Consider the following 56,652-nt stretch of genomic DNA (forward strand, 5'->3'; position numbering starts at 1 on the left):
ACGGTCCTGTTCCGGGCCCTCGACGGCACGTCTCCCGCGGCGAGGGGCGGCTCGGTGACCGTCTCGCTCCCGCCCGGACTGAGCTTCTCCGCCGGCGGCACCTCCGCCGTGGTGGCCGTCGGCGTGGAGGGCGCCGTCTCCGTGCCGGCGTTCACAGCCTCGGGCTCCGCGGGCTCGTACACGATCACGGCCGCCTACGGGACGGCGATCGCCTCCGCGCAGGGGACGGTGCGGGCGAGCCCGGGCCAGGTGGTGGAGCTCACCCGCTCTCCCGGCGGAGCGAATCAGCGGCCGACGTTCTCCACCGCCGCCGTGCCGGGGCTCGTCGACGGCGTCCACGGGGCGATCTCCGGCGACGAGGTGGCCGCCAGCGCGGGCCGGAACGCCGCCGTGCTGACCGCCGACGGCCGGGTGCGCTACTGGGGAGCGAACCTCGGCGCTCCGGTCACGGCTCCGGGAACCCTGACGTCCGCCGGAGCCGCGGTCACGGGCATGGTCTTCATCGACACCTGGACCTGCGTGCAGGCCGGCATCACCTCCGCCGGCGGCGTGGCAGCCGGCGTCAGCGCGGACTCCGTCCACCAGTGGTTCCGCACCGGGACCGGCACAGGGCCCCTCACGGTCCTGGCCGTCACCGGCGTCACCGGCACGGTCCTCGCCGCGGAGTCGAACGACGGCTACAGCTACGCCGTCACGAGCGCCGGCCTGCACTGGTGGGCCAACGCGACCTCGGGCGACCGGGTCGCCGCCACCGTCGTCGCGGACACCGCCGGGGCGTCGGCGATCAGCACCTGGAGCTACCGCCGGGCCGACGGCGCCCTCGTCTTCGGCGGCGGGATCCTCCTCGCCGACGGCAGCGTGAGCGTCTGGAACGGCAGCCACGCGCTCACCGCCCTGGTCGGCGCCCCGGCGGACATCGTCGAGTTCCAGGCCGGCCAGCTGTCCGTGTACGCCCTCACCGGCTCCGGCGAGCTGTGGACGCAGGGGGCCGCGTTCACCTCGTCGCCCGGCGGTGCGGGCTGGATCCTGCGCGCGGAGAACGTGGCGACGACCCACGCCTGGTCCGTCGACGGCTACACCGGCGGCGTGTACGTCACCACGGCGGGAGCGGTCGCGCAGTTCTTCGCCGCGCAGCCCGCCGGCAACGCCTATCGCACGGAGGCGAGGACGATCCCCGCGGGCGTCGCCCTGACCAAGGTGTTCAGCACGGACGGCACCTACCTGGCCCTGGCCTCGAACGCGACCGTCTACGCCTGGGGCGGCAACCTCGACAACTCCGGCCGCTCGCAGCCCGCCCTCGTCGCCGGAGTCGCGAACGCCACCGACCTCAACGCCTGGGGCTTCCACGGTCCGTCCTACGTCGGCGGCGGGTACGTCATCTCCTCGATCGGCTGCTGACGCCGGCCGATCCGCCCACGCAACGACCCCCGAGCGCCCCCGCCCGGGCGGATCCGCCGGGAGCGAACCGTTAGGGGATGCGTCCTCCGCGTGCCAGGATGGACCGTCAATCCCCCCTGCTATCCCCTTGGGAGCCCCTCCGGCATGTGCGGAATCGTTGGGATCGTGTCCTCCGGGCCGGTCAACCAGTCCATCTACGACAGCCTCTCCCTCCTGCAGCACCGCGGCCAGGACTCGACCGGCATCGCGACCGCCGACGGCAGCACGCTGCACATCAAGAAGGCGGCGGGGCAGGTCCGCGAGGCGTTCCGCACCCGCGACATGCGCTCGCTGCTCGGCACGATGGGCCTCGGGCACGTCCGCTACGCCACCAAGGGCAACGCTGAGCGCGAGGAGGAGGCGCAGCCGTTCTACGTGAACGCGCCGTACGGCATCATCCTCATCCACAACGGCAACCTGACGAACACGCGCGAGCTCACCGAGGAGCTCTTCACCGTCGACCGCCGCCACCTCAACACCACCTCCGACACCGAGCTGCTGGTCAACGTGCTCGCGAACGAGCTGCAGGCCTCCATCTCGGGCCGCGACCTCGACGCGGACGAGGTGTTCGACGCGGTCTCCCGCGTGCACGAGCGCGTCGAGGGCTCCTACGCCACGATCGCGCTCATCGCCGGCCACGGGCTGCTCGCGTTCCGCGACCCGTTCGGCATCCGGCCGCTGATCGTCGGCCGCCGCTTCAATGTGAACGGGCCGGACGACTGGGTGGTCGCCTCCGAGTCGCTCGTCCTCGAGGCGCAGGGCTTCGAGATCGTCCGCGACGTCGCTCCCGGTGAGGCGATCTTCATCACGCCCGACGGCCGGATGACCAGCCGCCAGTGCGCGAAGAACCCGCGCCTCATCCCCTGCTCGTTCGAGTACGTCTACCTCGCGCGCCCCGACTCGATCCTCTCCGGCATCTCGGTCTACGAGGCCCGGCTGCGCCTCGGCGACCGCCTGGCCGACACCATCGCGGAGTACACGCCGGGCGGAGCGATCGACGTGGTCATGCCGATCCCGGACTCCTCGCGCCCCGCCGCCATGCAGGTCGCGCAGAAGCTCGGCATCCCGTACCGCGAGGGCTTCTACAAGAACCGCTACGTCGGCCGGACCTTCATCATGCCCGGGCAGGCGGTGCGCAAGAAGTCGGTGCGGCAGAAGCTCAACGCGATGTCGAGCGAGTTCAAGGGCAAGAACGTGCTGATCGTCGACGACTCGATCGTGCGCGGCACGACGTCGAAGGAGATCGTCGACATGGCCCGCACGGCCGGCGCGAACAGCGTCACCTTCGCCTCGGCGGCGCCGCCGGTGCGCTACCCGCACGTCTACGGCATCAACATGCCGTCGCGGCAGGAGCTCGTCGCGCACAACCGCCGGATCCCCGAGATCTCGGAGGCGATCGGCGCCGACTACCTGATCTACCAGGAGGTCGCCGACATGAAGGCGGCGATCCTGGAGGGGTCGGACGTCACCGACCTCGAGACGAGCTGCTTCACGGGCGAGTACGTCACCGGCACCGTCACGCCCGAGTACCTCGACTGGGTCGAGCGCACGCAGCTGAGCTGACGCTGGGAGAGCGCGCATCCGGCAGGCACAGCGCCCGGATGCGCGCAACGGGGTGCCCTGCGGCGGAGGATCGTCCATGATCGTGGGGCGCCGCTCCGTGCGCCCGAGACGAGGAGTCCCCGTGATCTACCGCCTGCTGCCCCTGCTCCTGACGTTCATCGCGGGTCGCCTGAAGAAGTCGCAGAAGGCCAAGCGCGCCACGCAGAACGCCGCGCGCTCGACGAGCCGCAGCAGCCGCAAGCGCCGCTGACCGCTGCGCTTGTAGAGCGTCGTCTCTAGCGCGTCGAGGCGTCCGGCTCCGTGCCGGGCGCCTCGTTCTCGTCCGGGGCGTCGTCCGGCTCGTCGTCCGGCTCGTCGGCGTCCATCTCACGGGCGACCGTGCGCTCGGCCGTGGCGCGGACGACGCGGCGGCCGACGACCCGGTCGAGGATCACGACGAGGAGGGCGGCGAGGCCGCCGAAGATCGTGACGAACAGCAGCAGGCTGAAGCCGAACACCTGCGCCTGGCTGAAGCCCTCGGTCTCGGGCAGCGCGAAGGTGAGCACGAACGCGACGATCGCGCCGATGCCGGCGCCGAGCGCGAGGATGCGCCAGACCCGCGGCGAGCGGCGGACGTCGACCTCCTCGCGGGTGATCTCGACGTCGTCGGGGCGCGGCGAGGAGTCGAGCGGATCGGTCATGCCTCCATTCTCCCCCGTGCCCGGCCGCGCGCGGGCCGAGTGGCGAGGCGGCGGCGGATCGGGTAGCGCGCGGTGCGAGCGGGGCACCCTCTGCTGATCGAGGAGCGGCAGCATGCTGATCGAGTAGCCGGCGGAGCCGGCGTATCGAGATCCACCGTCGTCAGGACGGTGGTCTGCCGCATGTTGATCTAGTGGCCGACGAAGTCGGCGTATCGAGATCCGCTGTCGTTCGGTGGGCGGGTCTCGATACGCCGCTGCGCGGCTACTCGACCAGCAATAAGGGGGCGCCGCGCCGCGGCTCCGCGGCCGGCCACGAGGGGCGCCGCCTCGCGGCTCCGCGGCCCGTCATGAGGGGGCGCCGCATCGCGGCTCCGCACGCGCGGCTCCGCGGCGGCGGTCAGACGGAGTGGAGGAGGCGGCCGGCCTGCGCGCGGAGCTCGCGGACGACGGTCCGCACGGAGAGCCGCTCGGCGCGGTCCGGGCGCATCAGGGCGACGATGTGCCGCACGGAGTTCACGCCGCGCAGGGGCTTCACGACGATGCCGGCCGTGCCCGCGGTGTAGCGCGGGACCACGGCGATGCCGAGGCCGGCCGCGACGAACGCCTCCGTCACGCGCGTCGAGGCGAACCGCTGCTCGACCCGCACCGGCTCGCCCGAGGTGGTCTCGATCTCCTGCATGATCCGCTCGAACGGGAAGCCGTCGGGCACGCCGATCCAGGTCTCGCCGACGAGGTCGCCGGCCGTCACGGTCGCGCGGTCGGCGAGCCGGTGGCCGAGCGGCAACGCGATGTCGAGCGGCTCGACCATCAGCTCGGCCATCGCGAGTCCGTGCCCGGCCCAGGCGCTGCGGCCGGTGGGCGAGTGCGCGAGCACGATGTCGAAGTCGGCGGTGAGGTCGAGGAACTCGTCGGTCCCCGGGTCCGCGTCCTCGCAGTGCACCACGAGCCCCTCGACGCTGCGCAGCGCGACGAGCGCCTCCGGCAGCAGCATCTGCCCCGCTGTCGGGAAGGTCGCGATCGTCACTTCGCCGATCGGGTTGTTCTTGAAGGTCTGCCAGACCGCGTCGGCGCGTTCGAGCGCGGTCGCGATCTCGGTGGCGCTGCGGGCCAGCTCGCGGCCTGCGGCGGTGAGGACGACGCCGCGGCCCGAGCGCTCGATCAGCGGCACTCCGGCCTCCCGCTCGAGCACCTTGAGCTGCTGCGACACCGCGGACGGAGTGCGGTGCGTCGCCGCCGCCACCGCGGTGATCGAGCGCCGCATCGAGAGCTCCCGGAGCAGTTCCAGCCGTCGCACGTCCATGAAGGAAAGCTACACGTCAGGGCAAGAACAGTGCGATTGTCCTAAGGAACAGAAGGACCGAGAGTGGACGTTGTACAGAGCATCCCGGCGGATGGATCGCCAAACCTGGCAGACACGTCGGAGCAACGAAAGGCAGAACACTCATGAGCATCGCAATCCTCGTCGTCCTCGGTGCCGTCGCCGCATGGGGCACGGTGTCGACGGTGCTCGTCGCCAGCCGCGACGGATACCGTCAGGTCCCCGTCCGCCACTGAGCCTCGCGCTCCGCGACAGCACCTCATCGCGTTCCGACGCCGTCTCCCCCTGCGGGAGGCGGCGTTCTCGCGTCTCCAGGGGTCCTGCCTGTGATCACCGCGTCCCCTGAACGCGGAAGAGGCCCCGCGGCGCGAACCGCGGGGCCTCTCCTGTGCGAGTGCTACTTCGCGGCGGTGCGGCGGCGCAGGCGCGCCACGGTCATGCCGAGTCCGAGCAGCAGCGCCGCGGCACCGGCCGCGAAGGCCGGAGTCGCGTCGACGCCGGTCGCGGCGAGGTGCTTCGTCGGCCCGCCCGAGGCGCCGGGCACGGCAGGAGCCGTCGTCGCCGGCGTCGTCGGGATGACGGTCTCGGTGGGCTCCGGAGTCGGGGTCGGGGTCGGCGTGGTGCCGGCGTCCTCGGTCACCGTGAAGGTGTAGCTCAGCGTGACGCCGTTCGACGGCAGCGCGAACGCGAACTCGTGCTCACCCTCGGCGAGGTCGGCGGAGACCGGGACGGTCACCGTCGCCTTGCCCTGCTCGCCGTTGTCGGACGCGAAGGTGTGGTCGATCGGAGCGCGCGACGTCTCGACGCCGTCGACGCTCACGACGACCTCGGTGTCGAGGCTCGCAGGATCGACGTTGTTCACGTCGAGCGAGGAGAGGTCGAACGTGAACTCGTCCGCGCCCTCCGCCGAGGTCTCGTGCACGCCGACACCGCGGGTCGCCGTGTCGGGCGAGACCGGCGAGTTCTCGGCGAAGTAGTCCTCGAGGACCTGCACGTCACCGCGACCGGAGTCGGCGACGGACGACGCCTCGGTGAAGCCGGTGAAGCCGTCTCCACCCGAGAAGAAGAAGCTCGGGCCGACGACCGTGAACGACTCGTCCGGGGTGATCGCCTCACCCTGATAGAACATCTCGTCGACGCGCTGGCCCCATGCCGCCGTGGGGTCGTAGGTGTAGGAGAAGCCGGCCGAGACGCCGAGGCGCAGGTCGGTGGCGCGGTCGGGGATGTCCGCCCCGCGGCCCGCGTACGCCCACTGCTCCTCCAGCACCGTCTCGATCTGAGCACCGGTCATGACGCCGCTGAAGATCGTGTTGCCGAAGGGCTGGAGCGTGTACAGCTCAGCCACGGAGACGTTGCCGTCGGGGTCGGTCGCTCCGCCCGAGGCGTAGAGCAGGTCGGTGCGCACGCCGCCCGGGTTCATGAAGGCGATCTCGGACCCGATGTCCGAGGTCTCGCTCAGCATCGCGTCGGCGAGGAGGTTGCCCGCGGCGGACTGCGCCGCGCGGTTCTCGTTGCCCTTGTCGACGGGTCCGTAGACGGTGTCGCTGCCGCGGAAGATGTCGCCGGTGATGCTGCCGGCCGAGACCTCGCCCAGCGGAGCCGCCTCGGCGACGGCCGTGGCGACGGTGGCCGCGACCTCGGGATCCTCCGGGTAGACGAGGGCGCCGTCGACGACCAGCGGGATCAGATCGCCGGTGACGGAGTACTCGGAGGTGTCCTTGTCGTAGGTGACGCTGACGTGGCCGAGGTTGGAGCCGTAGACGCCGGTCTCGAGGACCGGGATGAGCTTGCCGTCGATGTCGACCGTCCGGTCGTAGACGGCGTGGGTGTGGCCGGTGATGAACGCGTCCGCACGGGAGCCGACTCCGTTCACGATCTTCGCGAGCACCGACGTCGGGTCGGCGAAGGTGGAGGGGGCGTCCACGGTGGCGCCGCCGACGAAGTCTCCGTCCGAGCCGCCCTCGTGCATGACGACCATGAGGACGTCGGCCTCGCCGTTGGCCTCGTCGCCGTCGGTCAGCTCGTCGGCGACGGCGTTCACCGAGGCGACGATCGGGCGCACGTCGAGGGTGGCGATGCCGGCCGGGTCCACCAGCGTCGGGAGCGCCTCGGTGGTCGCTCCGATGAAGCCGACGGTCACACCGTCGAAGGTCTGCAGGTCGTACGGCGCGTAGGCGTGCTCCTCCGTGCCCTTCTCGAAGAGGTTCGACGAGATGTAATCCCAGTCGGCGGCCGGGACGATGCGGTCGTCGAGGTCGGCACGGCCCTTGTCGAACTCGTGGTTGCCGACGGCGCTCGCGCTGAGGCCGATCTGGTTGAGGACGTCGATCGTCGGCTGGTCATCCGCGACCGCCGAGACGAAGGGGGAGGCGCTGACGTTGTCACCGGCCGACACCAGCGTGGAACCGCCCGGGTTCTGCGCGGCGAGGGTGGCGTAGGCGGTCGCGATGGACGCGGCTCCGGCCTCGCCACTCGCGGGGTCGGACTCGATGTGACCGTGGAAGTCGTTCATCGTGTAGACGTCGATGACGGTCTCGTCGGCGGCCTGCGCAGGCGCGGCGGCGAGAAGAGCCGCCCCGGCGACCGCGCTGACGGCGGCGACGGAGACGAGTCGGGAGAGGCCGCGTCGGCCGTGTGTTTCACTTCGCATCGAGAGGAGAGCTCCAAGCATCGAGCGGCTTTTCGGAGAGAACTCCTGCCGCATGAGGGGGACTTTCCCAGACAAGCCGAGGAAACCGCTCCCGTCAATCTCGGTCCGGAGCGGCGAGGGTGCGTTTACGAGAAGTTAACTCCGCTGCACGCGCGGTCAGAGCTGCCGGAGCAGCGGGAGGAACGGCGAGAGGTCGGCGCGCACGCCCGAGGCGTGGATGCGACCGCTCGCGAGGCCGTCCGCCCAGGGCAGCGAGCCGGTGGCGAGCGGCAGCCAGGTGGCGGCGTCCATCTCGATCACGTTCGGGGGCGTGCCGCGGGTGTGGCCCGGGCCCTCGACGCACTGCGCGGCGCCGAACGGCGGCACGCGGACCTCGACGCTGCGGCCCGGCACGTTCGTCTCGATGATCTGCAGGAGGAAGCGCACGGCGGTCGCGGTCGTGTTGCGGTCGGCCCCGCCGGCGAGCGCCGCCCGCACGGCGTCCTGCCCGGTCGCCTCGTCGATCTTCCCCTTGGCCATGCGTCCAGTCTGCCGTGCCGCCCGGCGCCCCCCGTGTCTGCCGACTTCCGCCAGATGCCACTTGTGAGCGCGACACGCCGCAGAAGGCGCGCACAAGTGGCATCTCGCGGAGGTGGAGAGGGGCGCACGGCGACGGGGCGCGCGCCGGGCGGGGGCATTGCGGGGCGGGCCTATCCTGTCAGGGTGAAGATCCTCGTCCTCGGCTCGGGTGCCCGTGAGCACGCCATCATCACCGCTCTGCTCGCGGAGGAGGAGGCGCACGAGATCATCGCCGCCCCCGGCAACGCGGGGATCGCCCGGGACGTCGAGGTCATCCACTTCGACACCAACAGCCCGCGCCTGGTCAGCGACTTCGCGGTCGAGCAGGGCATCGAGCTCGTCGTCATCGGCCCGGAGGCGCCCCTCGTCGCGGGAGTCGCCGACGCCCTGCGCCGCCGCCGCATCCCCACCTTCGGCCCGGACCGCGCGGCCGCCGCCCTCGAGGGCTCGAAGACCTTCGCCAAGCGCGTGATGGACATGGCCCGCGTCCCCACCGGCCGGGCGACGCGCGTCTCGACCCTCGTCGACGCCACGCGCGTCATCGACGAGTTCGGCGCCCCCTACGTGGTGAAGGCCGACGGCCTCGCCGCCGGCAAGGGCGTGCTCGTGACCGAGTCGCGCACCGCCGCCGTCGCGCACGCCGAGTTCTGGCTGCAGTCCGGCGACGTGCTGATCGAGGAGTTCCTGGCCGGCCAGGAGGTCTCGCTCTTCCTCCTCTCCGACGGCCACGACGTCGTCCCGCTCTCGCCCGCCCAGGACTACAAGCGCCTCGCCGACGGCGACGAGGGTCCGAACACCGGCGGCATGGGCGCCTACTCCCCGCTCCCCTGGCTCGCCGACCGCTGGGAGAGCGAGCGCGCCTTCGTCGACGAGGTCATCGACACCGTCGCGATGCCGACCATCCGCCAGCTCGAGCGCGAGCGCACCCCGTTCGTCGGACTCCTCTACTGCGGCCTCATCGTCACCGAGGCCGGCATCCGCGTGATCGAGTTCAACGCCCGCTTCGGCGACCCCGAGACGCAGGTCGTGCTGCCGCGCCTGGTGTCGCCCCTCTCCGCGCTGCTCTTCGCTGCGGCGACCGGCGCGCTCGCCTCCGTGCCGTGGCCGGCCTTCTCGGAGGAGGTCGCCGTCACCGTCGTGCTCGCCAGCGAGGGCTACCCCGAGAACGCCGCGACCGGCCGCGCGCTCGGCGGCCTGGAGGCGGCGGCCGAGGTCCCCGGCGTCACGATCGCGCACGCCGCGACCCAGCTCGTCGACGGCCGCTTCGTCGCCACCGGCGGCCGGGTGCTCAACGTCGTCGCCCTCGGCGCCGACTTCGCCGAGGCGCGCGAGCGGGCGTACCGCGCCCTCGACCTGATCACGCTCGACGGCGGCCAGTACCGCCGCGACATCGCGCTCCGCGTCGCCGGGCACTGACCCTCCGGCGCCCGGCCGGGCCTCAGCTCAGCCCGGGAAGCGGTGGCTGTAGAGGACGCTCTCGTCCGCGAACACATCGGGGTCCGCGTTCGGGTGAAGGAACGGGTGCAGCTCGATCATTCCCCGGGCGAAACCGCGCAGCCAGGCTGAGATCTCTGGAGTGACGGAACGTACCGAGGCTCGGATCACGGACAGGCCGTTCTCGTCGGTCCCGTCCAGGAGTGCAGCGACCTGCCACGCGATCGTCCTCTCGACCAGCTCCTCTCGCGCTCGATCGAGGTCGGCGCGACTCCACGGCGAAGCGACCAGCGTCAGCGCTGAGCCGTGCACAGGCTCCAGTCGTGGTCGGACCGACTCGGGATCGGCAGCCGAGACGATCACCCGCCATCGCCCGTCCTCGGCCCGGAGATATCTGCGGCTGTCGATCTCTCCGCTCTCGAGCATCTCGGCTTCACGGGCAGCGGACCGCGCGTCAGGATCCGGTCTCTGCACGGAGGACCTCTTCGAGGAGCGGAGGGACGGCGAACGGTCGAAGACGTCCTCCACGCGGTGATGCCGTACGGCCGCGACCCGGAAGTCGGAGCCGGACAGCGAGCCGAGGGCCGCGATCACCCCGCTTCCCGCGGGAAGGCGATCGCCGACGAGTCTCAGCCCGTGCCGATGGACCGTCGAGATCCACTCACCCGTCCGTACTTGCGCCTCCCTGTGCGATCTCCGCTGTACGAGCCGGTACTCGCCGTCCAGCTCGACGAGCACGCCGATTGCGGAAAGGAGCTGCTCCTCCATCATGATCGACGCACCTCTCTCAGCTCGTCCGACCGGAGGGACACGACCACCCATTCGACGATGCGCGCGGCGGCGTCCGCCCACGCAGCAGAATCGAACGCCCGGCCGCTTGCGGCGAAGAAGTCTCCTTGCACTCCGTCGTAGACGACCATCTCGTGGGGAAGGCCTGCAATCGAGAGTGCATCGTGAACGCGCTGATGCGCAGAGACGGTCACTGAATCCTGTCGGGAATGCAGATCGAGGATGGGCAATCCATGGAGAAGCTGGACCTCGACGTTCTGCCCGGACGGAACACTCACGAAGACCGCCGACCTGAGCCGATCGCTCACCTCCGGGAGTGAATCCCAGACGGGAGTCGAGCGATGACCGAACGCCACGAGAGCCATCTGCTCACCCGAAAGCGAGGAGTCGATCTCCTGCGAGAGGAGTGAAGCGTCATCGAGGAAGGCAGCACTCACTCCGGACCGCGCGAGGGAATCGGAGAGCGACGCGAACTCCTCCGCCGAGAAGCCCGGAGCTACGACGACCACCGTGCCCAGATGGCCGTTCTCGTCAGCCGGCTCTCGTGAGCAGGACACCGGCGCGAGCGCGCAGAGGACGATGACCACCCCTGCCAGGACGCTAGACGGTCTGCCGAACGACACGGTCGACGCACGAGTAGTCGTATCGGACCCAGAGCCAGTGCCGATCATTCGACTCCCGCTCGGAGCAGTAGGACTCCCGGTGATAGGCGAAGCGGACGACGTACTGGGTCCGGTAGGACTCGCAGGTCTCTTTCGAGCGAAAGTCGTCTCGGAGAAGGGTGTAGCCGGGCTTGCCTGCCGCAAGCGTGATCACTCCCTCGGAACGGGATTCGATGTTCGTGACGTCCGAGACGATGACAGCACCTCCGCTCGATGAGCCGGGTGCGGACAGCGTGCTGGGCGCGCCGATGGCAACGACCAGTGCCGCCGCCGAGGCGAGTGCGAGCAATGCCGTCTTGCGATTCGAGGTCTTCATCCGGTCCTCCGAGAGATTTGTACGGCACAGCCCGTCCATACCGATGTGATGACCGAGATGCTCTCGCAGATGCGCGAAGAAGTGACGGGCCGACGCCCGACGAGGGTTCGGTGGCGCGAGAACGACGCCTGGCCCACCAGAAGTCGTCGTGCCCGCAGGCCCGGTGCGACGACTTCTGGAAAGTGGACCCGTGGGCGGGGGGGCGCTCCTCAGAAGTCGTCGCAGCGGGAGTGCGAGTACGACGACTCTTGGAGAGCGGAGCGGGGCAGCAGGGGGTCAGGCGGTGCGCAGGGGCGTGCGGCGGGTCGCGGACCACCAGAGCGCCGCGCAGCCGAGGACGACGGCGCTGCACAGGGCCATGACGGTGCGCGGCTCGAAGAGCAGGATCCCGAGCGAGACCAGGGCCTGGCTGAGGGCGATCGCGAGCATGGCGACCATGGTGTCGACGGCGAAGACGCGGCCGCGCAGGTCGTTCGCGGTGATCGACTGCAGGCCGTAGCCGCTGAGACTCGCGTTCATGCTGCCCCCGATGTGGGCGATCAGGACGAGGGCGATCGCGAGGACGACCGAGGTGCTGATCGACACCAGGGCGTAGCCGAGGCCGAAGAGGAGCACGGCGCCGACGATCCCGCCGCGCAGGTCGGGCGAGCGCTCCGCCGCGAACCGCGCGACGCGGGGCCCGATCACGGCACCGACGCCGCGCGCGGCGAAGAGGAGACTCACGGCGACGGCGGGGTCCGCCGCCATCGTCAGAGCCAGCGCCGGGAAGAGCGCGATGGCGCCGTTGCCGAGGTGGCTGCCGGGCTTCGCCAGCAGCAGGGCCGGGATCCGCCGGTCGGAGCGGCAGAAGGCGGCGACCTCGCGGACGTCGCGGGCGAAGCGGGCCGCTCCTCCGCGGCGCCCGGCCTCGCGCTCGGCCCCCTGCCCCGCCCCGCGCTCGGCGCCGCGCGCCGCGGGCAGACCGAGCAGCAGCAGCGCGGAGAACCCGTAGGCGCCGGCGGTGATCGCGAAGCAGAAGTACGGCGAGACGAGCGCGGAGGCGATGCCGCCGAGGGAGGCGCCGAGCGCGAGCATGACGCCCCAGACCGAGTTCAGCCCGGTGCTCGCGACGAGGAGGCTCTCCCGCGGCACGATCTGCGGGACGATCGCGTTCACGGCCGGGGTGAAGAACGCCTTCCCCGCCGCGAGCAGCGCGAAGGTGAGCACCGCGAGCCACGCCGTCCCCGCCGACTGCAGCAGGAACAGCGGCAGCACGGCGAGCGCCGACCCCGCCTGCGCGGCGACCAGCACCGTCCGGCGCGACGTGCGGTCGACGAGCCCGCCGGCCCAGAGCGAGAGCACGGCGATGACCGCGGTCTCGGCCGCGAGCAGCAGTGCGCCGAGGGCGCCGTCGCCGGTGAGGCGCTGGAGCAGGACGATCAGCGGGATCATCGTGAACCAGTCGCCGCCCTGGCTGACGATCTGGGCGAGGAAGACGCGGCGGTAGTCCGGGTTCGCCCGCAGGATCCGCCGGACGCTCTCGCGCGGAGGCGTCATCGCGGCGGGGTCCGGCCGGTCGGGTCGTGGCCGGGGGCGTCGCTGCGGATCGCCGCGAGGTCGCTCCGCCGGAACCGCGCGACCATCACCGCGTCCTCCTCCGAGAGCTCGTGGAGCGGCCCCGCGGGCAGGACATCGGGGAAGCCGCACGTCCGGGCGGTCATCGGGTGCCTCCGCCGGCGCCGGTGGGGCGCGGCCGGAGCTCGACGGCGAGCGTGAGCACGGTCCCGGTGCCGAGGTCCAGGCGGTGGACGCCGGACGGGAGGGAGCGCACCTTGGGGACGCAGACCTCGGCGAGGATCGAGCGCGCGCCGAGGACGGTCCGCTTCTGCTCCGAACGCAGGACCAGCTCGGTCGAGAGGGTCGCGTTCACGATCTGGCAGCAGTCGGCCGGCACGGTGACGACGCGGCCCGGCTCGGTGCAGATCAGGACGACGCCGACGTCCGTGCGGAGCAGGAGCACGCCGTCCCGGTCGCTCTCGCGGTGGGCACCGGCGCCGTGGTGCAGGAGCGCGCGGTACCAGCGGTGCACGCGGAGGAGGCAGACGCGCTGACCCGGATCGAGCGCGGTCAGATCGCGGCCCCAGGCGGGGACTCCCCCGGCGATCATCCGCAGGGCGATGACGCACACCTCGGCGGGCGACGCCGAGCGGGGGAAGGTCTGGTAGTCGTTCAGCCCCGGCATGCCCCGGGCCTGGAGGTAGTCCATCCGCGCGAGGTTGGTCCGCGACGCGTACGGGGAGTCGCTGCCGCGCACGACCGAGCCGAGTCCGGCGACGGCCGCGGTGGCGTGGTCCTGCCTCATCTCGACGACGACCGGCCGCGGCTGCGCCTCGGTGATCGCCGCGCACTCGGCGAGGACGCGGTGCAGTCCGACGATCGTCGAGCCGAGGTCGTGCGCGTGCTCGGGGGACTCGCACTCCTCGGACGGCAGCAGGTCGACGAGGTCGTACGCGATGCCGTCGAAGGGGTGGCGCCGGAAGAGGTCCCGCACGACCTCGACCATGACCCGCCGTGCCCGCTCGCTGCGGAAGCACAGCGAGGAGGACATCGTCGGGTTCAGGATCGGGACGCCGAGAGCGTCCTGGACGAGGAGGTCGCCGACCCTCCCGAACGCCGCGGAGGCCGGACCGACGGCGTGCGGGGCGCACCAGACGATCACCCGGCTGCCGAGCGCGTGGATCGACTCGATCAGCCCCGGCAGGTCCGGGTACCTGACCGGGTCGGCGGTCCAGTCGCCGATGTCCGTCGGCAGGTCGTCGCTCGAGTCCGGTCCGCGGCCGGACCAGCCGTCGTCGATGACGATGTTCGAGATCCCCAGCTCCGCGGCGACGCGGGCGTTGCGCAGGACGAGCTCCTGCGTGACGTGCTCGGAGCTCCAGTCGACCCGGGTGCACCAGTGCGGCTCGAGCGCCTCGGGGCGGGTGGAGTAGCGCACGTCCAGGGCCTGCCGCTCGCAGGCGGAGAACCGCCGCAGCACGGAGCGCCAGTCGGCGTGCTGCGACGCGGGGAGGACGGCGATCCAGAACCGGTGCACGGCCTCGCCGTCGTCACCGGTCTCCGCGGTGTCGGCGAGGTGGAGCAGCGTGAACTCCACCCGCAGCCGGCGGACGTGCGCGTTCAGCGCCCGGTTCGAGGCGGGCTCGTGCAGGGTGATGTCCATCTCCGTGGGCGCAGCGATCACGCCCACGCCGTGCGCGCCGCCGCCGAGTCGCTCGAAGACGTGGACCGGCGTCTTCAGCGAGTCCGCGCGGACCTGGAGGTCGCCGCTGAAGCGCCAGGCGGAGACGGGGTGGCTGCTGTTCATGTGCCAGCGGCCCGTGTCCGGGACGACGACGTGGTCGAGGTTGTCGAGGGTCGTCGTGTAGACGACGCTCACCTCCCGCAGCTCGGGCCGGGCGGGGAGGAGGACCTCGAGCAGCTCGTCGCCGGCGCCGGTGAACCGCCAGCCCGCCGGGACGGGAGTGCCGTCCGCGACGACGAGGCGGCCGTCGCCGGTCGCGACCAGCACGGCGCGGAAGCCGAGGGACGTCCCGTCGTCGCGGAGGGCGCTGACCTCGACGCTGCCGGCCGCGGTGCGCCTGGGCGCGCTGTCGCTGGATCTCACGGGTGCTGCTTCCTTCGTCGGCGGTGCCCGGCGGGGGATCCGGCGCTCGAGCGGTCCGTGACCGTTCACGGAGTGCAGGGCTTCCCTCGTCCCGCGACGCAGTGATCCGCGCCGTTGCAGGCATGGTGACGTTAGCATTCGATCGCGTGCGGTGCGCTCCCCGGGGAGTCGGGTAGGGGTGCGACGGGGTGTCGTCGAACGCCACGACGTCGAGATGGGAGCGTGCGTCGGAGGGTCGTGCGTCGGGGGCGGGGCCCCTGCGTCGGAAGTGGGGGCCGTGCGTCGGGGCTGTGCTCCGGTCTTCGGCGGGGCGGCTCGGGTCAGTGCGCGGTCGCGACGATGTCGCGGAGGGCCTCGCCGAGGTCGGGGTGGGCGAAGGTGAAGCCGGCCTCCTCGAGGCGACCGGGGACGACCCAGCGGCTCTTGAGCAGCAGCTCGGATTCAGTGCGAAGGGCGAAGGTGGCCGGCTCGAGGACGAAGCGCGGGGCGGGCAGGCCGATCTTCCGGCCGACCGCGGCGCGCAGCAGGCGGGAGAGCTCGGTGTTGTCGCTCGGGTTCGGCGCGGCGAGGTTCACGGGGCCGTCGAGGGGCTGCTCCTCCAGGAAGCGGATCGAGCGGTACACGTCCTCGACGTGGATCCAGCTGAAGTGCTGGCGGCCGTGGGTCGGGCGGTACTCGTGGTGGACACCGGCCTCGCGCCGGGCGCGGGTGGCGGGCCAGCGGCCGTCGAACTGCGGGCCCCCGAGGCCGAGGCGGGCGAGCTTCAGCAGGATGCCGGTGGCCGGTCCGTCGCCGAGCACGATCGTCATGCGCAGCGCGAGGCGGCGGACGCCGGAGATCTCGCCGGCGAAGAACGCCTCCTCCCAGGCGCGCGCGACGTCGACCGAGAAGCCCTCGCCGAGCACGCCGTCCTGCTCGGTGTTGGCGCGCTCCTCCTCGTGGCGGTAGATCGTGGCCGTGCTCGCGTTCATCCAGACCGGCGGAGGTGTCGCGGCGGCCGCGACGGCGCGGTGCAGCTCCTGGGTGGTCTCGATCCTTGAGCGCAGGATCTCGGCGCGGTTCGCCGGGGTGTAGCGGCAGTCGACGCTCTTGCCGGCCAGGTTGACGAGGAGGCGGGCGCCGTCGAGCGCGCGCGTGATCGCCGCGGTGTCGCCCCAGCGGGCGTCGGGGCCGGAGCGGCCGATCCGGCGGACGGCCCAGCCGTCGGCCACGAAGCGGCGGGCGAGGTCGGTGCCGAGGAAGCCGCTCGCTCCGGCGAGGACGACGACGGGGCGCGCGGGGTCAGGCATGCGTTCATCGTGCCGCATGGCGGGCGGTCGTCGCGGTTCGGGGTCCTCAGAGCCGGCGGGCCGCCGCCAGTGCGCCGGCGAGGCGCTCGGGGAAGCCGGGCGGGACGTCCTCGGGCAGGGCGTCGACCGGCCACCAGGCGAGGGCGTCGCTCTCGTCGCTGACGACGAAGGGCTGCGCGGGGTCGGCGATCGCGCCGTAGCCGACGTCCCAGTGAGTGCTGCAGCGGCCGAAGCCGCCGCCGAGACCGTGGCGGTCGAGGTCGAGCGGGACGTCGCCGAGCAGAGTGAGCTCGGTGAGGCCGCTCTCCTCGCGGGCCTCGCGCTCGGCGGCGGCGGGGACGGAGGCGTCGGCGGGCTCGATGTGGCCGCCGAGCTGCACCCAGAAGCGGCCCTTGCGGTGGTAGCAGAGCAGCACGCGGTCGAGCCCGGGCGAGAGCACGAAGCAGCTGGCCGTGACGTGCTCGGGACCGCCGCCCCGCTCGAGCGCCGCGGCGCCGTGCTCCGCGAGGAAGGCGAGGTACTCGTCCCGGAGCCCCGCGAGAGCGGCCGGCGGGTCCCACTCCGCGAGCTCGATGCTCAGCCTGCCGGCGCGCGCGTTCTCCACCCGGGAGAGCGTAGGCGAGATGTCCCCTCCCGCGAGATGCCACTTGAGTACGCGACACGCCGAGGGAGGCGTACCCAAGTGGCATCTCGCGGAGTGGGGCGGGGGTGCGAGTGCCGGCGCACTCCGCGAGATGCCACTTATGAGGGCGACACGCCGAGGCGGGAGCTCACAAGTGGCATCTCGCGAACGACCGGGGTGCGAGCCTCGGCGGCAGTCCGCGAAATGCCAGTTCGGTACGCGACACGCCGCGGGAGGCGTACCCAAGTGGCATCTCGCGGGAGGGAGGGGGGTCAGACGGCCAGGCCGGAGAGGCCCTCGCGGTCGACGCGGCGGTGGAAGCGCATGCCGGCGAGGCCGCCGAGGACGGCTCCGACCAGCGAGACGACCAGGGCGGCGAGGACGGTCACGATGGCGGTGACTGTGGCGTCGCCGGCGTCGAGGGGGATCTGCGGGAAGCCGCTGACGGCCGAGAGGATCTGGCTGCCTCCGGTGAGCGCGGAGACGATGCCGACGACGATCGCCACGACGACGGCCCAGGCCCACACCGCGACGCCCTGCTTGGCGCCGCTGAAGCGGGCCATCCGGCCGGCGACGTAGCCGCCGGAGTAGTAGGCGACGAGGAGGATCACGAGCAGCGCGATCGCGCCGACCCAGCCGAAGGCGGCGGGGTCCGCGGCGAGGTCGGCGGTGACGTCCTGCGTGCCGACGACGGCGGCGCCGATCGCGGTGACCAGGGCGGTGAGGATGACCGCGAGGCCGGTCGCGGCCAGCCAGCCGAAGAAGGCGCAGCCGATCTTGAGGCCGCCGAAGCGGTCCTTCTCGCGCTGGTGGATGTCCTTGCGGGCGGCGGTGCGGGCCTTCGCGGCCTCGGTGGAGTCGGGGTTGACGGGGGCGCGGTGCGCGGCGGACGGGTCGCCGGGGGTGGTGGTCGCGGTTGCGCCCGAGGTGGTGCTCGTGGTGTCGAAGCGGGTGGCCGCGTCGCGGTCGGTGTCGCTCTGGTCGCTGCGGTAGCGGTCGCTGCGGTCGGGACCGGTGCTGTCGGAGCCGGGGCCCCGATCGGTGGGCGTGCTCATGTCGGCCTCCTCGTGCGCTCCGGTGTGGAGCGTCGGCTCAGTCAACTCCCCGGGTACGTCGGGTGTCGCGGGCTTGACGGGGCGGATCGGCGGGGCGGCCAGCATTCCTGCCGACCGACGGTCGGGGAGGAATCATGCTGATCGAGTAGGCCGCGCAGCGGGCGTATCGAGATCCACCATGGTCAGCAGGTGGGGTCTGCAGAATCAGCGTGCTGGTGACGGCGGGTCTCGATACGCCCCTGCGGGGCTACTCGACCACCATGTACGCGCACGGCCGGGCACGGCACGGGCGGCATGTACGCGCACGGCCGCGCACGGCTCGGGCGAGGCGCGGACGGGCGTCAACCCCGTTTCGCCGCGCCGCGGGAGCGGCTTGCATGGAGGGACCGACCCACGACGAGAGGGAGCACCATGACTCCGGAATCCCCTGAGCAGACCCCGCCCGGTACCGAGGCCGAGCTCACGCCGAAGGCCGACCACGGCGAGACCAGCTACCGCGGCTCCGACCGGCTGCGCGGCAAGGTCGCGCTGGTCACCGGCGCGGACAGCGGCATCGGCAAGGCCGTCGCGATCGCGTTCGCGCGCGAGGGCGCCGACGTCGCGATCTCCTATCTGAACGAGCACGAGGACGCCGAGGACACCGCGAAGTGGGTGCGCGAGGCCGGCCGCGAGGCACTGCTCCTCCCCGGCGACCTGCGCGACCCGGCGCACTGCCGCTCCGTCGTCACCGAGACCGTCGAGAAGCTCGGGCACCTCGAGGTGCTCGTCAGCAACGCGGCGTTCCAGATGAGCCGCGAGGAGGTGACCGACATCCCCGACGAGGAGTGGGACCGCACCATCGCGACGAACCTGAGCGCCTACTTCCACCTGGTCAAGTCCGCGCTGCCCCACCTGACGAGCGGCGCCTCGATCATCGCGACGAGCTCGGTGCAGTCGGACCAGCCGTCGTACCAGCTGCTGCCCTACGCGGCGACGAAGGCCGCGATGCTGAGCATGACCGCCTCGCTCGCGCAGGCCCTCGGCGAGAAGGGGATCCGCGCGAACGCCGTGGCCCCCGGTCCGATCTGGACCCCGCTCATCCCGGCCACCATGCCGCCGGAGGCCGTCGCCTCGTTCGGCGAGCAGGTGCCGCTGGGCCGCCCCGGCCAGCCCGCGGAGGTCGCGCACGCCTACGTGCTGCTCGCCTCGGACGACGCGAGCTACATGAGCGGCTCGACGATCGCCGTCACCGGCGGGAAGCCGATCCTCTGAGCACCGCCACGCGGAGCCTCCGCAGAGCCGCTCACCCGCAGGAACGTGCGATAGGTTCCGGCGGGTGAGCGCCCACATCCGCAGCATCGAGACGGCCGTCCCCGCGACCGTCCTGCACCAGCCGGAGATCCGCGACCTCTTCGCCGCGCAGCCCGGCGTCACCCGCCTCGGCTCGCGGCTGATCGGCGCGGCCTTCAACGCCTCGGGGATCGACACCCGGCACACCGTCGTCGACGAGCTGGACGGCGAGGAGCGCGAGGGCGACAGCACCTTCTACGACGCCCGCTCCGGCCGACTGCTCGACCCGGGCACCGCCGCACGCAATGCGGTCTACACGGCGCGCGCTCCCGAGCTCTTCGCGGAGGCGGCCCGGCGCGCGCTCGACGCGGCCGGCTTCGCGCCGGGTGAGGTCACGCACGTGGTCACCGTCTCCTGCACCGGCTTCTACGCGCCCGGGCCGGACTACCAGCTGGTGCGCACGCTCGGGCTGCGGGTGTCGACGCAGCGCTTCCACCTCGGCTTCATGGGCTGCTACGGAGCCTTCCCGGGGCTCCGCGCCGCCCGCGCGTTCTGCGACGCGGACCCGTCCGCCGTCGTGCTTGTCGTCGCCGCCGAGCTGTGCAGCATCCACCTGACCAGCTCCAGCGACGCGGAGCAGATCGTCGCCACCTCCGTCTTCGCCGACGGTGCCGCGGCCGCGGTCGTCACGGCCCGCGAGCCCGAGCCGGGCACCGCGGTGCTCGACATCGACGCGCTCGACACGACCCTCACCCCCGAGGGCGAGGACGAGATGGCCTGGACGATCGGCGACCACGGCTTCACCATGCGGCTGAGCACCTACGTGCCGTCGATCATCGGCGCCAACATCACCGGCGCGCTCGAGCCGATGCTCGGGAGCGCCGGGGTCGGCGCCGGGGACGTGCAGCGCTGGGCCGTGCACCCGGGCGGGCGGAGCATCCTCGACCGCGTGCAGTCGGCGATCGGCCTCTCGGACGAGCAGATGCAGCCCTCGCGCGAGGTGCTGCGGACGGTGGGGAACATGTCGAGCGCGACCGTGCTGTTCATCCTGCGCCGGCTGCTGCACGGCGAGGCGGCGGACGGCGAGCGGATCGGCGCGATGGCGTTCGGTCCCGGGCTGACCGTCGAGATGGCGCTGCTGACCAAGCGCGGCGGGGCGTGACCGTCCGCGCGCCGCTCCTCCCCGACCTCCGGCACCGGGAGACGGACGCGCAGGAGCTGATGGACGACCCGTCCTGCGACCGGGCGCTGCTCGACGCGACCTACGCGCGGTTCGGCACGGTGAACCGGCTGGTCTCGGGCTGGCGGCGGCTCTACCGCACGCGGCTGCGCCCGCTGTTCCGGAGCGAGGAGCCGCTGCGGCTGCTCGACATCGGCTCGGGCGGCGGCGACATCGCGCGCTCGCTCGCGGACTGGGCGCACGCGGACGGACTGCGGCTCGCGATCACGGCGATCGATCCGGACGAGCGGGCCTACGCCTTCGCGACCTCGACGCCGGCGCCGGCGGGGCTGGAGTTCCGGCGGGCGAGCAGCGCGGAGCTGGTCGCCGAGGGTGCGCAGTACGACATCGTGACGTCGAACCACCTGCTGCACCACCTGCCGGCCGAGGCGCTGAGCGCGCTGCTCGAGGACAGCGAGCGGCTCGCTCCGCGCGCGCTGCACAACGACATCGAGCGCTCGCGGCTGGCGTACACCGCGTATGCGGCGGCGACCCGGCCGATCGCGGCGGGGTCGTTCCTGCACTACGACGGGTCGCTGTCGGTGCGGCGGAGCTACACGGCGCCGGAGCTGCGCGCGCTGGCGCCCGAGGGCTGGCGCGTGGAGCGGGCGGCGCCGTACCGGCTGCTGCTGGCGCGCGGGTAGGGCGCGCTGCGGGCTGCGCACGGCTGGGCTCACATGCGGTCGGAGTGCTGACCCGGGGCCGGCGGCGGAGCGGGAGTGGGTCGTGCCCGCCGGCCGGCTGAGCGCGGGCTAGCGGTGGGGGCGCTCGACGTCGTCGCCGGGCGTGCGCTCGTCGGGGCCGTGCGAGCGGCGGTACTGCCAGCCGGCGAGGGCGAGGATCAGCACGCCGCAGAGGATCGTGATGATGTCCGGCACGGACGCCCCGTCGCCGAGCGAGCTGATGCCGGCACCGAGGAGCAGGACGCCGCCGATGAGGTAGAAGATGACTCGCGTTTTCATGGCCTCATCGCTTTCGTCCGCCGGAACAGGCCCTGCGATGCTACCCGGTCGTGCCGGGCGGCGGCCGGGCGGGCTCGAGGGGTGCCGGACCTCCGGCACGCGGAACCGGCTCCGGCACGCTGGGATGCGCCGGAACCGCGAGCCCGGGGTGGAATCACGAGCCGAACGTTCAGGCGGAGTGCGTCGGGCGCGCGCGAAGACGACGCTGTCCGTGTGGACGCCTCATGCTGATCGAGTAGCCCTCGTAGAGGGCGTATCGAGATCCACCAGCGTCAGAAGACGAGTCTGCAGACCCGCCCTGCTGACGACGGCGGTCTCGATACGCCCCTCCGGGGCTACTCGACCAGCATGGGCGAGACACTGCCGCATCCATTTCCCTGCAGGAAGCACCACCTGGCCAGCATGGGCTCATTCATGCTGATCGAGTAGCCCTCGCAGAGGGCGTATCGAGATCCACCCGTGTCAGCAGGATGCGTCTGCGCAGCGGCCCTCGACTAGGGGGCGCGGCCCGGGCTGTCAATGGGGCATCGGCGTGTCTGTCCGCCGATTCCGCACGGAGGGGCTCGACCGGTTAGCGTCCCCGGGGAGCTGTCCGCCGTGGGCGGCTCGCACTGACGAAGGGCGCCCGTGGCCACGCTGACCTATGGACCGCAGAATCTCGAGATCGAGTTCGAGGAGCGGGTCCTCGCCCACCTCAAGGTCGCCGTGCTGTCGAAGCTGCGGCGCAACGAGGCCTTCTCGCTCTCCTGGACCGAGGACGCCTCCACCGGCCACGGCCGCAGCTCGGTCTGGCTGCACCCCTCGGTGCCGCTGCACTTCCGCTTCGCCGACACGCACCAGCCCAAGCTCAACCGCGCGTGGATCGAGCAGATGCTGAGCGTCGCGAGCATGCACGGCGAGCTGTCCGTCCTCCCGGAGCCCGAGGAGCCGCGCCAGGGCTCCTGAGCCCGGCCGCCCTGCCCGACGACCCCGCCCCGCCGCACTGCCCCGCCGCGGCGCATCCGTCAACCCCACCCCCCGTCCCAGGGTCGCGTCGTAGCGTCTGAGGACAGTGACCGGGCGGTTCTCCGTCGGTCGCGACCACGGACGGAGACGACGATGACCGACACCGCGCGAGCAACCGCAGCACCCACCCTGACCGGGACGGGAGGCGCGCCTCGCAAGGACGAGCCGATCGCCGTCCGCCACGCCCCCGACTCCGCCTCGACCGATTCGCAGCCGGTGCTCGGCTGCCGGATCGACGTCAGCGGCCGGACCTTCACGGTCGAGCTCGAGATGGCCGGGGTCTTCCTGCGCCAGGTGCGCCGCACGCTCCGCGACGGGGACAGCGCCCTGGTGCTGCTGCGGCACGTCGACGGGATCGAGATGATCCCGTTCACTCGCGCGACGCCGTTCGAGGTGTCAGACATCGTCTGCCCCGAGGGCGTCGAGCCCGAGAAGGCGCGTCTCGCCGAGGGGCTGCGCCCGCGCTGATGCCGCAGGGCGCCGGGATCAGACCCCCCGCCACCGCAGGAGCGGAACCGCGCCGCCGCCCGGTTCAGGCGGGGAGCGACTCCTCGATCAGCTGCACGATCCGCGGGTCGTCGGGCTCGACCGTCGGGCGGAAGCGGTGCACGGTGCCGTCGGCGGTGATCAGGAACTTCTCGAAGTTCCACTTCACCTTGCCGGCCTTGCCCGCCTCGTCCTCCGTCTTGGTCAGCTCCGCGTAGAGCGGGTGCGCCGAGCGGCCGTTGACCTTGACCTTCTCGAACATCGGGAAGGTGACGCCCCAGGTGGTCGAGCAGTACTCCTTGATCTTGTCGGAGTCGCTGAGCTCCTGGAGGAACTGGTTGCTCGGGAAGCCGAGCACCGTGAAGCCGCGGTCGCCGTACTGCTTCTGCAGCGCCTCGAGCTTCTCGTACTGCGGGGCGAGGCCGCAGCGGGAGGCGACGTTGACGATGAGCTTCACCGGCGCGTAGTCGGCGAGCGTCGACGCGGTGCCGTCGATCGTGGTGAGGGGGATGTCGGTGATCGTCTCGGGCACGGGGGCTCCTTGTCGAGGAAGTGGGGTGATCGTCAGGCTATCCAGCGGAGCCGTGCGCGGGCCGCGAGACGCTCCTCCACACCGGCGTCCTCATCGCGACTGTCCCCCGTCGGCGCAACTCCCTCCCCGTCGGTGGCCGAGCGGCACCAGCATGGAGGCATGACCCCCTCCTCGCAGCAGCTCGTGACGGTGGGTGGGCGGCGCCTGCGGCTGACCAACCTCGACAAGGTGGTCTATCCGGAGGCGGGGTTCACCAAGGCCGACGTCCTCTCCTACTACGCCTCGGTCGCCTCCGCGATGCTGCCGCACCTCGCCCGCCGGCCGGTGACCCGCAAGCGCTGGGTCGACGGGGTCGGCACGGCGGAGGAGCCCGGCGAGGTCTTCTTCGAGAAGAACCTGCCCTCCTCCGCGCCCTACTGGCTCAGCCGGACGAAGCTGGCGCACTCGTCGCGCGACGTCGAGTACCCGCTCGTCGACGATGTCGCCGGCCTGACCTGGCTGGCCCAGCAGGCCGCGCTCGAGCTGCACGTGCCGCAGTGGCGGGTCGGCTCGGACGGCGAGCGGCGGCCGCCGGACCGGCTCGTGCTCGACCTCGACCCGGGCGAGGGGGCGGGGCTGGCGGAGTGCGCCGAGGTGGCGTTCCTGGCGCGGGATCTGCTGGAGGGGATGGGGCTCGAGCCGTTCCCGGTGACCAGCGGGAGCAAGGGCATCCACCTGTACTGCCCGCTGGACGCCTCCGCCTCGAGCGATCAGATCTCCTCGGTCGCGCACGAGCTGGCGAAGGCGCTCGAGTCCGATCATCGCGACCTGGTCGTCTCCGACATGAAGAAGACCCTGCGCGAGGGCAAGGTGCTCGTCGACTGGAGTCAGAACAGCGCGGCGAAGACGACGATCGCGCCGTACTCGCTGCGCGGCCGGCTCCTGCCGCGGGTCGCCGCGCCGCGCTCGTGGGAGGAGATCGGGGCGGCGGATATGCGGCATCTGGCTCCGAACGAGGTGGTCGAGCGGCTGCGGAGCGACGGCGACCTGCTGCGCCCGGTGCTCGCCGCGCGCGGTGCGGGGCTCGAGCCGTCGCCGGAGCGGATGGCGGGCTTCGCGGCGACCGACGCCTCCGCCGACCGGCTGGCCGCCTACCGGAGCATGCGCGACGCCTCGAAGACGCCGGAGCCGGTGCCCTCGCCGGGGGCGGGGATCGCGACCTCGGGCGACACCTTCGTCGTGCAGGAGCACCACGCGCGACGGCTGCACTACGACTTCCGGCTCGAGCACGACGGCGTCCTGGTCAGCTGGGCCGTGCCGAAGGGGCCGCCTCTGGACGGCGATCCGAACCGGCTCGCGGTGCAGACGGAGGACCACCCGCTCGAGTACGCGACCTTCGAGGGCACGATCCCCGCGGGCGAGTACGGCGGCGGCGAGGTGCGGATCTGGGACGAGGGCACCTACGCGCTGGAGAAGTGGCGCGAGGGCGAGGAGGTGATCGCGGTGCTGACCGGCCGGCCGGACGGCGGGCTCGGCGGCGAGCCGCGGCGGTACGCGCTGCTGCACACGGGGGCGAAGGGCGGCAAGGGGGACGAGAAGAACTGGCTGCTGCACCTGATGGCGCCGGGGGCCGCGACGCACGGGGGGAAGGCGCACGGGCGCGGGGTCGGGGTGCGGAAGGGCGGTGGGGCGTCCGGGGCGTCGGGTTCCGGGGCGTCGGGGTCTGGAGCGACGGGATCCGGGGCGACGGGATCCGGGGCGACTACGCCGTCCAGCTCGCCGACCGCGAAGGCCGCCGCCTTCCGGCCGATGCTCGCCACCGCCGGCCGCGCGGCGGACATCCCCGGCGACTCCGCGATCGAGATGAAGTGGGACGGCTACCGCGCCCTGGTGCGGGTGTCGGGCGGAGCGGTGACCCTGACCAGCCGCAACGGCAACGACCTGACGGGGGCGTTCCCCGATCTGCTCGGTCCGATCGCCGAGGCCGTGGCGGTCGACTGCGTGCTCGACGGCGAGATCGTCGCGCTCGACGACCGCGGCCGGCCCGACTTCGGTCGGCTGCAGACCCGCGGCGGACTGACCAAGCCGCGCGAGATCGAGGCGACGGCGCGCGCGACTCCGGTGCACCTGATGCTCTTCGACCTGCTGGCGATCGACGGCACGGAGGCGGTGAGCCGCCCCTACGACGAGCGCCGCGCCGCACTGGAGCAGCTGGCGACCGAGAACGAGCGCGTGCACGTGCCGTCGGTGTTCGACGGCGACCTGGAGGAGGCGATGTCGACGAGCCTCGCGCTCGGCCTGGAGGGCGTGGTCGCCAAGCGCCGCGACGCGGCGTACCGGCCGGGCATCCGCTCCGGCGACTGGGTGAAGCTCACCCACCACCGGGTGCAGGAGGTGGTGATCGTCGGCTGGCGCGAGGGCGAGGGCGGCCTGGTCGGCTCGGTCGGGTCGCTGCTGACGGCCCTCCCCGGCGACGACGGCCTCGTCTACTCCGGCCGGGTGGGCAGCGGCTTCAGCGACCGCGAGCGCCGCGGCCTCGTCGACCGCCTCGCCGAGCACGCCACCGACGAGCCCGCGGTGGCCGTCCCGCCCGCCGAGTCCCGCGGCGTGCACTGGGTCGAGCCCGTCCTGGTCGGCGAGGTCCGCTACCGCGAGCGCACCGCCGGCGGCACCCTCCGCCAGCCCGTCTGGCGCGGCTGGCGCGCCGACAAGTCCGCCGCGGAGGTGCGCCTGGAGTGAGCGCAAGTCGGCGAATCGCCGCAGACGCGGCTCAAACGCTGCGCGTCGTTGTTGCAACACCTTGAATAAACCGCCATACTCCTCTCCTCACGACGGAGCGAGGTTGCCTTTTATGAATGAAGAGGAAAAGGAGGTTGCCGCAGAGAAGCAAAAGCCCCTGAGCATCATGAAGAAGCTTCTAGCCGGCGCCGGTGCCGCAGTAATTTTCGGACTGGGCGCTTTTCTTGGTCCTGCCATAGGTGATTTCTACACATGGGTAAAGGAACAGCTTATCGGCCGGACGATCACCTCCACTGAAGTACGGCAGCTGAACGTGGTCGACTACAATGGGGCGCTTCGCACTGGTTACGAGATCTCCGAGACGGCTTCCGGAAGTTGTGGAGCGGAGAGCATGCGGCTAGTTGGGCAGAACGCCTATAGATGCGCCTTCGACAGTCAATTAGCGGATCCGTGCTTAGCGCGCGATGAGGGTCTATCAGTGTTCTGCCTCTCCGACCCGTGGACGATGTCAGGGGTTCTCATCGAGCTCGATACGCCAGTGACCAGAGATCCAAGTCAAACCGAAGACGCCAGCGGTACACCATGGGCCCTTCAAGTCGCTGATCCTCGAGATGACAGAACAACGTGGCGATGTCTCTCAAGCGAGGGCAATGCTACAAGTGAAGTCTCAGGGAACCGGTCTTCGTGGTCCTGCGTCACTCAGGACGGATCAGGGATGGCACATGCCCTCAATGACGTGATAAAGAACGATGCTGGCCCATGGAGAGTTCTATTCTCCGACGAAACAGCACCTGACATCATTGAGGCGGATATCGTAACAGCGTGGTTCTGATCTATCTGCGGTAGTTCGGCGGCGCGGGTCAGTCGAGGCGGACGCCGCGGAGGAGGACGAGGGTGGAGCCGACGGCGACGCCGGTGCCGATGAGGACGCCGCCGGCGCCGGCCGCGGCGGCGATCGTGCCGAGGAGCGTGGGCAAGGCGATCAGGCCCATGCGGTTGCCGGCGAGGCGGAGGGAGAGGGCGCGGCCGTGGCGGTCGGCGGGGGTGCGCTCGATCAGCCAGGACATGGTGATCGGCTGGCCGATGCCGAGGCCGAGGCCCAGCAGGGCGACGGCGACGAAGAGCAGTGCCGTGGGCGCGGGCAGGGCGGTGAGGATCAGACAGACGGCGGAGACGACGATGCCGGCGACCATCACGCGGGTGCGGCCGAAGCGGGAGGTGGTCGCGCCGAGCAGGAGGCGGGAGGCCATCGAGGCGAGGGCGCGGACGGTCAGCAGGGCGCCGACGACGCCCGCGGGCAGGCCGCGCTCGGCGCCGAGGGCGGGCAGGTAGACGACGGTCAGGTCGACGGCGGCGACGACGGTCGCGCTGGTCAGCAGGGCGCGGGCGAGGCCGGGAATGCGCAGCAGGCCGAGCGTCGAGCCCTCGGACGGCGCTGCGGCGGCGGCGCGGGGTGCCGGCCGGGCGATCGCGGTGGTGACGGCGAGGAGGAGGACGGCGAGCGCTCCTCCGACGAGGAACAGCGGCGCGGGATCGGGGCGCACGGCGCTGCCGGCGAAGACGGGGATGAAGGCCGGGCCGATCGCCTGTCCGAGCGAGGCGGCGAACGTGTAGTAGCCGAAGCGGCTGTCGAGGCGGGTGCCGGCCGCTCCCCCGGCGACCACGGCCTGCTGGCCGACGACGCAGCCGAGGTGGCCGGCGCCGAGCAGGGCGGTGCCGCAGAGCAGGCCGACGAGGCCGCCGCCCGCGAGCAGCAGCAGGCCGGCGGCGGCGATCGTCAGCAGCGAGCCGCAGGCCATCACGAAGCGCGCGCCGACCCGATCGACGAGGCCGCCGACGGGCAACGCGATCAGCAGCGGCACCACCGCGAACGAGGCGCCGAGCGCGCCGAGCGCCCAGGCCGGCACGTCGAGCTGGATCGCCTGGTAGACGGCGGCCGGCCGCAGCAGGAAGGCGACGGCCTGGATGAGCACCGCGTGCGTCAGCAGCGCGCCGGTCGAGAGCGCTTGGCGGTCCGGCACGGCGCGCTCCCTCCCCTCGACGGGCGATCGCCCGCCGTCCATCCTGGCGCACCGTCGAACGGGAGCCCGCGCGCACGATCGACGGCCCCGATGCGGTGAGCGAGGAGCCCTCGGCGCTGAGTCGCCCGAAAAGGCTCGTTCTTGGGCGGGAGAACGGACCTTCTCGGGCGACTCAGCGCGCGAAAGGCGGGCTGAGTGGCGAGGCTCCGGCGGCGGCACCCACCCCGTTGCACTGAGTCGCCCGAGAAGACTCGTACTCGGGCCGGAGAACGGACCTTCTCCGGCGGGTCAGCGCGCGAGAAGCGGGCTGAGCGGCGAGGCTCCGCTGGCCGCACTCGACGCGCGGCGAACCCGAACGCTGAGTCGCCCGAGCGGAGGGGGCGCCTTCGGCGCCAGCGCAGGGCGGGGAAGAGACCGATGTGCTTGGAGTGGGAGGGTCTCGATACGCCGCTTCCGGCTACTCGACCAGCATGTTCGCGGGTGTCTCTTCCAAGGAGAAGGTCCGTTCCAAGGCCGGAGAACGGGACTTCTCGGGCGACTCAGTGGGTACGGGGCTCCCGCGGGCAGAGAGGGGCGGCGATCCGGTGGGAACGGCTCCCTCGGCGGCGGGGAGGGAGCCGTTGGTGACGGGTCGGACGACCCGGAGTGACGGATGGAGCAGGAGCGCGGGCGCGGCGGGCGGGTCAGCGGTCGAGCGGCTCCGGGAGCGGCGCGGCGTGCTCCGGGAGGACGCCGAGGCGGTGGCGGCCGCGGAGGCGGAACCAGGCGAGGCCGACGGTGACGACCGCGCCGACGACGATGAGGGCGATCCAGCGGAGGGGGCCGTCGCCGTAGACCTCGACGCGGGGCCAGGCGAGGTTCACGGCCATCGCGGCGCCCCAGAGCACGGCGACGATGTTCACCGGCACGCCGAGGCGGCCGAGCGAGAAGTAGCCGGACGGCGCGTCGGCGGTGGGCCAGCGGCCGCGGAGGCGGCGCAGCAGCAGGGGGACGGTGACCAGCAGGTAGGCGAGGTAGATCAGGATGACGGCCACGCTCGTCACGGCGGTGAAGATCTCAGGGGTGCCGATGTTGACGACGAGGATCAGCACGGCGAGCACGCCGATCAGGACGGCGGGGGCGACCGGGGTGCGGCGGCGCGGGTCGACACGGGCGAGCAGGGCGCTGCCGGGCAGGGCGTTGTCGCGGGCCATCGCGAAGACCAGGCGGATGCCGGCGGTGTGCACGGCGAGCGCGCAGACAGTGATCGCGACGACGATGCAGCCGAGGAACACCGAGCCGAGCGGGCCGCCGAGCACCTGGAGGACCACGAGCTGCAGTCCGCCGGACGGGGAGCCGAGCGCCGGGTCGGCGAGATCGGGGGCGGCGAGGAGTCCGAAGAGGATGATCAGGCCGCCCAGCACGAACGAGGCGGTGATCGCGCGGAGGATGGCGGCGGGGGCGGTGCGCCGCGGATCGACGGTCTCCTCGCCGAGCGAGCCCGCGGTGTCGAAGCCGTACATGACGTAGGCGGAGGCGATCGCGGCGATGAGGAACGCGCCGAGGTAGCCGCCGGGGACGCCCTCGCCGCGGCCTGCCGTCTCGAGGACGACGCTCGGCGGGTTCACCGCGTTGGCCGCGAGGACGACGACGAGCAGGACGGCGGCGACCAGCTCGATCAGCACGCCGACGCTGTTGATGCGGGCCATCAGCCGCACGCCGACCGCGTTGACGCCGGTGGTGAACGCCACCAGGATCGCGCCCCAGAGCACCGCGCTGACGCCGGTGCTCGTGCCGGTGCCGTCGCCGACGAGCTGGAAGCCGCGCCAGATCTGCGGGAGCGTCGTCTGGTAGGCGAGCACGACGGCGGCGAGCGAGACGACGGAGGCGAGCGTCATGATCCAGCCGGCGAGCCAGCTCACCGTCGGGCCGGCCAGGCGCTTGCTCCAGTTGTAGACGGAGCCGGCGACCGGGTAGCACGCGGCGAGCTCGGCGAAGCAGAGCGCCACCGCCAGCTGCCCGGCGAACACCATCGGCCAGGACCACCAGTAGGCGGGGCCGCCGTTCGCGTAGCCGAAGGAGAAGAGCTGGAACGTGCCGGTCAGGATCGAGATGTAGCTGACTCCCGCGGCGAAGCTGCCGAAGCGGCCGATGCCGCGGGTGAGGGTCTGCCGGTAGCCGGACTCGGCCATCCCGTCGTCGGACATCGGCGCCTCCTCGCACGGGGTCGGGGGCGTGCGAGGTCAGGATGGCAGGCCGCGGCGGGGCGCGGGGGGCGGGGGCACGGATGGGGGGCGTTCGAGGGCGGGGAGCTTCTCGGGGCAGGCGGGCGGGGTCTCGATACGCCGCTGCGCGGTTACTCGACAAGCATGATCTGACGGCGGGCGGTTCATGGTGATCGAGTAGGCCGCGGAGCGGGCGCATCGAGATCCACCGGGGTCAGGAGGTGGGTCTGCAGGCCCGACGTGCTGGCGACGGCGGGTCTCGATACGCCGCTGCGCGGCTGCTCGACCAGCATGGGCACGCCGCTGCGCGGCTGCTCGACCAGCGAGGTGGGGACGAGCGCGTCAGCTCCTCGGGCGGGTCGGCGGGCCGAAGACGAGGAGGAGCTCGGCGGGGGCGGACGACTCGTTGGCGACTCCGTGGTGGCTGCCGGCCGGAGCGTAGAGGGCGTCGCCCGCGCGGAGGACGGCGCTCTCGCCGTCGACGGTCATCACGACCTCGCCGAGGACGACGACGTAGAGCTCGTCGGAGCTCTCCGGCGAGCAGCTGCCCGGATCGCCGGAGAGGTGCACGTGCTCGCCCTCGGAGGTGCCCGGCTCGAGGTGGAAGCGCATGACCGAGGCGGCCAGCGCCGTGGTCGAGCGGAAGTAGTACTCCAGGTCGAGCGCTCCCGAGCCGCCGTAGAGCGGACGGCGGCGCGCATCCTCGCCGAGTCTCTGGATCTGCACGGGGTCCTCCTCCGAAGTCGGTCCTCATCAGCCTGCCGGACGCCCGGCGCTCAGCCCAGGAGCGGCGCCGCGACCGGCGGGGTCACTCCGAAGGCCGACACGTCCTCGCTCGTCGCGCCGTCGAGGGCCAGCTCGGCGAGCACGCGGCCGATGGTCGGCGTGAACTTGAAGGCGTGCCCGGCGCCGAGCCCGACCAGGATGTCGGGGTGCTCGTCGAGCGGGCCGAGGACGAAGCGGCGGTCCGGCGTCAGCGCGTACTGGCAGGTGACGGTGCGCAGCACCTCGCCGCTCGCGGGGATCACGGCGCCGACGAAGCCGGTCAGCTCCTCCAGCAGCTCGGCCGAGGGCACGAAGGTGCGCTCACGCGGCGCCATCAGATTGTCGGAGACGTCGCGCGCGGCCTTGATCGTCGGCTCGCCGTAGGTCGGGAAGCCGTAGAAGCAGTGCTCGTCCTCCCAGATCCAGACCGGGAAGCGCTCGCGGTCGAAGGCGCTCGGCTCGGCGGGCGCGAAGTAGCTGACCTGCTCCTGCATCGTCACGAGCGGGATCTCGGCGCCCAGCGGCGCGAGCAGCTCGTTGGTCCAGGCGTCGGCGGCGAGGATCACCTTGCCCGCGAGTACGTCGCCGCCCGCAGTGCGCACGACCACGCCGTCCTCGCCGGGGAGCAGCGCCTCGACCGGCGTGCGGTCGCGGATCACGGCCCCGTGCTGCCGGGCCCGCAGCTGCAGCACGGCGACCGTGCGCGCGGCGTGCACGATGCCGGAGTCGGCGGTGTAGACGGTCTGCGTGCCCTCGGGCAGCGAGAACTGCGGCCAGCGCGCGCTGACCTCGGCCGGCGTCAGCAGCTCGAACGGCACTCCGCTCTCGGTGAGGCTCGAGCGGAACGCCTCGGCCGAGTACGGGCTGCCGACCGGGAAGAAGACCAGCCCGCCGGTGATCGTGACGAGCGATTCGCCCGACTCCGCCTCGAGGTCGGCCCAGTCGAGGTAGGCCGACTGTGCGAGCCGGACGTACTCGGGGGCGCCGTAGGAGGTGCGCAGGATGCGCGAGGTGTCGTGCGAGGCTCCGCGGACGTGGCCGAGCTCGAACTGCTCGAACGCGACGACCCGGGCACCGCGGCGGGCCAGGTGGTAGGCGGCGGCGCTGCCGAGAGCGCCCATCCCGACGACGGCGACGTCGAACTTCTCCATGCTGATGCTTCGCTTCCGTGGATCGGTGAGGGCCGCCGGGATCGACGGCCCGGGTGACAGGGTCAGAGGACCTTGGACAGGAACGCGCGGGTGCGCTCGTGCTGCGGGTCGGCGAGGATCCGCTCGGGCGGCCCCGACTCGACGACGACGCCGCCGTCCATGAAGGTCACCGTGTCGGCGACCTCGCGGGCGAAGCCGATCTCGTGGGTGACGACGATCATCGTCATGCCCTCGGCGGCGAGGTCGCGCATCACGTCGAGCACCTCGCCGACCAGCTCGGGGTCGAGCGCGGAGGTCGGCTCGTCGAAGAGCATCAGGCGGGGTCGCATCGCGAGCGCACGAGCGATGGCGACCCGCTGCTGCTGACCGCCGGAGAGCGAGCGCGGGTACGCGTCCGCCTTGGCGCCGAGGCCGACCCGGTCGAGCAGCACGCGGGCCCGGGCCGTGGCGTCCGGCACCTTCTCGCGGCGGACCAGGACGGGCGCCTCGATCAGGTTCTCCAGCACGGTGAGGTGCGGGAAGAGGTTGAACTGCTGGAAGACCATGCCGATCTCGCTGCGCCGCGTCGCGATCTCGGCCTCGCGCAGCTCGTGCAGGCGGCCGTTGTGGCGGCGGTAGCCGACCAGCTCGCCGGCGACGCTGATCGTGCCCGCGTCGATCTTCTCGAGGTGGTTGATGCAGCGGAGGAAGGTGCTCTTGCCCGAGCCGGACGGGCCGAGCAGGCAGGTCACCTCGCCCGGCGCGACGGTCAGGTCGATGCCGCGGATGACGAGGTTGCCGCCGTACTGCTTGTGCACGCCGGTCGCCTGGACCATGGGCGCGGTCACAGCGCTCCCTCCCCTCGCGCGGCGGGCCGCGGCCTCGCGCTCGCGAGCAGCGCCCCGAGCGGGGTCGGGCCCTGGACGAGCCGGTCGCCGCGGGAGAAGCGCCGCTCGATCATCCGCTGGCCTGCGCTGAGGACGGTGGTGACGAGCAGGTACCAGAGGCTGACGGTGATGAGCAGCGGGATCACCTCGAAGTTGCGGGAGTAGATGGTCTGGGCGGCGAAGAGGATGTCGGGGATCGCGATCACGCTCACCAGCGAGGTCGTCTTCAGCATCGAGATCGTCTGGTTGCCGGTGGGCGGGATGATCACCCGCATCGCCTGCGGCAGGACGATCCGGCGGAAGACCTGGGCCCTCCGCAGCCCGAGCGCCTCGGCGGCGTCGACCTGGCCGGGGTCGACCGAGAGCAGGCCCGCGCGGACGATCTCGGACATGTAGGCGCCCTCGTTGAGCCCGAGGCCGAGGATCGCGGCGAGGAACGGGCTGATCAGCACGTTGGTGTCGGCGCTGGCGAAGGTGGGGCCGAACGGGATGCCCAGGCTGAGCTCGGGGTAGAGCGCGGCGAGGTTGAACCAGAAGATGAGCTGCACCAGGAGCGGCGTGCCGCGGAAGAACGCGACGAACGCGCCCGCCGCCGTGGCGACCACGAGCGTCTGCGACTGCCGGCCGACGGCCATCAGGACGCCGATGACGATGCCGACGACCATCGCGATCACGGTGAGCAGGAGCGTGGTGCCGAGTCCGCGGAGGATCCGCCCGTCGAGGAAGTAGCCGAAGACGCTGCCCCACTCGAAGTTGGGGTTGGTCGCGACCGAGTGGGCGAGCAGCGCCGCCAGCACGAGGATCACGACGGTCGCGGCCCGCCGGCCCCAGTGCCGGACGGGGACCACGGTCTCGGGCGGCGCGGTGGTCGTCGCGCGCTGCTCCACGGCGGTCATCCGCTGATCTGGGCCGGGTCGGTGTAGAGCTCGGCCTGCTCGACCGCGCCGACCTCGACGCCGAAGCGCTCGAGGTTCTCCTGGTAGTCGCCCGTCGTCATCAGGTGCTCGAGGGCGGCCTGGAAGGCGGGTGCCAGCTCGGAGCCGTCGGGGAAGGCGATGCCCCAGGGGCTCGGCTCGAAGTTGACGTCGAGCGCCTCGAGCGCGCCGTCGGACTGCTCGGCCTGGAAGACGGCCGGGGGGACGGCGCTGACCGTCGCGTCGACGCGGCCGGAGCTCAGGGCGAGCACGGCGTCGGCCGCGGTCGGGAAGGTCGAGATCTCGATCGCCGGCTCGCCCGCCTCGGTGCAGACGGCGTCCCACTTCGGCAGCGTGATGTCGTTCTCGGTCGAGCCCTTGAGCACGCCGACGGACTGGCCGCAGAGGGTGTCGATCGTGAGGTCGAGCGGGTTGCCGCCCTCGACCAGCAGCGTGGTGCCGCCGAGGAAGTCGCTGACGAAGTCGACGGTCTCGAGCCGCTCGGCGGTGACGCCCAGCGCGGCCGCCGCGGCGTCGATCTTCTTCGAGGCCAGCGAGGGGAAGAGCGCGTCGAACTTGATGTCCTCGAAGACGACGTCGAGGCCGAGCACCTCGCCGATCAGGCGCATCTCCTCGGGCTGCGAGCCCGAGAGCGTGGTGCCGTCGTCGGCCAGGTCGAGCAGCGGCGGGTAGCCGGGGCCGCTCGCGATGCGGATCTCGCCTGCGGCCGCGATGTCCTCGGGCACCAGGTCGGCGATGCTCTGCTCGAAGAGGGCGCTCGGCTCCGCGTCGGTCGTGGCGGCGGCGTCGGCCGAGCAGCCGGCGAGCAGGGCGGCGGAGGCGAGCACCGCGGTGACGGCGGCGGCCCGGCGGGCGGGGCGTGGCGTGGAGCGGAGCGCCGTGCGGGTCGCGGGGCGGGGGACGGTCGGGTTCATGGGACTCCTAGGGCTGTGGGAAGCATTCGTGGAGCAGGTGACGGCGCGCCGCCGTCGCGCTCGGCGGGCCGTCGTGACCGCCGCCGGGCGAGTGCGATCACTGTAGGAACGGCGGGTTCCGGCGCTGTTACAGTGCGTGCTGGCGGCGATTCGGGCGCCTCGGGATTGACGGTTCTGCGGGAGGGACGGCTCGTGAGCGGACGCGCGACGACGGGCCTGCGGGTCGTCCGGCTGCTCGGGGAGCGACCGGATCCGACGGCGCCGCTCGGGGTCGGCGCGCTCGCGGCCGAGCTCGGCGCGCCGCTCAGCTCGGTGTCGCGGCTGTGCGCGGAGCTGGAGCAGACTGGGCTGATCGAGCGCGGAGCGGACTACGGCAGCTACCGCCTCGGCGCGGTCGCCGTGCGGCTCTCGGGGCGGGCCGCGGCGCCGGTTGCGCGGTCGCTCCGCTTCGCGCTGACGCTCGCGGCGCAGCAGACCGGCGAGACGGTCGTGCTGGCGGCCGGGGCACCCGGGGCGATGCGGGTGATCGGCAGCGTGCTCTCGTCGTGGACCCTGCACTCCCCCGCCGCGGTCGGCGAGCGGATCGACGACGCGGGGAGCGCGATCGCGCGAGCGGCGGATCCGCTGGGCCTCGGCGACGACACGGTCGCGGAGACGACCGAGGGGCTGCGCGTCGAGATCGCGACGCCGCTGCTGACGCCTGCGGGCGAGTGCGCGGCGGTGCTGGCCGTGCGGCTGCCGGCGGTCCGGCTGCGCGAGAACGGGCCGCGGATCCGGCGGGCGCTCGCCGTCGCGCGGCGGAGCATCGAGGCGGCGCTGAGCGGGGCGCGGGAGGCGGGCGCGGGGAACGACACGGCGGGCAGTGACGATCCGGCGATCTCAGTCGCCCCTCCCGCCGGCGGCTCGGCGCTCCACGCGGTCCTGCCGCTCCTCCAGCACCTCGCCGACGGGCCGGACACCGCGGCCGGTGCCGCGCGGGCGACCGGTCTCCGCCGCGACCGCACCGGCCGGCTGCTCGACGCGTGCGTCGCGGCGGGCGTGGTCGAGCGCGGCGGCGACGGCGAGTTCCGCGTCGCCTGGGTCGTGCACGGCTGGTTCCGGGCGGCGGCCGCTCCGCTGATCGTTGCGCGCGGCGGGCCGCTGGTCGCGGAGGCGGCGCGGAGCCTGCGCGCCTGCGCGTTCGTGACCGTGCTCGCGGGGATGCGCAGCCTCACGCTCGTGGAAGAACTCGAGCTGGCCGGCGACGGCCTCGCGATGATCCCCTGGCTCGGCCGCGCCCACCCGATCGTCGGCTCGGACGGCGGCCCGACGATGCTGATGGACCTCGAGCCGGACGAGCTGGCGCAGCTGTTCCCGGCCCGGCACACGCCGCGCGACCTGGCCCGGTTCCTCCGCCGGATGCAGCGCGTCCGCCGCGACGGCGTCCTCTCGATGCAGGCCTACGACGACGCCGGCATGGTCTCGATCTCGGCGCCGATCCGCGACGCGAGCGGCGCGGTCGTGGCGGCGGCCTGCCTCGTCGGGATGACCGACGACGTCACGGCGCGCTCCCGGGAGCTGGAGCGGGCGGCGATCCGGCTGGCGGAGGCGGTGTCGGGCGTGCTGCGCTGACGGTACTCACACGCGCGTCCGCTCGACACCGCGCGGCGCATCACGCGTCACTGCTCGGGGGCCGTCGCCTCCCACCGGGGACGGCCGACGGGCACCGACCGGTACTCCAGGTTGTGCTCGATCGAGTCGAGGACCGCGCGGACCCGGTAGAGCAGGCGCTCCCGGCAGCGCCAGTGCGCCGAGCTGCCCGCCCGGATCGAAGTCGCCGGCGCGGGAAGAGGGCCGGCAGACCGGCGCGCGGACCGCGCGACGTCGTCGCGGGCCACGTCAGCGCCTGCTCGGTCCGACGACGTAGATGGCTCCGGTCGTGACGTCCTCCTCGATCGCCTCGAGGGTGCGTCCTCTCGTCTCGGGCACCATCGTGGCGATGAAGACGATCGCTCCGATCCCGATGACACCGAAGCCGAAGAAGGTGCCCGAGATGCCGACGGCCTCGACGACGGACGGGAAGAACAGGCCGAGGAGCGCGTTCGCCGTCCAGCCGCAGAAGACCGAGATCCCGATGGCGAGGCCCCGGATGCGCAGCGGGAAGATCTCGGACAGCATCACCCAGATGGCGATGTTGAGGAACGTCTGCATCGAGCCGACGAAGACGACCACGAGGAGGAGGATCACGTAGGGGCGGGCGCTGCTGCCCACCGGCAGGGCGAGGGAGGCCACGCCGATCGCGAAGTGCGAGAGCGTCGTGAGGACGAAGCCCAGGAGCAGTGTCGTGCGGCGGTTGATGCGCTGCATGAGCGCGAGGCCGATGATGCCGCCGACGACCGCGATGACGCCGGGCGCGATGTTCGCGATCAGGGCCGCGCTCTGGTCGAAGCCGGCCTCGGTGAGCACGGACTGGCCGTAGTACATGATCGAGTTGATCCCGGTGAGCTGCTGACCGACGGCCAGGCCGATGCCGACCAGCAGGATGCGGAGGATCCACTTGTCGGCGAGGAACCGCCACCCCGCCTTCCGCGTGCTCGACTCCTCCGCCGTGAGGTGCTCGATCTCGGCGAGCTCCGCCGCCGCCCGCTCCGGGGTGCGGATGGTGGACAGCACCGCGAGGGCCTCGTCGTCGCGCCCCTTCGACGTCAGCCAGCGCGGCGACTCCGGCACCCTCAGCATGCCGAGCAGGAGGGCGAGGGCCGGCAGCGCGGCGACCGCGAGCATGTACCGCCAGACGCCCTCGTGCTCGCCCCAGACTGTGCCGATGACGGCGTTCACGACGAACGCGGCGAGCTGGCCGATGACGATCATCAGCTCGTTGCGCCCGGCGAGGGCTCCCCGGATCTCGAACGGTGCGAGTTCGGAGAGGAAGACGGGCACCACGACGGACGCGCCTCCGACAGCGAGACCGAGGACGATGCGGCCGACGACCATGATCTCGAAGTTCGGCGTGAAGACGCAGGTGAGGGCGCCGAGGAGGAAGAAGACCGCGAGCAGGATGATCGTCTTCCGCCGACCGAGCGAGTCCGAGAGGCGGCCGCCGGTCAGGGCGCCGAAGGCGGCGCCGAAGAGGAGCGAGCTCGTCACGACGCCCTCGGTGAAGGCGGTCAGGCCGAGCTCCACCTTCATCGGAGCGAGCGCTCCGTTGATCACGCCGGTGTCGTAGCCGAACAGCAGGCCGCCGAGGGTGGCGACGAGAGCGACGGTGCGCAGCCGCCTGCTGTGCGCTCCGGTGGTGAGGGGCGGCAGTGCGGCCTCGGCGGTCGAGACGGATGGGTTCGTCATGGGACTCCTTCGTCGTGCCGGGGCGTGCGTGGCACGCACCGGACTCCTCCACCGTACCCGCCTCTCGCTCACCGGACAACTTGTTCGTCCTGTGGCTTCTAGGCGTCCGAGGCTCGCCTCAGGGGACGGACGCGGGGCCGGGTGGATCAGGCGCCGTAGAACACGGGCTTCTCCACATAGTGCGCCTCCTGCGCCCTCCCCGTGAGCATCGCCTGCACGCCCGCCTCGGCCGCCACGGTGGCGACGTAGCCGTCCCAGGTCGACGGTCCGCCGATGCGGCCCTCGAGCGCCGCGTCCACCCAGGACTGGAACTCGGCGTCGTACGCGGCGCCGAACCGCTCGATGAACCCGGGCGGCTCCGCCTGGGACACCCGCCCGGCGTGCCGCTGCACGATGCCCGGCGTCGCGCCGATGGCGGCGATCCCCTGCTCGAACACCGCCTCCGTGATGACCTGGTAGCCGAAGCGGACGTTCACGTTCATCTCGACGTCCGCGAGGATCCCGGACTCCGTGAAGAGCAGCGCGAGGATCGGATCGTGGAAGCCCTCCGCGTTGAGCGAGTTGCGCTTGAGGTTCTTCACCTCGATCCCGACGATCTTCTCGCCGGTCAGGAAGTGCACGATGTCGATCTCGTGCACCACCGAGTCGGAGATCAGCATGGTGTTCCGGTAGCTGTCGGGGACGGAGGCGTTCCGGTGCCGGTGATGCGTGCCGAGCAGACCGCCGAGAGAGCCGGAGTCGATCAGCCGCTTCAGCTGGCGGTACTCGTCGTCGAAGCGCCGCATGAAGCCGACCTGGATGTGCGGTCGGGCGAGCCGCTGCTCGGCCGCCATGATCTGCAGAGCCTCCTCCGAGGACTCGGTCAGCGGCTTCTCGCAGAGGATCGCGAGACCGGCCTCGAGGGCGGGGAGCAGCACCGGCACGTGGAACGGACCGGGCGTGGCGATGACGGCGGCGTCGATCAGGTCGCGGTCGATCGCCTCCTGGATCGTGGCGACCACCACCGAGCCGGGTGCGAGCGCGGCGGCGGCGTCCGCCCGGTCCCGGAACGGCTCCACGATCGCCGTGACGGTCGCGTTCGAGATCGTCCGGGTGATCCGCCGCACGTGGTCGGCGCCCATCGCGCCCGCACCGACGACGGCGACGCGCAGCCCGCTCACGGGACGAGCCTCTCGAGAACGGCGCGGGAGACCTCGGCGGTGGTCGCTCCCCCGCCCAGATCCGGGGTGCGGACGCCGTCGGCGGTGACCGACTCGAAGGCGGACACGAGGTCCGCCGCCGCGTCGGCGTGGCCGAGATGATCGAGCATCATCGCGCCCGACCAGATCTGGCCGATCGGATTGGCGATGCCGCGGCCGGCGATGTCGGGCGCCGAGCCGTGCACCGGCTCGAACAGCGACGGGAAGGTGCGCTCGGGGTTCAGATTCGCGCTCGGAGCGACGCCGATGGAGCCCGCGACGGCGCCGGCGAGGTCGGAGAGGATGTCGCCGAAGAGGTTCGAGGCGACGATGACGTCGAACCGGCCGGGGTGCAGCACCAGGGCGGCGGCGAGGGCGTCGATCAGGACGGACTCGAGGCGCACCTCGCCGAACTCGGCCGCGGACTCGGCGACGACCTCGTCCCAGAACGGCATCGTGTGCAGGATGCCGTTCGACTTCGTCGCCGAGGTGAGCAGCCCCCGGCGCCCGCTCGCCAGCGCTGCGGCGTAGCGCGCCGCCCGGGCGACGCCCTTGCGGGTGAAGACGTTCTCCTGGATCGCCGCCTCCTCGGGCTGCCCGCGGAAGATCCGCCCGCCGATCTCGGAGTACTCGCCCTCCGTGTTCTCCCGGACGATCAGCAGATCGATGTCGTCGCCGCCGCGCACGGGGCTCTCGACACCGCGCAGAGCGCGGACCGGGCGGAGGTTGATGTACTGCTGGAACTCGCGCCGGATGGGGATGAGGAGCCCCCAGAGCGTCTCGGTGTCCGGGATGCCCGGCATGCCCACCGCCCCGAGGAAGACGGCGTCGTGCTCGGCGAGCGTCTCGAGGCCGTCCGCCGGCATCATCCGCCCGGTCTCGAGGTACAGCTCCGAGCCCCACGGCAGGAGTCGCCAGTCCAGTTCGTGCCCGTACCGGGCGAGCGCGGCGTCGATGCACGGCATCGCGGCCGGCACGACCTCGGTGCCGATCCCGTCCCCGGCGATCACGGCGATGGAGTGCGTCATGAGCGGGCCCTCACCCGGCGCGGGGGGCGACGACCTCGGCGTCGCGGATCTCGTCGATGAGGTCGCTGTCGCCGCCGATCTGCTCCAGCTCGTGCGCGAGCTCCTCGAGCTCCGCGCCGCCGGCCATCTGGGCGGTGAGCTCGTTGAGGGTGATGTCCTTCTTCTCGTAGTAGCCGATGCTCTTGCCGCGCTTGAGCAGCAGGAACCGGTCGCCGACGGGGAAGGCGTGGTGCGGGTTGTGGGTGATGAAGATCACGCCGAGCCCCCGATCGCGGGCGCGCAGGATGTAGCGCAGGACGACACCGGACTGCTTGACGCCGAGGGCGGCGGTCGGCTCGTCGAGGATGAGCGCCTTCGCTCCGAAGTAGACGGCGCGCGCGATCGCGACGCACTGGCGCTCACCACCCGAGAGCTGCCCGATCGGCTGATCCACGTCGCGCAGATCGATGCCCATCTCGAGCAGCTCCTTCTTGGTGATCTCCTTCATCCTCGCGACGTCGAGCTGCTTGAACGGACCCCAGCCCGTCGTCAGCTCGGAGCCGAGGAAGAAGTTGCGCCAGATCGGCATGAGCGGCACGACGGCGAGGTCCTGGTAGACGGCCGCGATCCCCCGGTCGAGTGCTTCTCGGGGCGACTTGAGGGTCACGGACTCGCCGTTGATCTCGAAGTCGCCGTGGGTGTGCTCGTGGCGACCGGCGATGATCTTGATCAGCGTCGACTTGCCGGCGCCGTTGTCGCCGAGCACGCAGGTCACCCGGCCCGCGTCGACGTCCATGTCGACGTCGGAGAGGGCGATGATGTTGCCGTAGGACTTGCCCGCCTTCCGGAGGGAGAGGAGGTGGGGTCCGGCGATGATGCCGGTCTCCGCGAACTCCGTCGAGATGCCGCCGGTGGCGAGGTCGTCGTAGTGCGTCTTCTTGGCCATTACTTCTGCTCCGCTCGCTTCTTCACGATGAGGTTGACGATGGTGGCCAGCAGCAGCATCAGGCCGAGGAAGAACTTGAACCAGTCCGGGTTCCACTGCGCGTAGACGATGCCCTTGTTGGCCATGCCGAAGATCAGCGCGCCGATGGCGCCGCCGACCGCCGAGCCGTAGCCGCCGGTGAGGAGGCAGCCGCCGATGACCGCGGCGATGATGTAGAGGAACTCGTTGCCGACGCCCTCGCCGGACTGCACCACGTTGAAGGCGAAGAGGTTGTGCATGCCGGCGATCCAGGCGCAGAAGCCGACGCCCATGAAGAGCCCGATCTTGGTGGCCGTGACGGGGACGCCGACGGCGCGGGCGGCGTTCTCGTCGCCGCCGACCGCGAAGATCCAGTTGCCGACCTTGGTGCGCATCAGGATGAAGGTCGCCACCAGGACGAGGGCGATCCAGATGAACACGGTGATCTTCACGTTGATGCCGAAGATCGGGATGTCGGAGGCGAAGACGGCCTTCGCGGAGGCGAAGCCGTCGATGTCGGAGATCGACGGCGACGCGACGCCGCCGCCGATCAGCCGGGTGACGCCCAGGTTGACACCGGTGAGCATCAGGAACGTCGCGAGGGTGACGATGAAGGAGGGCAGCTGCGTCTTGATCAGCAGCCAGCCGTTCACGAAGCCGACGAGCAGCGAGAAGACCAGGCCCATGCCCACGCCGACCCAGACGTTCACCGCGAAGTACCAGGAGAACATCGAGGAGGTGAGGGCGGAGGAGACCACCGCGACTCCGGTCGACAGGTCGAACTCGCCGCCGATCATCAGCAGCGAGACGCCGACGGCCATGATGCCGATGGTGGAGGAGCCGTAGAGGATCGTGGCGATCGAGTTCGCCTGGGTGAAGGTCGGAGCGACGACCGCGAAGAACCCGAAGACGACGATCGCGCCGACGACGGCGCCCATCTCGGGGCGGCCCAGGAGGGTGGGGACGAGTCCGCGTCGACCGACGCGCTCGTCCTTGATGCGGACGGGGGCGGGGGCGGGGGTGCGGGCGGGGAGTGTGGTGGTGGCCATGGGGGTGTCCTAACGCTCGGGGACCGGGCGGATCGCTCCGCCCGGTCCCGACGTGCCTGGTTAGCGGATGCCCTTCTCGGCACCCTCGAGGACGGACGCCGCGGTGTCCGGGGTGACGATGGTCGGACCGGTCGCCACGGCGCCGCCGCCACCGAGGGCGAAGCCGCCGTTGTGGTTGAGCCAGAGGGCGTCGACCGACTCGTAGCCCTGCAGGTAGGGCTGCTGGTCGACGGTGAAGATGACCTTGCCGTCGACGATCGCCTGGGCGAGGTCGGCGTTCATGTCGAACGAGCCGACCTTCGCCTTCGAGCCGGTCGAGGCGACGACGTCGACGGCCGCGAGCGTGAACGGGGCACCGAGCCCCATCACGACGTCGGCCGTGGTGTCGGCCTGGAGCTTCGCGGTCAGCGTCGAGGAGACCTGCGTCATGTCGGTGCCGGTCACGTAGAGGATCTCGGTCGCGGGGATCTGCTCCTTGATGCCGGCGCAGCGGGCCTCGAGGCCCACGTGGCCCTGCTCCTGGATCATGCAGATGGGCTTCGTGTAGCCCTCGGCGACGAGCTCCTTGCCCGCCTCGACGCCGGCGAGCTTGTCGTCCTGACCCACGTAGGTCAGCGCTCCCGCCGCCAGCGCCTCGTTCTGGCCGCCGTTGAAGCCGACGACGGGGATGCCCGCGTCGAGCGCCTTCTGCACGACGTCCTGCATCGCGTCGGCCTTCGCGAAGGTGACGGCGATCCCGTCGACGTTCTGGTCGATGGCCTGCTGCACGAGCTGGGCCTGGCGTCCGCCGTCGGCATCGCCCGAGTAGACGAGGTTGACGTTGTCCTTCGCGGCGGCGGCCTCCGCGCCCTGGCGGACGATGTCCCAGAAGGTGTCGCCCGCGGCGGCGTGGGTGATCATCGCGATGGTGATCTCGGGGGTGCCGGCGGTCGCGCCGGAAGCGGTGTCGTTCGACGACGTGTCCTCGCGGCCTCCGCCGCTGGAGCAGCCGACGAGCGCGAGGGCGGGGACGAGGGCCAGCGCGGCCAGTCCTGCTGCCAGACGGGTTTTCTTCACGAGAATCTCCTTCGTTTGCCGTGAGGTGCTCCGTTCGAGGAGCGACCGGGGCCGACGAGGACTCCACCCGTGGATCGCGTGCCGAGAGGGGACGCCGGTGGAGGGATCATCGTTGATTCTGTGACGCACGGTCGCTCGACCGGGGCTGATGGGGACGATAGCCGGTTCCTGTTCAACAGACAAGATGTCCAGCCGATGAAAATCAATGCGGCGTCCGTCGGCGCTCCGACCCTAGGGCCGCCCACTCTGGAGCGGTCCATCTCCGGCGCAGGTCGGGCATGATGGCGGATCATGGACGCCACGCCTCCGCTCAGACGCCCGACCATCCGCGACGTCGCCCGCACGGCCGGAGTGTCGAAGTCGCTGGTCTCCCTCGTCTACGCGAATCCCGCGAGCGTGAGCACGGAGCGGCGGCAGCGCGTGCTGGCCGCCGCCGAGGAGCTCGGCTTCCACCCGAACACCGTGGCGCGCTCCCTCGCCGGCACGGACGGCAACTTCGTCGGGATCCTGGTAGCGGACCTGCACAACCCGGTCTTCCCGGAGATCGTCGACGCGACGCGACGCGAGCTGGCCCGGATCGGCGAGGTGAGCCTGATGACCAGCGCGACGCTGCCCGGAGAGCCGGACCGGCACGTGCTCGACGACCGGGTCCTGGCGCTCTTCCGCGACCTCCGCCCTCGCGGCATCCTCATCGTCGGCTCCGTGCCCGACATGCCGGCCGTCGCCGCGCTCGCGGCGACGTCGGCACTCGTCGTCGCGAGCGCCATCGCCGACCACCTCCCCACCGCCCGCACGGTGCGCGGCGACGACGCGGCGGGGATGCGCCTCGTCGTCGACCATCTCGTCGGGCTGGGCCACCGCGACATCGCCCACATCGGCGGGGAGGGCGGGCTGGTCGCGGTCGCCCGGGCACGGGCCTACGAGCAGGCGATGACGGCCAACGGCCTCGCCGAGCACGTCCGCGTCGTCCCCGCCGACTACTCCGAGAACAGCGGGCACGCGGCGGCGGAGCACCTCCTCCTCGGCTCCCGGCCGCCGACGGCGATCACCGCGGTCAACGACCTCGCCGCCGTCGGCGCCCTCGCCGCCGCCGCCGAGCGCGGCCTGCGCGTCTCGGTCACCGGGTACGACGACACCTACCTCGCCGCCCTCCGCCAGATCTCGCTGACGACGATCGATCCCGGGAACGAGGCGATCGGCCGGCGTGCCGCCCAGCTGCTCTCGAAGGCGGGGCCCGGCGACACCGAGCAGCTCGACGACCTGATCGCGCCGTCGCTGCGCATCCGCTCCTCGACCGGGCCCCCGGTCTGATCCGCGTCGAGCCGACGCGAGCGCTCTTGACAGCACCGGGGGCGCGCCTTACGTTTGGACCGGTCCAGCGCCTCGGACCGGTCCAAACGACCGGAACGAGCCGCGCCGTGACGGAACGAGGCTCGGCGCGAAGTGGCGCCGCCGCCCGCGCCCGGCACGGCCGGCGCCGCTCGACCGTCCACCCCCGCCGCCCGCGCCGCCCTCTCGCGCCGGACGTCCGCGCACCCGGATCCGATCGGAGCCCTCCATGTCGACCACCCCTCCCCGCACCATCGGTGTCGGCCTCATCAGCGTCGGCTGGATGGGACGCCTGCACAGCCGCGCCTACAACGCGCTGCCGCTGATCTACCCCGAGCTCGGCCTCGCACCGCGCCTCGTCCAGGCGGCGGACGTCGCCCAGAGCGGCCGCGACTACGCCCAGGACGTGCTCGGCTACGAGACCACCACCGCCGACTACCACGACGTGCTCGCCAACCCCGAGGTCGACGTCGTGTCGATCTGCGCCCCGAACTTCCTGCACGCCGAGGTCGGCATCGCCGCCGCGAAGGCCGGCAAGCCGTTCTGGATCGAGAAGCCGGTCGGCCGCAGCGGCACCGAGACCCGTGCCGTCGAGGCCGCGGCGGACGAGGCCGGCGTGGTCACCTGCATCGGCTTCAACTACCGCCACGTCCCCGCCGTCGAGCTGATCAAGAGCATGATCGCCGACGGTGCGCTGGGCCGCATCACGAACGTGCGCGGCCGGTTCTTCGGCGGCTTCTCCTCCGACCCCGCCGACCCGCTGGCCTGGCGCTTCGTCCGCTCGATGTCGGGCAGCGGCGTCCTCGGCGATCTGATGGGCCACCTGGTGGACCTCGTGCACCACGTCCTCGGCCCGATCGCGTCGGTCACCGCGTCGACGGGCACCTACCTCACCGAGCGCCCGCCCCTGCCGGGATCCGGCTCGACCGCGCCGCTCCCCGTCGAGAACGAGGACTACGCGAACATGCTGATCCGCTTCCACGACGACGCGGTCGGCGCCGGCGCGCTCGGGACGCTGGAGGCCTCGCGCATCGCGGTGGGCTCCTCCTCCGACTACAGCATCGAGATCAACGGCACCGAGGGCTCCGTCCGGTGGAACTTCGCCCGGATGAACGAGCTCGACGTCGCGCTGACCCGCACCGGTCCGTTCGTCGGCTTCACGACCGTCCTCGCGAACAAGGACTTCCCCGAGTTCGCGCGCTTCCAGCCCAGCGCCGGCACCGGGATGGGCTACGACGACCTCAAGACCATCGAGGCGAAGAAGTTCCTCCTCGCGGTCACCGGAGGCTCCGCCGAGTCCTCCAACATCCACGACGCGGTCGCCTCGGCGCAGGTGCTGGACGCCGCGGAGGCGTCCGCCGCCGCCGGCACCTGGGTCGCCACCCCTCTCGTCGCGGGCACCACCGCGGCCTTCGCCCGCTGACCCGCCGCTCCCCGGCCGTCGTCCCACTCAGACAAGGACCCTCGACATGACCGTCAAGATCGCCACCGCCCCCATCTCCTGGGGAGTCAGCGAAGTCGCCGGCTGGGGCGTGCAGCTCCCGCCCGAGCGCGTGCTCGCCGAGATGGCCGAGCTCGGCTTCACCGCCACCGAGATCGGCGCCGACGGCTTCCTGCCGGAGGCGCCCGCCGACAAGGCCGCCACCCTGCGCGAGTACGGGATGCAGGCGATCGGCAGCTTCGTCCCCGTCGTGATGCACCGGGCCGACGTCGACCCGCTCCCCCGCCTCGAGCGCGAGCTCCTCGCCTACGCCGCGGCGGGCGGCGACGTCCTCGTCGTCTGCGCGGTCACCGGGCTGGAGGGCTACGACGTGACGCGGGAGCCGCTCACCGACGCGGAGTGGGACGTGCTGTTCGGCAACCTCGACCGGATCACCGCGACGGCCGCCGCCCAGGGCGTCCGGGCGGCGCTGCACCCCCACGTCGGCACGGTCGTCGAGACGGCGGACGATGTGACCCGGGTGCTCGAGGGCTCGACGATCCCCTTCTGCTTCGACACCGGTCACCTGATGATCGGCGGGACCGATCCCGTCGCCTTCGCCGCCGACCACGCCGACCGGATCGCGCACACCCACCTCAAGGACGTCTCCCTCGCGTGGATGCAGAAGGTGAAGAACGGCGAGATCAGCTACTACGACGCCTGCATCGAGGGGCTCTACACCCCCGTCGGCCAGGGCGACGTGGACGTCCGCGCGATCGTGACCAGCCTCGTCGAGAGCGGCTACGACGGCTGGCTCGTCCTCGAGCAGGACAAGATCGTCCAGGAGACGCCCGCGCCCGGCGAGGGACCCCTCGAGGACGCCCGCGCCAGCGTCACCTTCCTCCGCTCGCTGCTCGCGGAGGTGGGCGCGGCGTGAGCGGACTGCACATCGGCGTCCTCGGCCTCGGGCTGGCGGGCGTCATGCACGCGCGCAATCTGGCGCAGAACCCGGACGTCGACCGGGTCACCCTGATCGGCCGAGACGGCGCCCGCCTGCAGGCGACGGCGGCCTCGCTGCGCACGGCGCTGGCTCCCGGCGCCCCCGCCGACCTCGCCGGCGAGCACGCGCCGGCCGTCGCCGAGGTCGACCTCGGCACCTCGACCGCGACCGTCGACGAGCTCGCCGGCCGGATCGACGGAGTCGTCATCGCGACGCCGAGCGCCTCCCACCCGGAGCTCACGCGGCAGGCGGCCCGCGCCGGCCTGCCCGTGCTGGTCGAGAAGCCGCTCTCGATCGACCTCGACGCCCTCAAGGCGCTCTCGGACGAGCTCGACGCCTTCGACTCGCCGGTCATGGTCGCCTTCCAGCGCCGGTACGACCCGGGTCACCAGGCGCTGCGCGAGCGCGTGCAGGGCGGTGCTGCGGGGCGGCTGCGCCTCGTGCACGCGGTCGGCCACGACCACTACGCGCTGCGCCTCGACTACATCCCCAAGTCGGGCGGGATGTGGCTCGACATGCTGATCCACGACTTCGACTCGATCCCGTGGGTGACCGGGGAGCGGGTCGTGCGGGTGCACGCCGTGGGCTCCGTGCTCGACGAGCCGCTCTACAGCGAGCTGGGCGACACGGACACGGCCGCGGCGATCCTCACCCTCGAGTCCGGGGCGCTGGCGCTCGTGAGCGGCAGCCGCCGCAACGGCGCGGGCCAGGACGTCCGGATGGAGGTCTTCGGATCCGACGGCACGTTCTCCGTCGGCCTCGAGCCGCGCACCGCGGTCACCTCGACCGAGCCCGGCGTGGCCGCGCCGGCGGCACCCTACGAGACGTTCATCGACCGCTTCGAGGTCGCCTTCCGCAACGAGATCGCGCAGTTCGTCCGCGTCGTCCGCGGCGAGGACGCCAACCTGTCCACCCCGCGCTCCGGCATCCACGCCGTCGAGATCGCCGAGGCGGCGGGGCGCTCCCGCCTCACCGACGCCCCGGTCGACCTGGCCGCCGTCCCGGTCTAGACGCACCCACCCCTCCGACTCCCTCCACGACGTTAGGACGTCCCCATGACCACCCCTCTGCGCTTCGGCCTGTTCGGCACCGGCCGCATCGGCCAGGTCCACGCCGCGAGCATCGCCGCCTCCCCGAACGCCTCGCTGCAGTGGGTCTGCGACCCGTTCGTCGACGGCGCGACCACCACGGCCGCCCGCTACGGCGGACAGCCCACGGCGGAGCCGGCCGATCTGTTCTCGGCCGGCGACATCGACGCCCTCGTCATCGCCTCGCCCACCCCGACGCACGTCGACCTCATCGACAGCGCCCTCGACGCCGGCATCCCGGTGCTCTGCGAGAAGCCGATCGACCTCGACATCGTGCGCGTCGACGCCCTCCGCGCGAAGGCCGCCGCCTCCGCCGTGCCCGTGGTCCTCGGCTTCAACCGCCGCTTCGACCCGCACTTCGCCGAGCTGCAGCGCCGCGTGGCCGAGGGCGAGATCGGCGACCTCGAGCAGCTCGCGATCATCAGCCGCGACCCGGCCGAGCCGCCGGCCGCCTACGTCGCGACCTCCGGCGGGATCTTCCGGGACATGACGATCCACGACTTCGACATGGCCCGCTTCTTCCTGCCGGAGATCGTGCGGGTCACCGCGCGCGGCGCGAACCAGTTCAGCCGTCCCATCCGCGAGGCCGGCGACTTCGACGCCGTCGTCGTGACCCTGGAGGCCGCCGGCGGCGAGCTGATCACCATCACCAACTCCCGGCACAGCGCCTACGGCTACGACCAGCGCTTCGAGGCCTTCGGATCGAAGGGCATGCTGCAGATCGGCAACATCGGCCCGAGCGCGATCACCGGCTACACCGACTCCCTGGTCGAGTCGCGCGCCCCGTACCACTCCTTCTTCCTGGAGCGCTACGGCGACGCCTACCGTCTCGAGCTCGAGGCCTTCATCGAGACGATCCGCGGCGAGCCCTCGCGCAGCCCCGGCTTCGAGGACGGCCGCGCCGCGCTCCTGCTCGCCGACGCCGCCGACCGCTCCGCCCGCTCGGGGCGCACGATCGACGTCGACCTGGCGTCATGACCGGGCCCCGCCTCGTCGCCACCTGCTGGACCAGTGCCGGCGCCGTCGGCCCGCTGGACGTGCCGGAGCGCAGCCCGCTCCCGCCGCTGGAGCGCCTCCGGGCGATCGCCGACGGCGGCTGGGCCGGCTTCGGCTTCGCCCACGAGGACCTGATCGAGGTCCGCGACACCATCGGCTTCCCCGCCCTCCGCGCGGCGATCGACGCCGCCGGCTTCGAGCACGTCGAGGTCGAGCTGGTGACCGACTGGTTCGAGGACGAGAGCGTCTGGCGACCCCGCTGGGAGATGCTCCTCGAGGCCGCCGAGATCCTCGGTGCCGCCTTCATCAAGGCGGGGCCGCCCGCCGGACCTCCCGCTCCCGACCTCACCCCGTACGTCGCGCCGCTGCGGCGGCTCGGCGAGGAGGCCGCCCGGATCGGCACCCGCGTGGTGCTCGAGCCGCTCCCCTTCTCGGTGATCGACACGCTGCCCCGGGGCGCCGAGCTGATCACCGCGGTCGGCCATCCCGCCGTCGGGCTCATCGTCGACTACTGGCACGTGTTCCGTGCGGGGACCTCGCTCGAGGTGTTCGCGGCGGCCGTCCCGATCGAGCAGGTCTTCGGCGTGGAGCTCAGCGACGCGCCGGAGGAGGTCGTCGGCACGCTGTTCGAGGACACCCGGAACAACCGCACCCTCCTCGGCGAGGGCGCGCAGGACGTGGCCGGCTTCATCACCACGCTGCGCACGATGGGCTACGACGGCGCCTGGGGCGTCGAGATCATCTCGGACGAGCACCGGAGTCGTGATCTCACGTCGGCCCTCGCGCTCGCGAAGGCCAGTGCCGAGGCGGCCTTCGCCCGGTCAGCCTGAATCCAGCTATCACCCAGTGGACAGTGCGTCCACATCGCGATATTCTCTTGGTGTCGCCGCGGACGCGGTGACCGCAGAAAGGACTGCACCATGACCGACCCCCAGATCCTCGAGAAGGGCACGTGGAGCACGATCACGCCCGAGATCGCCGGATGGGAGTACGTCTCCTTCGAGGTCCTGACCTTCGACGGACAGACCGTGACCTTCGACGCCGATGAGAACGAGCGAGCCCTGGTGCCGCTCTCGGGAGTCGCCACCGCGACCGTCGACGGCACCGCCTATGAGTTCGGCGGGCGCGCGAGCGTCTTCGAGGGTCTCGGCCACTGCCTCTACATCCCCCGCGACACCGCCGTCACCGTCACGGCCACCGCGGGCGCCGAGCTCGCCGTGGCCTCCGCTCCGGCGACCACGAAGCACGAGGTCGTCCTCGTCACCCCGGACGACCTGCCGGTGGAGGCCCGCGGCGCCGGGAACGCGTCGCGGCAGGTCTCCACCCTGATCCCGCCGGCCTTCCCCGCCGACCGCCTGCTCGTCATCGAGGTCTGGACCCCGGGCGGGAACTGGTCGAGCTACCCGCCGCACAAGCACGAGCACGACCACGACGGCGAGGCGCAGCTCGAGGAGACCTACTACTACCGCCTGCGCGACCCGGAGAACGGCTGGGCCCTGCAGCGCGCCTACAGCCCCGAGCGCGGCTTCGAGCTCGCCGAGACCGTCCGCGACGGCGACATCTGCCTCCTGCCGTGGGCGTACCACACCACGGTCGCCGCGCACGGTCACGACCTCTACTACCTGAACGTGATGGCCGGCCCCGCGCCGGAGCGCACCCTCCAGGCCGCGCAGGACCCGGCCCTCAAGGACCTCGTCGAGGCCTGGCCCGAGATGCCGGTCGATCCGCGCATCCCCCTCATCCCCCGTCATCCCCTCGCCCGCTCCTGACGCGCGCGCGGCCGACCCTCCCCCACAGACAAGGACGAATGCGATGACGCACACGACCGCCGTACCCACCCTCCGCCTCACCGTCGGACAGGCGGTGATCCGGTTCCTCCAGGCGCAGTACGTCGAGCGCGACGGCACCACCGAGCAGTTCTTCGGAGGGGCGTTCGGGATCTTCGGCCACGGCAACGTCGCCGGCATCGGGCAGGCGATGCTGCAGTACCAGGACGATTTCCGCTACTACCAGGGCCGCAACGAGCAGGGGATGGTGCACATCGGGATCGGCTACGCGAAGATGCGGAACCGCCTCGGCGCCCTCGCCGTGAGCACCTCCATCGGCCCCGGCGCGACCAACATGGTCACCGGCGCCGCGACCGCGACCGTCAACCACATCCCGGTCCTGCTGCTCCCGAGCGACGTGTTCGCCACCCGCACGACGGGCGCCGTCCTGCAGCAGCAGGAGATGCCCTACGCGGCCGACATCACGGCCAACGACTCGTTCCGCGCGGTGTCGCGCTACTTCGACCGCATCTGGCGCCCCGAGCAGCTCGCGCCCGCCCTGCTCGAGGCGATGCGCGTGCTGACCAGCCCCGCCGACACCGGCGCGGTCACCATCGCCCTGCCGCAGGACGTCCAGGCCGAGGCGTTCGACTTCCCGGCCGCGCTGTTCGAGCGCCGCGTCTGGAACATCGCCCGCAACCGCGCGGACCGGGCCGCCCTCGCCCGCGCCGCCGCGATCATCCGCTCCTCGACCAACCCGGTGATCATCGCCGGCGGCGGTGTCGTCTACTCCGAGGCGAGCGAGCAGCTCGTCGCGTTCGCGGAGTCCACCGGCATCGGCGTCGGCGTCACCCAGGCCGGCAAGGCCTCGATGCCGCACGACCACGCCCTCGCCCTCGGCGCCCTCGGCGCCAGCGGCTCCGCGTTCGCGAACGACATCGCCGGCGATGCGGACGTCGTCATCGGCATCGGCACGCGCTACACGGACTTCACGACCGCCTCGAACACGCTCTTCAAGAACCCGACCGTGCGCTTCATCAACATCAACGTCGCCGAGATCGACGCGCTGAAGGAGTCGGCGACGCCCCTCGTCGGCGACGCCCGCGAGACGCTCACCGAGCTGCGGGAGCTGCTCGAGGGCTGGGAGGCGCCGACCCGCGCCGCCTCGGTCGCGGCCGCGAGCGGCTGGCGCGCCGAGGTGGACCGGATCATCGAGCTCGACGGCGGCGACACCCTCTCGCAGGCGCAGATGATGGGCGTCCTGAACTCCGTGGCCGGCGAGCGCGACGTGATCGTCAACGCCGCGGGCTCCATGCCGGGCGACCTGCACCGCCTCTGGCGGGCGGGCTCGGTCAAGGGCTACGACATGGAGTACGGCAACTCGTGCATGGGCTACGAGATCCCCGGCGCGATCGGCAACGCGATCGCGGACCCCTCGCGCCACGTGTTCGCGCTGATCGGCGACGGGACCTACCTGATGCTCTCCCAGGAGATCATGACGGCCGTGCAGGAGAAGCTGCGCATGACGATCGTCATCGTCGACAACTACGGCTACGGCTCCATCGCCGCGCTGTCGGAGTCGCGCGGGTCCCAGGGCTTCGCCTGCCGCTTCAACGAGCGCGGCGAGGGCGGTCGCCACGACGGCGCCCGCATCGAGGTCGACTTCGCCGCGAACGCGGCCAGCTACGGCGCGACGGTCTGGACGGCCGACAGCGCCGACTCCTTCCGCGACGCGCTGGCCGAGGCCACCGCGTTCGAGGGCACCGGCATCGTCTACGTCCAGGTCGACTCCCAGGCCCGCTTCGGCGGCTCCGGCGCGTGGTGGGACGTCCCCGTCCCCGAGGTCTCGACGCTCGAGTCGACGACCGCCGCGCGCGAGGAGTACGAGCACGAGCGCGCCGCGCAGCACCTCTACCTCTAGCAGCGCGCCGCCCAGCACCCCACCTCCCGGCCAGAGGGGCCGTCCCGTCTCCGAGTCGCTCGGCGGACCGGACGGCCCCTCTCGCCATCGACCCTCCACCGTAGAAAGCGAGACCCCGTGAGCAGCACGCTCTCCACCGCGCCGTCCTCCCTCGACGCTCTCATCGCCGCCGTGCCGACCGGTCTGATGATCGGAGGAGTCGTGCGCGACGCCTCCGACGGCTCCACCTTCGACGTCCTCGACCCCGCGACGGGACGGACCCTCGCCACCGTGGCCAGCGGCACGGTCGACGACGCCCGCGCGGCCGTCGACGCCGCCGCTGCGGCCGCCGCCTCCTGGGCCGCGACGCCGCCCCGGCAGCGCTCGATCATCCTGTCCAGGGCCTTCGAGCTGATGACCGCGGCGGGCGACGACCTCGCGGAGCTCATCGTCGCCGAGAACGGCAAGATCTTCGCCGACGCTCGCGGCGAGGTCGCCTACGCGGCGGAGTTCCTGCGCTGGTACGCGGAGGAGGCCGTGCGCATCCCCGGCATGATCAGGACCGCTCCGGCCGGCGCCAACAAGATCCTGGTGACGCACCACCCGGTCGGCATCGCCGTGCTGGTCACCCCGTGGAACTTCCCCGCCGCGATGGCCACCCGCAAGATCGGTCCCGCCCTCGCGGCCGGCTGCACGGTCGTCCTCAAGCCGGCGAGCGAGACCCCGCTCACCGCCCTGGCCATCGCGAGGATCTTCGAGCAGGCCGGCGTGCCGGCGGGCGTCGTGAACGTGCTCCCCAGCAAGCGCAGCGGAGCGGTCGTGGAGGCGATGGTGAACGACGACCGCGTCCGCAAGCTGTCCTTCACCGGGTCCACCGAGGTCGGCGTCACCCTGATGCAGCTGGCCGCGAGGACCGTGGTCAACACGTCCATGGAGCTCGGCGGCAACGCGCCGTTCGTCGTCTTCGACGACGCCGACCTCGACGCGGCGATCGACGGCGCGATGATCGCCAAGATGCGCAACGGCGGCGAGGCCTGCACCGCCGCGAACCGCTTCTACGTGCAGGAGGGCGTCGCCGCCGAGTTCGGCCGCCGCCTCGCGGAGCGGATGGACGCCCTCGTCGTCGGCTCCGGCGCCGACAGCTCCTCCCAGCTGGGTCCCGTGATCAACGCGGCCGCTCGCGAGGACATCCACGCGCTGGTGACCGGGGCCGTCGCCGACGGCGCGACCCTGCTCACGGGCGGCGAGTCGCCCGAGGGCGAGGGGTACTTCTACCCCGCCACGGTCCTGGTCGACGTGCCCGCGACCGCCGGCATCCTCGATCAGGAGATCTTCGGGCCCGTGGCACCGATCGTGTCGTTCGCGACCGAGGAGGACGGCGTCCGCCTCGCGAACGGCAGCCCGTTCGGCCTGGTGTCCTACGTGTACACGAGCGACATCGGCCGCGGCCTCCGGGTGAGCGAGCGGATGGAGTCGGGCATGGTCGGCCTGAACCGCGGACTGGTCTCCGACCCGGCCGCTCCGTTCGGCGGCATGAAGCAGAGCGGCATCGGCCGGGAGGGCGGCGCCGAGGGGCTGCTCGAGTACCTCGAGAGCCAGTACATCGCCGTCGCCTGGTGACGCCGGCCGCGGCACTCCGCTGACGCGGGGACGGCGGGGACGGGGACCGCGGTGAGGGGCGGCAGGGATCTCAGGATCCCTGCCGCCCTTCGTCGTCACGCCGGTCCGCGTCCCCGAGCGGGAGCCGCGGGAGGAGCGGGAACCGCGGGAGGAGCCGCCCGGCGGGCCTGCAGCCGCGCCGCGGTGAGGCCGCAGCCGCCGAAGACCAGGACGCCGAGTCCGATGATCAGCACCGGGACGGTCCAGCCGCCGGTCGCGTCGTGAGCGGCGCCGACGAGGGAGGGCGCGGTGCAGGCCACCGCGTACCCGACGCCCTGGACCAGGGCCGAGAGCCGGCGCGCGTGGTCGTCGCTGGTGGACATCCGCACGACGATCACGAAGACCGCGGTGAAGCCGCCGCCCTGCGCGGCGCCGCCGAGGAGCTCCCAGAGCAGGTAGAGGTCCGGAGCGAGGAGCAGGCCGAGCGGGATCGTCGTCCACGCGGCGAACACGGCCGCGATCCCCCAGGCGGCGCCGGCGCGAGCGACCAGGACGGGCACGCCCATCGCGCCGATCAGCGCGGCGATCTGGAACAGCGACGAGGACGATCCGGCGACCGTGAGCGAGTAGCCGCGCTCGTCGTGCAGCAGCTGCGGCAGCCAGGCGGTGGTGCCGTAGTAGGCGAAGGCCTGACCGGCGAACGCGAAGGACAGCAGCAGCGCCGTCCCCGTGACCCGGACCCGGGGCGCCCGGTCGGCGGCGATCGGGCGGGGCAGGGGGACGACGGCGGCGCGAGGGCCGACGGTCGCCGACCACACCGCGCCCGCGACAGCGGCGAGCGCCGCCCAGAGCACGAGTGCCGTGCGCCAGCCGAGCGTCTCGGCGAGCGGCGCCGTGGCGAGCGATGCGGCCAGCGATCCGATGTTGATGGCCGAGGAGTAGAGGCCGGTGGCGAAGGCGACCCGGCGAGGGGCGACGTCGCGGCGGATCAGCACGGGCACCACGACGTTGCCGATGGTGATGAACATCCCGATCACGACGGCGCCGATGATCAGCGCGGGGACTCCGCCCGCCGAGCGGACGACGGTCCCGAGCACGACGCCGAGCAGGCACAGCGTCGTCGCCGCGTCCGGCCCGATGCGGCCGATCAGGGCGGACGCGAGCGGCGTGGCCAGGGCGAAGAGCAGGACGGGGAGGCTGGTCAGGAGGCCGATCCCCGCGGAGCTCAGCTGCGTGTCCGCCTGCAGGAGCGCGGCGATCGGCGCGACGGCGATGATCGGCCCGCGCAGGACCAGCGCGATGAGCGAGAGGGCGATCAGGACGACGGGGGCCGGAGGGAGCCGACGCGCGACGCCCTCGACTCGGCGGGTCGCTCGTGCGGTGCTCACCCGGGACTCAGGCCTCGTCCGTGAGCGCGCGGTGCAGCGCGGGTGCTCCGACCTCGATGCCGGGCACCGGGCGGAAGGCCGAGAGCACCGGTGCGGCGTCCTCGACGGCCAGTGCGCCCCAGCCGACGGCCGCCGCCAGCGCGGTTTCGAGCCGGTCGGCGTCGCCGTCGGGCCAGGCGCTGAGGAACCCGGCGAGCGCGGCGTCGCCGGCTCCCGTCGTGTTGACGACGTCGGCCCGTGGCGCTCGCGCCCACAGGGCCCTCGTCCGCGTGACGGCGAGAGCGCCGTCGGCGCCGAGACTCGCGAGCACCGTCTCCACTCCCGCGTCGACCAGCTCGCGCGCGGCGTCGACGACGTCGCCCAGCGTCCGCAGCGGCCGGCCGGCGGTCGCGGCGAGCTCGTGCACGTTCGGCTTGATCAGATCCGGCGCGAAGCCGGTGCGGATCCAGCGGCCGAGCGTCGCGTCCCCCGAGTCGAGGCAGATGCGGGCTCCGGCCCGGCGGGCCTCGGCGAACACCGGTGCGG

Annotated in this window: 52 protein-coding genes (2 of these 52 running past the window's edge); 21 read left to right on the forward strand and 31 right to left on the reverse strand. The window is 72.2% G+C overall.

Translation table 11 applies throughout. The features are described from left to right. The 3 genes from HQQ86_RS13095 to HQQ86_RS21800 all read left to right on the forward strand — a co-directional run. Positions 1 to 1,398 carry the 3' portion of a hypothetical protein gene (locus tag HQQ86_RS13095; protein ID WP_173288633.1) on the forward strand. 204 nt of this gene lie to the left of the window's left edge, so the window shows 1,398 of its 1,602 coding nt (coding positions 205-1,602); its start codon lies off the left edge, out of view; its stop codon occupies positions 1,396 to 1,398. Between the two features lie 144 nt (positions 1,399 to 1,542). Beyond that, positions 1,543 to 3,000, forward strand: a complete 1,458-nt coding sequence (gene purF / locus HQQ86_RS13100; protein ID WP_173288634.1) for an amidophosphoribosyltransferase — start codon at positions 1,543 to 1,545, stop codon at positions 2,998 to 3,000. A 121-nt stretch (positions 3,001 to 3,121) separates the two neighbouring features. Continuing rightward, entirely contained in the window at positions 3,122 to 3,250 is a 129-nt protein-coding gene (locus tag HQQ86_RS21800; protein ID WP_260303555.1) for a hypothetical protein, read from the forward strand. A gap of 25 nt (positions 3,251 to 3,275) precedes the next feature. Here HQQ86_RS21800 and HQQ86_RS13105 read toward each other — a convergent pair whose 3' ends face one another. The 4 genes from HQQ86_RS13105 to HQQ86_RS13120 form a co-directional block, all read right to left on the reverse strand. Next, a complete protein-coding gene (locus tag HQQ86_RS13105) occupies positions 3,276 to 3,680 on the reverse strand; it encodes a hypothetical protein (protein WP_173288635.1) in 405 nt (134 codons plus the stop codon). A gap of 397 nt (positions 3,681 to 4,077) precedes the next feature. After that, entirely contained in the window at positions 4,078 to 4,980 is a 903-nt protein-coding gene (locus HQQ86_RS13110; protein WP_173288636.1) for a LysR family transcriptional regulator, read from the reverse strand. A 415-nt stretch (positions 4,981 to 5,395) separates the two neighbouring features. Next, complete coding sequence (locus HQQ86_RS13115; RefSeq protein ID WP_173288637.1) at positions 5,396 to 7,648, reverse strand: bifunctional UDP-sugar hydrolase/5'-nucleotidase; 2,253 nt, start codon at positions 7,646 to 7,648, stop codon at positions 5,396 to 5,398. A 156-nt stretch (positions 7,649 to 7,804) separates the two neighbouring features. Continuing rightward, positions 7,805 to 8,167: a sterol carrier family protein gene (locus HQQ86_RS13120; protein WP_173288638.1), complete on the reverse strand. Its 363-nt coding sequence runs from the start codon at positions 8,165 to 8,167 to the stop codon at positions 7,805 to 7,807. A gap of 183 nt (positions 8,168 to 8,350) precedes the next feature. On the opposite strand from HQQ86_RS13120, the gene purD reads away from it, so the two are divergent. Continuing rightward, the gene (purD, locus tag HQQ86_RS13125) at positions 8,351 to 9,622 is read left to right on the forward strand and encodes a phosphoribosylamine--glycine ligase (RefSeq protein WP_173288639.1); all 1,272 of its coding nucleotides are present in this window, start codon (positions 8,351 to 8,353) and stop codon (positions 9,620 to 9,622) included. A gap of 27 nt (positions 9,623 to 9,649) precedes the next feature. Here purD and HQQ86_RS13130 read toward each other — a convergent pair whose 3' ends face one another. From HQQ86_RS13130 to HQQ86_RS13170, 9 genes are all read right to left on the reverse strand, one after another. Then, positions 9,650 to 10,411, reverse strand: coding sequence for a hypothetical protein (locus HQQ86_RS13130; RefSeq protein ID WP_173288640.1), 762 nt, complete (start codon positions 10,409 to 10,411; stop codon positions 9,650 to 9,652). Beyond that, complete coding sequence (locus HQQ86_RS22085; RefSeq protein ID WP_173288641.1) at positions 10,408 to 11,016, reverse strand: dienelactone hydrolase family protein; 609 nt, start codon at positions 11,014 to 11,016, stop codon at positions 10,408 to 10,410. The genes HQQ86_RS13130 and HQQ86_RS22085 overlap by 4 nt, the downstream gene beginning before the upstream one ends. A gap of 13 nt (positions 11,017 to 11,029) precedes the next feature. Further along, positions 11,030 to 11,407, reverse strand: a complete 378-nt coding sequence (locus HQQ86_RS13140; protein WP_173288642.1) for a hypothetical protein — start codon at positions 11,405 to 11,407, stop codon at positions 11,030 to 11,032. Between the two features lie 276 nt (positions 11,408 to 11,683). Then, complete coding sequence (locus HQQ86_RS13145) at positions 11,684 to 12,943, reverse strand: MFS transporter (RefSeq protein WP_173288643.1); 1,260 nt, start codon at positions 12,941 to 12,943, stop codon at positions 11,684 to 11,686. Beyond that, positions 12,940 to 13,107 (reverse strand): hypothetical protein, encoded by a 168-nt coding sequence (locus HQQ86_RS13150; RefSeq protein ID WP_173288644.1) that lies wholly within the window; start codon positions 13,105 to 13,107, stop codon positions 12,940 to 12,942. The genes HQQ86_RS13145 and HQQ86_RS13150 overlap by 4 nt, the downstream gene beginning before the upstream one ends. After that, the gene (locus HQQ86_RS13155; RefSeq protein WP_173288645.1) at positions 13,104 to 15,050 is read right to left on the reverse strand and encodes an alpha-galactosidase; all 1,947 of its coding nucleotides are present in this window, start codon (positions 15,048 to 15,050) and stop codon (positions 13,104 to 13,106) included. Before HQQ86_RS13155 ends, HQQ86_RS13150 begins: the two co-directional genes overlap by 4 nt. Positions 15,051 to 15,370: 320 nt before the next feature. Continuing rightward, complete coding sequence (locus HQQ86_RS13160; RefSeq protein WP_173288646.1) at positions 15,371 to 16,339, reverse strand: epimerase; 969 nt, start codon at positions 16,337 to 16,339, stop codon at positions 15,371 to 15,373. 46 nt (positions 16,340 to 16,385) lie between these two features. After that, positions 16,386 to 16,943 carry an NUDIX hydrolase gene (locus HQQ86_RS13165; RefSeq protein ID WP_367948642.1) on the reverse strand — a complete coding sequence of 186 codons (558 nt, stop codon included), beginning with the start codon at positions 16,941 to 16,943 and terminating at the stop codon, positions 16,386 to 16,388. A 290-nt stretch (positions 16,944 to 17,233) separates the two neighbouring features. Then, the gene (locus HQQ86_RS13170) at positions 17,234 to 18,016 is read right to left on the reverse strand and encodes a hypothetical protein (protein WP_173288647.1); all 783 of its coding nucleotides are present in this window, start codon (positions 18,014 to 18,016) and stop codon (positions 17,234 to 17,236) included. Between the two features lie 411 nt (positions 18,017 to 18,427). Between HQQ86_RS13170 and HQQ86_RS13175 the strand changes: the two genes are divergently transcribed. The 3 genes from HQQ86_RS13175 to HQQ86_RS13185 all read left to right on the forward strand — a co-directional run bounded on the left by HQQ86_RS13175 (position 18,428) and on the right by HQQ86_RS13185 (position 21,148). Beyond that, on the forward strand, positions 18,428 to 19,267 hold the full coding sequence (locus HQQ86_RS13175) for an SDR family oxidoreductase (protein ID WP_173288648.1): 840 nt from the start codon (positions 18,428 to 18,430) through the stop codon (positions 19,265 to 19,267). A 64-nt stretch (positions 19,268 to 19,331) separates the two neighbouring features. Next, positions 19,332 to 20,447, forward strand: a complete 1,116-nt coding sequence (locus HQQ86_RS13180; protein WP_173288649.1) for a 3-oxoacyl-[acyl-carrier-protein] synthase III C-terminal domain-containing protein — start codon at positions 19,332 to 19,334, stop codon at positions 20,445 to 20,447. Continuing rightward, entirely contained in the window at positions 20,444 to 21,148 is a 705-nt protein-coding gene (locus HQQ86_RS13185) for a methyltransferase domain-containing protein (protein ID WP_367948643.1), read from the forward strand. The genes HQQ86_RS13180 and HQQ86_RS13185 overlap by 4 nt, the downstream gene beginning before the upstream one ends. 108 nt (positions 21,149 to 21,256) lie before the next feature. On the opposite strand, the gene HQQ86_RS13190 is transcribed toward HQQ86_RS13185, so the two are convergent. Beyond that, the gene (locus tag HQQ86_RS13190; RefSeq protein ID WP_123448044.1) at positions 21,257 to 21,466 is read right to left on the reverse strand and encodes a hypothetical protein; all 210 of its coding nucleotides are present in this window, start codon (positions 21,464 to 21,466) and stop codon (positions 21,257 to 21,259) included. A gap of 627 nt (positions 21,467 to 22,093) precedes the next feature. On the opposite strand from HQQ86_RS13190, the gene HQQ86_RS13195 reads away from it, so the two are divergent. Together HQQ86_RS13195 and HQQ86_RS13200 are read left to right on the forward strand one after the other, a co-directional pair. Then, on the forward strand, positions 22,094 to 22,411 hold the full coding sequence (locus tag HQQ86_RS13195) for a hypothetical protein (RefSeq protein WP_367948644.1): 318 nt from the start codon (positions 22,094 to 22,096) through the stop codon (positions 22,409 to 22,411). 153 nt (positions 22,412 to 22,564) lie between these two features. Continuing rightward, positions 22,565 to 22,939 (forward strand): hypothetical protein, encoded by a 375-nt coding sequence (locus HQQ86_RS13200; protein ID WP_173288650.1) that lies wholly within the window; start codon positions 22,565 to 22,567, stop codon positions 22,937 to 22,939. A 64-nt stretch (positions 22,940 to 23,003) separates the two neighbouring features. Here the strand turns inward: HQQ86_RS13200 and HQQ86_RS13205 are convergent, their stop codons facing one another. Then, positions 23,004 to 23,489: a glutathione peroxidase gene (locus tag HQQ86_RS13205; RefSeq protein WP_367948645.1), complete on the reverse strand. Its 486-nt coding sequence runs from the start codon at positions 23,487 to 23,489 to the stop codon at positions 23,004 to 23,006. Between the two features lie 159 nt (positions 23,490 to 23,648). Between HQQ86_RS13205 and HQQ86_RS13210 the strand changes: the two genes are divergently transcribed. After that, positions 23,649 to 26,207 carry an ATP-dependent DNA ligase gene (locus HQQ86_RS13210; RefSeq protein ID WP_173288651.1) on the forward strand — a complete coding sequence of 853 codons (2,559 nt, stop codon included), beginning with the start codon at positions 23,649 to 23,651 and terminating at the stop codon, positions 26,205 to 26,207. Positions 26,208 to 26,319: 112 nt separating this feature from the next. Beyond that, entirely contained in the window at positions 26,320 to 27,039 is a 720-nt protein-coding gene (locus HQQ86_RS13215; RefSeq protein WP_173288652.1) for a hypothetical protein, read from the forward strand. 28 nt (positions 27,040 to 27,067) lie between these two features. Here HQQ86_RS13215 and HQQ86_RS13220 read toward each other — a convergent pair whose 3' ends face one another. From HQQ86_RS13220 to HQQ86_RS13250, 7 genes are all read right to left on the reverse strand, one after another. Next, on the reverse strand, positions 27,068 to 28,228 hold the full coding sequence (locus tag HQQ86_RS13220; protein WP_367948646.1) for an MFS transporter: 1,161 nt from the start codon (positions 28,226 to 28,228) through the stop codon (positions 27,068 to 27,070). Positions 28,229 to 28,911: 683 nt separating this feature from the next. Then, on the reverse strand, positions 28,912 to 30,414 hold the full coding sequence (locus HQQ86_RS13225; RefSeq protein WP_173288654.1) for an APC family permease: 1,503 nt from the start codon (positions 30,412 to 30,414) through the stop codon (positions 28,912 to 28,914). A 360-nt stretch (positions 30,415 to 30,774) separates the two neighbouring features. Next, positions 30,775 to 31,158 carry a cupin domain-containing protein gene (locus HQQ86_RS13230; protein ID WP_173288655.1) on the reverse strand — a complete coding sequence of 128 codons (384 nt, stop codon included), beginning with the start codon at positions 31,156 to 31,158 and terminating at the stop codon, positions 30,775 to 30,777. A 50-nt stretch (positions 31,159 to 31,208) separates the two neighbouring features. Further along, positions 31,209 to 32,348 (reverse strand): N-methyl-L-tryptophan oxidase, encoded by a 1,140-nt coding sequence (gene solA / locus HQQ86_RS13235; protein ID WP_173288656.1) that lies wholly within the window; start codon positions 32,346 to 32,348, stop codon positions 31,209 to 31,211. A 62-nt stretch (positions 32,349 to 32,410) separates the two neighbouring features. Beyond that, on the reverse strand, positions 32,411 to 33,175 hold the full coding sequence (locus HQQ86_RS13240) for an amino acid ABC transporter ATP-binding protein (protein WP_367948647.1): 765 nt from the start codon (positions 33,173 to 33,175) through the stop codon (positions 32,411 to 32,413). Further along, positions 33,172 to 34,110 (reverse strand): amino acid ABC transporter permease, encoded by a 939-nt coding sequence (locus HQQ86_RS13245; protein WP_173288657.1) that lies wholly within the window; start codon positions 34,108 to 34,110, stop codon positions 33,172 to 33,174. Before HQQ86_RS13245 ends, HQQ86_RS13240 begins: the two co-directional genes overlap by 4 nt. Beyond that, positions 34,107 to 35,063: an ABC transporter substrate-binding protein gene (locus HQQ86_RS13250; protein ID WP_173288658.1), complete on the reverse strand. Its 957-nt coding sequence runs from the start codon at positions 35,061 to 35,063 to the stop codon at positions 34,107 to 34,109. The genes HQQ86_RS13245 and HQQ86_RS13250 overlap by 4 nt, the downstream gene beginning before the upstream one ends. Positions 35,064 to 35,255: 192 nt before the next feature. Between HQQ86_RS13250 and HQQ86_RS13255 the strand changes: the two genes are divergently transcribed. Further along, positions 35,256 to 36,674, forward strand: a complete 1,419-nt coding sequence (locus HQQ86_RS13255) for a helix-turn-helix domain-containing protein (RefSeq protein WP_173288659.1) — start codon at positions 35,256 to 35,258, stop codon at positions 36,672 to 36,674. 47 nt (positions 36,675 to 36,721) lie between these two features. Here the strand turns inward: HQQ86_RS13255 and HQQ86_RS13260 are convergent, their stop codons facing one another. The 7 genes from HQQ86_RS13260 to HQQ86_RS13290 all read right to left on the reverse strand — a co-directional run bounded on the left by HQQ86_RS13260 (position 36,722) and on the right by HQQ86_RS13290 (position 43,641). After that, positions 36,722 to 36,940, reverse strand: coding sequence for a hypothetical protein (locus HQQ86_RS13260; protein ID WP_173288660.1), 219 nt, complete (start codon positions 36,938 to 36,940; stop codon positions 36,722 to 36,724). Between the two features lies 1 nt (position 36,941). After that, positions 36,942 to 38,387, reverse strand: a complete 1,446-nt coding sequence (locus HQQ86_RS13265; RefSeq protein WP_173288661.1) for a sugar porter family MFS transporter — start codon at positions 38,385 to 38,387, stop codon at positions 36,942 to 36,944. A 146-nt stretch (positions 38,388 to 38,533) separates the two neighbouring features. Beyond that, positions 38,534 to 39,547, reverse strand: a complete 1,014-nt coding sequence (locus HQQ86_RS13270) for a Gfo/Idh/MocA family protein (RefSeq protein ID WP_367948648.1) — start codon at positions 39,545 to 39,547, stop codon at positions 38,534 to 38,536. Continuing rightward, positions 39,544 to 40,593: a tartrate dehydrogenase gene (locus HQQ86_RS13275; protein WP_173288662.1), complete on the reverse strand. Its 1,050-nt coding sequence runs from the start codon at positions 40,591 to 40,593 to the stop codon at positions 39,544 to 39,546. The genes HQQ86_RS13270 and HQQ86_RS13275 overlap by 4 nt, the downstream gene beginning before the upstream one ends. A gap of 10 nt (positions 40,594 to 40,603) precedes the next feature. Beyond that, complete coding sequence (locus HQQ86_RS13280; RefSeq protein ID WP_173288663.1) at positions 40,604 to 41,518, reverse strand: ATP-binding cassette domain-containing protein; 915 nt, start codon at positions 41,516 to 41,518, stop codon at positions 40,604 to 40,606. After that, positions 41,518 to 42,585 carry an ABC transporter permease gene (locus HQQ86_RS13285; RefSeq protein WP_173288664.1) on the reverse strand — a complete coding sequence of 356 codons (1,068 nt, stop codon included), beginning with the start codon at positions 42,583 to 42,585 and terminating at the stop codon, positions 41,518 to 41,520. Before HQQ86_RS13285 ends, HQQ86_RS13280 begins: the two co-directional genes overlap by 1 nt. A gap of 60 nt (positions 42,586 to 42,645) precedes the next feature. Beyond that, the gene (locus HQQ86_RS13290; protein WP_173288665.1) at positions 42,646 to 43,641 is read right to left on the reverse strand and encodes a substrate-binding domain-containing protein; all 996 of its coding nucleotides are present in this window, start codon (positions 43,639 to 43,641) and stop codon (positions 42,646 to 42,648) included. 291 nt (positions 43,642 to 43,932) lie between these two features. On the opposite strand from HQQ86_RS13290, the gene HQQ86_RS13295 reads away from it, so the two are divergent. The 9 genes from HQQ86_RS13295 to HQQ86_RS13335 all read left to right on the forward strand — a co-directional run bounded on the left by HQQ86_RS13295 (position 43,933) and on the right by HQQ86_RS13335 (position 54,760). After that, on the forward strand, positions 43,933 to 44,952 hold the full coding sequence (locus HQQ86_RS13295) for a LacI family DNA-binding transcriptional regulator (protein ID WP_173288666.1): 1,020 nt from the start codon (positions 43,933 to 43,935) through the stop codon (positions 44,950 to 44,952). Positions 44,953 to 45,199: 247 nt separating this feature from the next. Further along, positions 45,200 to 46,393, forward strand: a complete 1,194-nt coding sequence (locus tag HQQ86_RS13300) for a Gfo/Idh/MocA family protein (protein WP_173288667.1) — start codon at positions 45,200 to 45,202, stop codon at positions 46,391 to 46,393. A gap of 46 nt (positions 46,394 to 46,439) precedes the next feature. Further along, positions 46,440 to 47,327, forward strand: coding sequence for a sugar phosphate isomerase/epimerase (locus HQQ86_RS13305; RefSeq protein WP_173288668.1), 888 nt, complete (start codon positions 46,440 to 46,442; stop codon positions 47,325 to 47,327). Next, positions 47,324 to 48,400 carry a Gfo/Idh/MocA family oxidoreductase gene (locus tag HQQ86_RS13310; protein ID WP_173288669.1) on the forward strand — a complete coding sequence of 359 codons (1,077 nt, stop codon included), beginning with the start codon at positions 47,324 to 47,326 and terminating at the stop codon, positions 48,398 to 48,400. Before HQQ86_RS13305 ends, HQQ86_RS13310 begins: the two co-directional genes overlap by 4 nt. Before the next feature lie 45 nt (positions 48,401 to 48,445). Then, positions 48,446 to 49,456: an inositol 2-dehydrogenase gene (gene iolG, locus HQQ86_RS13315; protein ID WP_173288670.1), complete on the forward strand. Its 1,011-nt coding sequence runs from the start codon at positions 48,446 to 48,448 to the stop codon at positions 49,454 to 49,456. Further along, positions 49,453 to 50,304: a sugar phosphate isomerase/epimerase gene (locus HQQ86_RS13320; protein WP_173288671.1), complete on the forward strand. Its 852-nt coding sequence runs from the start codon at positions 49,453 to 49,455 to the stop codon at positions 50,302 to 50,304. Before iolG ends, HQQ86_RS13320 begins: the two co-directional genes overlap by 4 nt. A 90-nt stretch (positions 50,305 to 50,394) precedes the next feature. Beyond that, entirely contained in the window at positions 50,395 to 51,243 is an 849-nt protein-coding gene (gene iolB, locus HQQ86_RS13325; protein WP_173288672.1) for a 5-deoxy-glucuronate isomerase, read from the forward strand. Positions 51,244 to 51,286: 43 nt separating this feature from the next. Beyond that, complete coding sequence (gene iolD / locus HQQ86_RS13330; protein WP_173288673.1) at positions 51,287 to 53,161, forward strand: 3D-(3,5/4)-trihydroxycyclohexane-1,2-dione acylhydrolase (decyclizing); 1,875 nt, start codon at positions 51,287 to 51,289, stop codon at positions 53,159 to 53,161. A 186-nt stretch (positions 53,162 to 53,347) separates the two neighbouring features. Next, on the forward strand, positions 53,348 to 54,760 hold the full coding sequence (locus HQQ86_RS13335; protein WP_173288824.1) for an NAD-dependent succinate-semialdehyde dehydrogenase: 1,413 nt from the start codon (positions 53,348 to 53,350) through the stop codon (positions 54,758 to 54,760). Between the two features lie 95 nt (positions 54,761 to 54,855). Here the strand turns inward: HQQ86_RS13335 and HQQ86_RS13340 are convergent, their stop codons facing one another. Together HQQ86_RS13340 and HQQ86_RS13345 are read right to left on the reverse strand one after the other, a co-directional pair. Then, a complete protein-coding gene (locus HQQ86_RS13340) occupies positions 54,856 to 56,127 on the reverse strand; it encodes an MFS transporter (RefSeq protein WP_173288674.1) in 1,272 nt (423 codons plus the stop codon). Positions 56,128 to 56,134: 7 nt separating this feature from the next. Further along, positions 56,135 to 56,652 carry the 3' portion of a 1-phosphofructokinase family hexose kinase gene (locus tag HQQ86_RS13345; RefSeq protein ID WP_254072126.1) on the reverse strand. The gene runs 490 nt beyond the window's last position, so 518 of the gene's 1,008 nt are visible here — the last part of the coding sequence; its start codon lies beyond the right edge, outside the window; it ends in the stop codon at positions 56,135 to 56,137.

The sequence above is a fragment of the Rathayibacter sp. VKM Ac-2857 genome (assembly GCF_013205025.1).
Lineage (GTDB): Bacteria > Actinomycetota > Actinomycetes > Actinomycetales > Microbacteriaceae > Rathayibacter.

What these genes read in the sequence shown, in the direction of transcription:
- purF (WP_173288634.1), top strand. Translation starts at nt 1,543, where the DNA reads ATGTGCGGAATCGTTGGGATCGTGTCCTCCGGGCCGGTCAACCAGTCC.
- HQQ86_RS13105 (WP_173288635.1), bottom strand. Translation starts at nt 3,680, where the DNA reads ATGACCGATCCGCTCGACTCCTCGCCGCGCCCCGACGACGTCGAGATC.
- HQQ86_RS13110 (WP_173288636.1), bottom strand. Translation starts at nt 4,980, where the DNA reads ATGGACGTGCGACGGCTGGAACTGCTCCGGGAGCTCTCGATGCGGCGC.
- HQQ86_RS13115 (WP_173288637.1), bottom strand. Translation starts at nt 7,648, where the DNA reads ATGCGAAGTGAAACACACGGCCGACGCGGCCTCTCCCGACTCGTCTCC.
- HQQ86_RS13120 (WP_173288638.1), bottom strand. Translation starts at nt 8,167, where the DNA reads ATGGCCAAGGGGAAGATCGACGAGGCGACCGGGCAGGACGCCGTGCGG.
- HQQ86_RS13130 (WP_173288640.1), bottom strand. Translation starts at nt 10,411, where the DNA reads ATGATGGAGGAGCAGCTCCTTTCCGCAATCGGCGTGCTCGTCGAGCTG.
- HQQ86_RS13140 (WP_173288642.1), bottom strand. Translation starts at nt 11,407, where the DNA reads ATGAAGACCTCGAATCGCAAGACGGCATTGCTCGCACTCGCCTCGGCG.
- HQQ86_RS13145 (WP_173288643.1), bottom strand. Translation starts at nt 12,943, where the DNA reads ATGACGCCTCCGCGCGAGAGCGTCCGGCGGATCCTGCGGGCGAACCCG.
- HQQ86_RS13150 (WP_173288644.1), bottom strand. Translation starts at nt 13,107, where the DNA reads ATGACCGCCCGGACGTGCGGCTTCCCCGATGTCCTGCCCGCGGGGCCG.
- HQQ86_RS13160 (WP_173288646.1), bottom strand. Translation starts at nt 16,339, where the DNA reads ATGCCTGACCCCGCGCGCCCCGTCGTCGTCCTCGCCGGAGCGAGCGGC.
- HQQ86_RS13170 (WP_173288647.1), bottom strand. Translation starts at nt 18,016, where the DNA reads ATGAGCACGCCCACCGATCGGGGCCCCGGCTCCGACAGCACCGGTCCC.
- HQQ86_RS13175 (WP_173288648.1), top strand. Translation starts at nt 18,428, where the DNA reads ATGACTCCGGAATCCCCTGAGCAGACCCCGCCCGGTACCGAGGCCGAG.
- HQQ86_RS13190 (WP_123448044.1), bottom strand. Translation starts at nt 21,466, where the DNA reads ATGAAAACGCGAGTCATCTTCTACCTCATCGGCGGCGTCCTGCTCCTC.
- HQQ86_RS13200 (WP_173288650.1), top strand. Translation starts at nt 22,565, where the DNA reads ATGACCGACACCGCGCGAGCAACCGCAGCACCCACCCTGACCGGGACG.
- HQQ86_RS13210 (WP_173288651.1), top strand. Translation starts at nt 23,649, where the DNA reads ATGACCCCCTCCTCGCAGCAGCTCGTGACGGTGGGTGGGCGGCGCCTG.
- HQQ86_RS13215 (WP_173288652.1), top strand. Translation starts at nt 26,320, where the DNA reads ATGAATGAAGAGGAAAAGGAGGTTGCCGCAGAGAAGCAAAAGCCCCTG.
- HQQ86_RS13225 (WP_173288654.1), bottom strand. Translation starts at nt 30,414, where the DNA reads ATGTCCGACGACGGGATGGCCGAGTCCGGCTACCGGCAGACCCTCACC.
- solA (WP_173288656.1), bottom strand. Translation starts at nt 32,348, where the DNA reads ATGGAGAAGTTCGACGTCGCCGTCGTCGGGATGGGCGCTCTCGGCAGC.
- HQQ86_RS13245 (WP_173288657.1), bottom strand. Translation starts at nt 34,110, where the DNA reads ATGACCGCCGTGGAGCAGCGCGCGACGACCACCGCGCCGCCCGAGACC.
- HQQ86_RS13250 (WP_173288658.1), bottom strand. Translation starts at nt 35,063, where the DNA reads ATGAACCCGACCGTCCCCCGCCCCGCGACCCGCACGGCGCTCCGCTCC.
- HQQ86_RS13265 (WP_173288661.1), bottom strand. Translation starts at nt 38,387, where the DNA reads ATGACGAACCCATCCGTCTCGACCGCCGAGGCCGCACTGCCGCCCCTC.
- HQQ86_RS13275 (WP_173288662.1), bottom strand. Translation starts at nt 40,593, where the DNA reads ATGACGCACTCCATCGCCGTGATCGCCGGGGACGGGATCGGCACCGAG.
- HQQ86_RS13280 (WP_173288663.1), bottom strand. Translation starts at nt 41,518, where the DNA reads ATGGCCAAGAAGACGCACTACGACGACCTCGCCACCGGCGGCATCTCG.
- HQQ86_RS13285 (WP_173288664.1), bottom strand. Translation starts at nt 42,585, where the DNA reads ATGGCCACCACCACACTCCCCGCCCGCACCCCCGCCCCCGCCCCCGTC.
- HQQ86_RS13295 (WP_173288666.1), top strand. Translation starts at nt 43,933, where the DNA reads ATGGACGCCACGCCTCCGCTCAGACGCCCGACCATCCGCGACGTCGCC.
- HQQ86_RS13300 (WP_173288667.1), top strand. Translation starts at nt 45,200, where the DNA reads ATGTCGACCACCCCTCCCCGCACCATCGGTGTCGGCCTCATCAGCGTC.
- HQQ86_RS13305 (WP_173288668.1), top strand. Translation starts at nt 46,440, where the DNA reads ATGACCGTCAAGATCGCCACCGCCCCCATCTCCTGGGGAGTCAGCGAA.
- iolG (WP_173288670.1), top strand. Translation starts at nt 48,446, where the DNA reads ATGACCACCCCTCTGCGCTTCGGCCTGTTCGGCACCGGCCGCATCGGC.
- HQQ86_RS13320 (WP_173288671.1), top strand. Translation starts at nt 49,453, where the DNA reads ATGACCGGGCCCCGCCTCGTCGCCACCTGCTGGACCAGTGCCGGCGCC.
- iolB (WP_173288672.1), top strand. Translation starts at nt 50,395, where the DNA reads ATGACCGACCCCCAGATCCTCGAGAAGGGCACGTGGAGCACGATCACG.
- iolD (WP_173288673.1), top strand. Translation starts at nt 51,287, where the DNA reads ATGACGCACACGACCGCCGTACCCACCCTCCGCCTCACCGTCGGACAG.
- HQQ86_RS13335 (WP_173288824.1), top strand. Translation starts at nt 53,348, where the DNA reads ATGATCGGAGGAGTCGTGCGCGACGCCTCCGACGGCTCCACCTTCGAC.